This is a genomic window from Candidatus Kryptoniota bacterium (assembly GCA_036567965.1).
Taxonomy (GTDB): Bacteria; Bacteroidota; Ignavibacteria; order Kryptoniales; family JAKASW01; genus JAKASW01.
This window is the reverse complement of sequence record DATCTN010000021.1, coordinates 230,686-284,220: the sequence shown is the minus strand read 5'-3', so window position 1 is coordinate 284,220 and position 53,535 is coordinate 230,686. Positions and strand designations below refer to the sequence as shown.

Annotated in this window: 48 protein-coding genes and 1 tRNA gene (1 of these 49 only partly in view); 9 read left to right on the top strand and 40 right to left on the bottom strand. The window is 50.2% G+C overall.

Annotated features, from left to right (window positions below; all coding sequences use genetic code 11):
• Positions 1-723: 723 nt before the first annotated feature.
• Complete coding sequence (locus tag VIS48_09590) at positions 724-3,078, bottom strand: T9SS type A sorting domain-containing protein (protein HEY9166400.1); 2,355 nt, start codon at positions 3,076-3,078, stop codon at positions 724-726.
• A gap of 381 nt (positions 3,079-3,459) precedes the next feature.
• On the opposite strand from VIS48_09590, the gene VIS48_09585 reads away from it, so the two are divergent.
• Entirely contained in the window at positions 3,460-3,753 is a 294-nt protein-coding gene (locus VIS48_09585; protein ID HEY9166399.1) for an NIPSNAP family protein, read from the top strand.
• 62 nt (positions 3,754-3,815) lie between these two features.
• On the opposite strand, the gene VIS48_09580 is transcribed toward VIS48_09585, so the two are convergent.
• From VIS48_09580 to VIS48_09525, 12 genes are all read right to left on the bottom strand, one after another.
• Complete coding sequence (locus tag VIS48_09580; GenBank protein HEY9166398.1) at positions 3,816-4,457, bottom strand: hypothetical protein; 642 nt, start codon at positions 4,455-4,457, stop codon at positions 3,816-3,818.
• 9 nt (positions 4,458-4,466) lie between these two features.
• Positions 4,467-5,600, bottom strand: coding sequence for a Fic family protein (locus tag VIS48_09575; protein HEY9166397.1), 1,134 nt, complete (start codon positions 5,598-5,600; stop codon positions 4,467-4,469).
• Between the two features lie 338 nt (positions 5,601-5,938).
• Entirely contained in the window at positions 5,939-6,157 is a 219-nt protein-coding gene (locus tag VIS48_09570) for a hypothetical protein (protein ID HEY9166396.1), read from the bottom strand.
• 158 nt (positions 6,158-6,315) lie between these two features.
• On the bottom strand, positions 6,316-7,320 hold the full coding sequence (locus VIS48_09565; GenBank protein ID HEY9166395.1) for a DUF5655 domain-containing protein: 1,005 nt from the start codon (positions 7,318-7,320) through the stop codon (positions 6,316-6,318).
• On the bottom strand, positions 7,317-7,814 hold the full coding sequence (locus VIS48_09560) for a protein-export chaperone SecB (protein HEY9166394.1): 498 nt from the start codon (positions 7,812-7,814) through the stop codon (positions 7,317-7,319). Before VIS48_09560 ends, VIS48_09565 begins: the two co-directional genes overlap by 4 nt.
• Positions 7,786-8,169, bottom strand: coding sequence for a helix-turn-helix transcriptional regulator (locus VIS48_09555; GenBank protein ID HEY9166393.1), 384 nt, complete (start codon positions 8,167-8,169; stop codon positions 7,786-7,788). The genes VIS48_09560 and VIS48_09555 overlap by 29 nt, the downstream gene beginning before the upstream one ends.
• A gap of 494 nt (positions 8,170-8,663) precedes the next feature.
• On the bottom strand, positions 8,664-9,449 hold the full coding sequence (locus tag VIS48_09550) for a hypothetical protein (protein ID HEY9166392.1): 786 nt from the start codon (positions 9,447-9,449) through the stop codon (positions 8,664-8,666).
• Between the two features lie 82 nt (positions 9,450-9,531).
• Positions 9,532-10,725, bottom strand: a complete 1,194-nt coding sequence (locus tag VIS48_09545; protein ID HEY9166391.1) for a restriction endonuclease subunit S — start codon at positions 10,723-10,725, stop codon at positions 9,532-9,534.
• Positions 10,722-12,281, bottom strand: a complete 1,560-nt coding sequence (locus tag VIS48_09540) for a class I SAM-dependent DNA methyltransferase (protein ID HEY9166390.1) — start codon at positions 12,279-12,281, stop codon at positions 10,722-10,724. The genes VIS48_09545 and VIS48_09540 overlap by 4 nt, the downstream gene beginning before the upstream one ends.
• Before the next feature lie 15 nt (positions 12,282-12,296).
• Positions 12,297-14,663: a DEAD/DEAH box helicase family protein gene (locus tag VIS48_09535; GenBank protein ID HEY9166389.1), complete on the bottom strand. Its 2,367-nt coding sequence runs from the start codon at positions 14,661-14,663 to the stop codon at positions 12,297-12,299.
• Between the two features lie 142 nt (positions 14,664-14,805).
• Complete coding sequence (locus VIS48_09530) at positions 14,806-15,741, bottom strand: HNH endonuclease (protein ID HEY9166388.1); 936 nt, start codon at positions 15,739-15,741, stop codon at positions 14,806-14,808.
• Between the two features lie 444 nt (positions 15,742-16,185).
• Positions 16,186-16,758 carry a DinB family protein gene (locus tag VIS48_09525; protein HEY9166387.1) on the bottom strand — a complete coding sequence of 191 codons (573 nt, stop codon included), beginning with the start codon at positions 16,756-16,758 and terminating at the stop codon, positions 16,186-16,188.
• A 497-nt stretch (positions 16,759-17,255) separates the two neighbouring features.
• Here VIS48_09525 and VIS48_09520 point away from each other — a divergent pair.
• Both VIS48_09520 and VIS48_09515 read left to right on the top strand, forming a co-directional pair.
• Positions 17,256-17,348 (top strand) — tRNA-Ser (locus VIS48_09520).
• 752 nt (positions 17,349-18,100) lie between these two features.
• Positions 18,101-18,346 carry a GIY-YIG nuclease family protein gene (locus tag VIS48_09515; protein HEY9166386.1) on the top strand — a complete coding sequence of 82 codons (246 nt, stop codon included), beginning with the start codon at positions 18,101-18,103 and terminating at the stop codon, positions 18,344-18,346.
• 215 nt (positions 18,347-18,561) lie between these two features.
• Here VIS48_09515 and VIS48_09510 read toward each other — a convergent pair whose 3' ends face one another.
• The 13 genes from VIS48_09510 to VIS48_09450 all read right to left on the bottom strand — a co-directional run bounded on the left by VIS48_09510 (position 18,562) and on the right by VIS48_09450 (position 33,118).
• Entirely contained in the window at positions 18,562-20,010 is a 1,449-nt protein-coding gene (locus VIS48_09510; protein HEY9166385.1) for a rhamnulokinase family protein, read from the bottom strand.
• On the bottom strand, positions 20,007-21,821 hold the full coding sequence (locus tag VIS48_09505; protein HEY9166384.1) for an L-fucose isomerase: 1,815 nt from the start codon (positions 21,819-21,821) through the stop codon (positions 20,007-20,009). Before VIS48_09505 ends, VIS48_09510 begins: the two co-directional genes overlap by 4 nt.
• A gap of 13 nt (positions 21,822-21,834) precedes the next feature.
• Positions 21,835-22,524, bottom strand: coding sequence for a class II aldolase/adducin family protein (locus tag VIS48_09500; protein HEY9166383.1), 690 nt, complete (start codon positions 22,522-22,524; stop codon positions 21,835-21,837).
• A 44-nt stretch (positions 22,525-22,568) separates the two neighbouring features.
• On the bottom strand, positions 22,569-22,796 hold the full coding sequence (locus VIS48_09495; protein ID HEY9166382.1) for a hypothetical protein: 228 nt from the start codon (positions 22,794-22,796) through the stop codon (positions 22,569-22,571).
• Positions 22,797-22,806: 10 nt separating this feature from the next.
• Positions 22,807-24,528 carry a sodium/solute symporter gene (locus VIS48_09490; GenBank protein ID HEY9166381.1) on the bottom strand — a complete coding sequence of 574 codons (1,722 nt, stop codon included), beginning with the start codon at positions 24,526-24,528 and terminating at the stop codon, positions 22,807-22,809.
• 271 nt (positions 24,529-24,799) lie between these two features.
• The gene (locus tag VIS48_09485; GenBank protein HEY9166380.1) at positions 24,800-25,324 is read right to left on the bottom strand and encodes an isoprenylcysteine carboxylmethyltransferase family protein; all 525 of its coding nucleotides are present in this window, start codon (positions 25,322-25,324) and stop codon (positions 24,800-24,802) included.
• 433 nt (positions 25,325-25,757) lie between these two features.
• On the bottom strand, positions 25,758-26,663 hold the full coding sequence (locus tag VIS48_09480; protein HEY9166379.1) for a DUF5668 domain-containing protein: 906 nt from the start codon (positions 26,661-26,663) through the stop codon (positions 25,758-25,760).
• The gene (locus tag VIS48_09475; GenBank protein ID HEY9166378.1) at positions 26,650-27,108 is read right to left on the bottom strand and encodes a PspC domain-containing protein; all 459 of its coding nucleotides are present in this window, start codon (positions 27,106-27,108) and stop codon (positions 26,650-26,652) included. The genes VIS48_09480 and VIS48_09475 overlap by 14 nt, the downstream gene beginning before the upstream one ends.
• A gap of 146 nt (positions 27,109-27,254) precedes the next feature.
• Positions 27,255-27,455 carry a cold-shock protein gene (locus tag VIS48_09470; protein HEY9166377.1) on the bottom strand — a complete coding sequence of 67 codons (201 nt, stop codon included), beginning with the start codon at positions 27,453-27,455 and terminating at the stop codon, positions 27,255-27,257.
• Between the two features lie 557 nt (positions 27,456-28,012).
• Positions 28,013-29,863: a PAS domain S-box protein gene (locus VIS48_09465; protein HEY9166376.1), complete on the bottom strand. Its 1,851-nt coding sequence runs from the start codon at positions 29,861-29,863 to the stop codon at positions 28,013-28,015.
• Between the two features lie 145 nt (positions 29,864-30,008).
• A complete protein-coding gene (locus VIS48_09460) occupies positions 30,009-30,866 on the bottom strand; it encodes a sigma-70 family RNA polymerase sigma factor (GenBank protein HEY9166375.1) in 858 nt (285 codons plus the stop codon).
• Positions 30,867-31,217: 351 nt separating this feature from the next.
• Positions 31,218-31,415: a hypothetical protein gene (locus VIS48_09455; GenBank protein HEY9166374.1), complete on the bottom strand. Its 198-nt coding sequence runs from the start codon at positions 31,413-31,415 to the stop codon at positions 31,218-31,220.
• A 14-nt stretch (positions 31,416-31,429) separates the two neighbouring features.
• A complete protein-coding gene (locus tag VIS48_09450; protein ID HEY9166373.1) occupies positions 31,430-33,118 on the bottom strand; it encodes a GAF domain-containing protein in 1,689 nt (562 codons plus the stop codon).
• 164 nt (positions 33,119-33,282) lie between these two features.
• On the opposite strand from VIS48_09450, the gene VIS48_09445 reads away from it, so the two are divergent.
• Together VIS48_09445 and bshB1 are read left to right on the top strand one after the other, a co-directional pair.
• Positions 33,283-34,830 carry an aldehyde dehydrogenase family protein gene (locus VIS48_09445; GenBank protein HEY9166372.1) on the top strand — a complete coding sequence of 516 codons (1,548 nt, stop codon included), beginning with the start codon at positions 33,283-33,285 and terminating at the stop codon, positions 34,828-34,830.
• Positions 34,827-35,531 carry a bacillithiol biosynthesis deacetylase BshB1 gene (gene bshB1, locus VIS48_09440; GenBank protein HEY9166371.1) on the top strand — a complete coding sequence of 235 codons (705 nt, stop codon included), beginning with the start codon at positions 34,827-34,829 and terminating at the stop codon, positions 35,529-35,531. Before VIS48_09445 ends, bshB1 begins: the two co-directional genes overlap by 4 nt.
• A gap of 17 nt (positions 35,532-35,548) precedes the next feature.
• On the opposite strand, the gene VIS48_09435 is transcribed toward bshB1, so the two are convergent.
• The 3 genes from VIS48_09435 to VIS48_09425 form a co-directional block, all read right to left on the bottom strand.
• A complete protein-coding gene (locus tag VIS48_09435; protein HEY9166370.1) occupies positions 35,549-36,703 on the bottom strand; it encodes an aminotransferase class V-fold PLP-dependent enzyme in 1,155 nt (384 codons plus the stop codon).
• Positions 36,704-36,745: 42 nt separating this feature from the next.
• Positions 36,746-38,062 (bottom strand): amino acid permease, encoded by a 1,317-nt coding sequence (locus tag VIS48_09430; protein HEY9166369.1) that lies wholly within the window; start codon positions 38,060-38,062, stop codon positions 36,746-36,748.
• A gap of 146 nt (positions 38,063-38,208) precedes the next feature.
• Positions 38,209-38,382, bottom strand: a complete 174-nt coding sequence (locus VIS48_09425; protein ID HEY9166368.1) for a hypothetical protein — start codon at positions 38,380-38,382, stop codon at positions 38,209-38,211.
• A 168-nt stretch (positions 38,383-38,550) separates the two neighbouring features.
• On the opposite strand from VIS48_09425, the gene VIS48_09420 reads away from it, so the two are divergent.
• The 4 genes from VIS48_09420 to VIS48_09405 are packed head-to-tail and all read left to right on the top strand — an operon-like array spanning position 38,551 to position 42,246.
• Positions 38,551-39,717 (top strand): GWxTD domain-containing protein, encoded by a 1,167-nt coding sequence (locus VIS48_09420; protein ID HEY9166367.1) that lies wholly within the window; start codon positions 38,551-38,553, stop codon positions 39,715-39,717.
• Positions 39,714-40,715, top strand: a complete 1,002-nt coding sequence (gene pdxA, locus VIS48_09415) for a 4-hydroxythreonine-4-phosphate dehydrogenase PdxA (protein HEY9166366.1) — start codon at positions 39,714-39,716, stop codon at positions 40,713-40,715. The genes VIS48_09420 and pdxA overlap by 4 nt, the downstream gene beginning before the upstream one ends.
• Complete coding sequence (locus VIS48_09410; protein HEY9166365.1) at positions 40,712-41,542, top strand: class I SAM-dependent methyltransferase; 831 nt, start codon at positions 40,712-40,714, stop codon at positions 41,540-41,542. The genes pdxA and VIS48_09410 overlap by 4 nt, the downstream gene beginning before the upstream one ends.
• Positions 41,539-42,246, top strand: a complete 708-nt coding sequence (locus VIS48_09405) for an ATP-binding cassette domain-containing protein (GenBank protein HEY9166364.1) — start codon at positions 41,539-41,541, stop codon at positions 42,244-42,246. The genes VIS48_09410 and VIS48_09405 overlap by 4 nt, the downstream gene beginning before the upstream one ends.
• Positions 42,247-42,259: 13 nt before the next feature.
• On the opposite strand, the gene VIS48_09400 is transcribed toward VIS48_09405, so the two are convergent.
• The 11 genes from VIS48_09400 to VIS48_09350 form a co-directional block, all read right to left on the bottom strand.
• Positions 42,260-42,505, bottom strand: coding sequence for a NifU family protein (locus tag VIS48_09400; protein ID HEY9166363.1), 246 nt, complete (start codon positions 42,503-42,505; stop codon positions 42,260-42,262).
• Between the two features lie 6 nt (positions 42,506-42,511).
• Positions 42,512-43,600, bottom strand: coding sequence for an iron-sulfur cluster carrier protein ApbC (gene apbC / locus VIS48_09395; protein ID HEY9166362.1), 1,089 nt, complete (start codon positions 43,598-43,600; stop codon positions 42,512-42,514).
• Between the two features lie 112 nt (positions 43,601-43,712).
• Positions 43,713-44,603: an endo alpha-1,4 polygalactosaminidase gene (locus VIS48_09390; GenBank protein ID HEY9166361.1), complete on the bottom strand. Its 891-nt coding sequence runs from the start codon at positions 44,601-44,603 to the stop codon at positions 43,713-43,715.
• Positions 44,604-44,692: 89 nt separating this feature from the next.
• Positions 44,693-45,835, bottom strand: a complete 1,143-nt coding sequence (locus VIS48_09385) for an acyl-CoA dehydrogenase family protein (GenBank protein ID HEY9166360.1) — start codon at positions 45,833-45,835, stop codon at positions 44,693-44,695.
• Between the two features lie 80 nt (positions 45,836-45,915).
• Positions 45,916-46,872 carry a methylmalonyl Co-A mutase-associated GTPase MeaB gene (gene meaB, locus VIS48_09380; protein ID HEY9166359.1) on the bottom strand — a complete coding sequence of 319 codons (957 nt, stop codon included), beginning with the start codon at positions 46,870-46,872 and terminating at the stop codon, positions 45,916-45,918.
• A gap of 3 nt (positions 46,873-46,875) precedes the next feature.
• The gene (locus tag VIS48_09375; protein ID HEY9166358.1) at positions 46,876-47,799 is read right to left on the bottom strand and encodes an NAD-dependent epimerase/dehydratase family protein; all 924 of its coding nucleotides are present in this window, start codon (positions 47,797-47,799) and stop codon (positions 46,876-46,878) included.
• Positions 47,796-49,094 carry a phosphoribosylamine--glycine ligase gene (gene purD / locus VIS48_09370; protein ID HEY9166357.1) on the bottom strand — a complete coding sequence of 433 codons (1,299 nt, stop codon included), beginning with the start codon at positions 49,092-49,094 and terminating at the stop codon, positions 47,796-47,798. The genes VIS48_09375 and purD overlap by 4 nt, the downstream gene beginning before the upstream one ends.
• Positions 49,091-50,407, bottom strand: coding sequence for a glycosyltransferase family 4 protein (locus tag VIS48_09365; GenBank protein ID HEY9166356.1), 1,317 nt, complete (start codon positions 50,405-50,407; stop codon positions 49,091-49,093). Before VIS48_09365 ends, purD begins: the two co-directional genes overlap by 4 nt.
• Complete coding sequence (locus VIS48_09360) at positions 50,397-51,518, bottom strand: aminopeptidase P family protein (GenBank protein HEY9166355.1); 1,122 nt, start codon at positions 51,516-51,518, stop codon at positions 50,397-50,399. Before VIS48_09360 ends, VIS48_09365 begins: the two co-directional genes overlap by 11 nt.
• The gene (guaB, locus tag VIS48_09355; GenBank protein HEY9166354.1) at positions 51,515-52,975 is read right to left on the bottom strand and encodes an IMP dehydrogenase; all 1,461 of its coding nucleotides are present in this window, start codon (positions 52,973-52,975) and stop codon (positions 51,515-51,517) included. Before guaB ends, VIS48_09360 begins: the two co-directional genes overlap by 4 nt.
• Before the next feature lie 20 nt (positions 52,976-52,995).
• Positions 52,996-53,535, bottom strand: the 3' end of a protein-coding gene (locus VIS48_09350) for an acyl-CoA dehydrogenase family protein (protein ID HEY9166353.1). It continues 630 nt past the right edge of the window; only the last 540 of its 1,170 coding nucleotides appear in the window; its start codon lies off the right edge, out of view; the stop codon is at positions 52,996-52,998.

Sequence of the window (53,535 nt, the reverse complement as noted above, 5' to 3'; positions counted from 1 at the left end):
GCGATACCGCTTCGATTGCTGCCACTGCACAGACGATTTACATAGTCGGCTGTGGTAAGGAAAAAGGCAACGACAACGCAAACAACGTCAAAGCCTATATCACGATCACACCGGATCAGGCTGTGGCGACGGTTCTCAACTGAACTGATAGTTTGACCAGGGATAATGTCATGAGACTTGTCCCTGATTCTTTTCCATCGATGAGTGTGGCACGAGGTCGTGCACAAACTTAACGGCTTGGAGACGATGTTGTAGGCTCTCGTTCCGATAGTTCTTAAGCAGAAGACGCCTCCTCGCAACAAGATGGATAATAAGGCTCGGTACTACGGTACCGAGCCTTTTTCGTTAAGTCGTCCGACTTCCATGGTCAACTGACTTCCATGTCCTTACCCTGCCGGGCCTATCCGCAGCTGACCGGACCTTTTCCTCTCAGAATGAATATTGAATTCTGGAAAGCATTTTCCCCCACGCTTGATGACTTCAGCTGCACGATAAAGAAAGTCCCGCCAGTGTTAATGACGGGACTTACATTGAGACAGATATGTTGGTACTGCCTATTTCATCAACACTCCGCCAGAGCTAACGACGGAACTCCCGGCGCTCCAAGTATTCAAGAGTCGAGCATTATGTGACCGTCACTTTGAAAGTGACGGTCACGTCCAATCGGTCACTTCATCAAAACTCCGCCAGAATAATTCGCGGATTTCCGCGGAAGTATCTTCCCTACTTCAGCTCCAAAAGTTTCTTTATGGATGTGAACCTCTTTCCATCTGTACCTGTGGCATCAAGCCTGTAGTAGTATACTCCACTCGTTAACCTCTCCAGGTTTATTTCTTCCTGGTACCTTCCTCCTCCCATCGTTCCGTAACTGTATGTCGCTACATCCTGTCCGAGTACATTGTAGATAGTCAGTGTTACTTCCGATTGTTCTTTTAAATTGAACGCTATAGTCGTACTCGGATTAAATGGGTTGGGATAGTTCTGGAATAATGCGAAGTCTGTAGGAGTAGATACATCTACAGTAATCTCATTATATGTATGCTTCACTCCGTCTGTTGTCACATTCTCCAGCTCATATGTGTATTTACCTGCTGTCTGGAGTGAGTTATCAGTATAAGAATATGATTTGCCGTCTGTACTTGTTCCAAGTCCCTTTAGTGCCACATCGCTTGTGTAGCTTGCTATCTCCTTGAATGCTGTCTCACCTTGCATCTCTCTCATTACGATAAATCCTGCATTGTTAGTCTCTGATCCTGTCTTCCAGTCGAGTCTTACTCCATAGTCCTGTGTACTTGCTGTGAATGCAGTGAGACTGACTGATAGTGAGAAGTCTGATGGAATGAAAGATAGCTGATTGCCTCCTCCGCTCAAGTTCCCGTGTATGTCCTGGGCACATACCGCATAATACGAACGATCTCCTGTTATCGGATGAGTGTCTGCAAAAACAGTGTCTGTGGTTGTAGCTAACGCCGTCAGCTCGTAAGGTTCGTCGATTGGTGAAGTGCTTCGGTATATGGCATATCTCCACATGTCCGGTTCTTTATTCTTCTTCCATGACATATCGACCGCACCAGAAACCACATTGCCGGATACTGAACTCGGAGGGTCGGGAGGAATGTTGTCCACTGAATAGCCGCTATCTTCATTAGATATAAAGAACACGTTCGGATCACTTGTATGCGCTGTGACCAGGAACGTGCAACAATGGGTACCTGTGGACGTCGAGTCTTCATACGTTGAAGCGACGACGTTGTATTGAGGTGACTGAACCGCCGGAACACTCGTTATGAAATCGTACAAGATTCCCAGCGTATCGTTCAACGGACCTGGCTCTCCTCTCTTGCCAAGGCCGCTCTGTAATGCCGGAATCCTACGCCATAATCCGTATGTCACAATCTGGTGGGCAGACACTGCCGAGTCGGCGAGTGACCGGCCCCAGCTAATGCGGACTCTTCCTCCCTGATCATTCCCAACGTCCTTTACGCCAACGATGTTGGGCGCTCCATTTACCCAGACCCACGCTGCTCCTGCACCGCTATTGTCCCAATATCCACCGACGATTGCCGTATTGCCATCAGCAGAAAGAGAAACAGACCACCCTTGGCATGCGCCACCAACAGCTCCGGTGCCGACGAGCTTGCCGCCCTGCTGACTCCATACTCCACCAGATCGCGTATACACCCATACTGCCCCCCCCCATGCAGAGCTGTTGTCGGAAGGTCCACCGACGATTGCCGTATTACCGTCGGCAGAAAGAGAAACAGAGTAGCCTTGTTGTGCGGAACCGATAGCTCCGGTGCCAACAAGCTTGGTGCCTTGCTGACTCCATACTCCCCCAGATCGCGTATACACCCACGCTGCTCCTGCATCGCCATTGTCGTCATATCCACCGACGATTGCAGTATTACCATCAGCAGAAAGAGAAACAGAGCCGCCTTGTAGTGCACCTTGTAGTGCACTACCGACAGCTCCGGTGCCGACGAGCTTGCTGCCCTGCTGACTCCATACTCCCCCAGATCGCGTGAACACCCACGCTGCTCCTAAGCCGCTGTTGTCACCAAGTCCACCGACGATTGCCGTATTGCCATCAGCAGAAAGAGAAACAGAGTAGCCTTGTTGTGCGGAACCGACAGCTCCGGTGCCGACGAGCTTGCTGCCCTGCTGACTCCATACTCCACCAGATCGCGTATACACCCACGCTGCTCCTGCACCGCTATTGTCCCCATATCCACCGACGATTGCCGTATTACCATCAGCAGAAAGAGAAACAGAATAGCCTTGACATGCGCTCCCGTCAGCGCCCGTGCCGACGAGCTTGCTCCCTTGCTGACTCCATACTCCCCCAGATCGCGTATACACCCACGCTGCTCCTGCATAGCTACTGTCGCAAAGTCCACCGACGATTGCCGTATTACCATCAGCAGAAAGAGAAACAGAGCCGCCTTGATGTGCGGTACCGACAGCTCCGGTGCCGACAAGCTTGCTGCCTTCCTGTACGTATTGCGCGGTCGCACTGGGTAGTGCAATGCACCACACAACAACGAGCACAGTCAATAAATAAGTACGGTGTGATAACATTTGAACCTCCCTTTTATCTGGATTCCATTGCTAGCCATTCGGCTCTTCACTGGAAATCATGACCTGATTGATTGCAATCTCGCCAGCGTCTCATCTACATGAGACTGAGAAGTCTTAATGTTGCTCGGGAGGGGGATGCCTGGAGGTTCTCTTAGCAGCTCTGCAGTTAATTACCTGACGCATAAATGTAACCGCCCTTTTTGTGATAGTCAAACTCACGACCAGATAATGTGCGGATGTGACCGTCACTTTCAAAGTGACGGTCACATCGCCGTTCCCTCTTTCACACTGACACAGCGGCGGCGTGAACCTTCGGAGACAAAATATGGTTCAGCATAAGGATACATCACCGCTAAACAAAAACATGGAGGAATAAAACGCATGATCATCGTTCACGATATATTTGTCTGCAAGCCGGGTAACGCTTCCAAGCTGGCAAAGATCTTCAAGGAAGCAATGGCTAAGGATCCGAACCTCGTACACATCATGACCGACATGACGGGCCAGTACAACCGTGTCATCATGGTCTCACAGTATAAAAGCCTGACGGAATACGAACAGAGCTGGGAAGCGATGAAGAACCCGACAAAGGAAATGCAGGAAGCGATGAAGAAGATGGAGGGCTATCAGGAAATGTATCTTACAGGCAGCCGCGAGATTTATAAGACGTGGTGAAAAAGATCAGCAACCGTAGCTCTTACTGAACCAGCAGCGGTTACTTCAGCCTGCTCGTCTGCTCAGTTCATCCCATACGCCGAGATCATGTGCTCCCGCGCCAGGTAATCCGCGCTGACGTTAGGCTTCTGAATGAGAAGCGTTCCACCGCCATAGACGCGGGAGAGCTGGCTCGCGAGGAGCTCGAGGTGGTCTTCCATGCTCATCTCCATGTCGTCTGCTTTCGGGATATCGTGGTCGGTCGAGTAATCGGCGAAGTGCCCTTGCCTTAGGAACTCGAGTGCGACCTCCCGCGGTGCGGCGTAGAATTCCTCGTGAAGCTTGTCAGCCAGGAGTATGCGTTCCTGATGTTGCGCGCCGTTCCACGACACCGCCACGCCATGTGCAGCGAGGATCGGGCTGAGTACTCTATACTCAACAAACATCCAGTACGGCCCCGGGTTAATGTTCCAGATTTCTTTCCTGGTAACGAGAGTCATGCAGCTCGTCGTCGGCACGATGGCGACCCAGCGGCTGCGCGTCTCGCAAGACATCCAGGCATCGAAGTCCTTCAGGAACGGTATATAGATTCGTTCTGCGCCCGGCGGCGGGGGCTGCAAGTCGGCGATCGGATTGCTTCCCGAGCGCCTCTTCGCCGGAGGAAGCTCAGGCCGCCGTCGCAGAGGAGGCAGCAGCTGAACGATCGGTGAAGAGCTGTTGGACATCACTCTGCCCTACATGAACAGGTTGAGGTATTCGGTGAACAAAAAGAGTCTGTTCCTCTTGAATCCGGTTACTTCCTTGAGAATGCCGAGGCGTTCAAAGTCGGCTATGAGAGCGCCTGTAGTAGGATGCGTGAGTCCAAGCTTTTGCTTTGCGCTGTTAATGGTTATGACCGGGTTGCTGTACAGCACGTTCATAAATAGTCTGGCACTCTTTACTTTCTTTCCCATCCCGACGATTCTTGTCCCTTCGATATCGTCCTTCAGCTTGAGAATTTTCTTGAGTGTCTCGACACCCGTGTTCGATGTCTCCGCTATCGCGACGAGGATGAATTTCACCCATTGGGTAATGTCGTGGTGAGTTCGAACAAGCGTCAGGTTATCGTAATAGACGCCCTTGTGTTTCTCAAGGTAATCCGACAGGTAAAGTGTCGGTTTGGACAGGAGTCCCTTACTCACGAGGTAAAGTGTAATCAAGAGCCTTCCTATCCTCCCGTTACCATCGAGGAAGGGATGGATTGTCTCGAACTGGTAATGAGCAATTGCAATCCTGATCAGCTCAGGCACGTCTATATTCACGTTGTGCAGGAAATTCTCGAGGTCCCCCATCAGGGTGTCTATTCTGGAATGATGTGGAGGAACAAAGACAGCGTCCTCGATGGAGGCTCCGCCGATCCAATTCTGACTCGTTCTGTACTCTCCCGGCGTTTTGTGTGTGCCTCGGACACCCGCGAGAAGAATTTTGTGTGTTTTCTTCAGCATCCGCGTCGAGAGAGGAATATCCTTCAATTCTTCTATCGCGGCATTCATTGCCGTTATGTAATTCTGGACTTCCTGCCAGTCCTCCCGCTTCCCGGGAAGGACATCCTGCTTGTCTGACACCGCTTCCTCAATTTCAGTTTTCGTTCCTTCGATCCGGCTTGACTTCGCAGCTTCTTTTGCGACGTGCATCCTTATAAAGACATCTATATCCGGAACGGAATGGGCAAAGGCATTGAGTTCGCCAAGCTTGCGGCTCGCGTCAGCCAGAAGCTTATTGATTTTCGGATCGGACCACGACCATTCATGATTAATGGTTGTGGGGTCGAAACTCTTATATCCGTATTGCTGGGTGAAGACGCCAGCCGAATATTCCTTCAGATCCATTTTGGGCTATTTCGCATGGTCCTCAAGTGTTCAGACTTTCATATGGAATCTTATATGTAAGCTTACCTCTCGAAACTAATATAAGATGATCCATATTAAAGGGAAACAGAGTAAGTCAAAATATCAACCCCCGATTATCCCTGGACGAGTCCGCATCCGTTTTTGTGTCTTTTTAGAATGTTTCTCGCAGTTCTTGAGCTCAGTTCACAGCTTTCTGGTACTCTCAACCGGTTCAGACGCAGGTGGCTCTGTTGGATCCTCCTACAAAATGAAGTGAACACCAGAGAAACTGGCGGCATAGAAAGTAGCCTGGACAGGTGATCGCAGTTTGAAGCTTTTCAAGAAAGATATATAAATGCGCCCGACGGCGGGGGCTGCAAGTCGGCAGTCGAATTAAGTCCGTAGAGTATGTTCCTCTTCGCCGGAGGCATCTCCGGCCGCTTCCCGGAGATAAGGAGTTCCACGATATAATCGATAATGAAAGCCGGGTCGCTTCTGTTTCCGCTTCCTTCGGCCGCTGATATGGCATCGGCTATGATTTGGTCTCGAAGGCGCATGGTGATTCTCCTACTCCAACGTAGTTGGTCCGGGTGGATGGAGTCCTATCATTGAGTGATAATAATACATTTTAAGATTCAGAAACCACGACAATCCGAGCCGGGCTTAGAGAAGCGTTACTGGGTGGCGATTCAATCGGGTGGGCGGATGGTTCGAATTACTTTGAGACCAGCGCTTCTAGCAGGGACGATATCTCTTCAAGATGGAAGGCGTTTTCAATCACTACTGCACAACTCTGTCCGTTGTAAAATCTCTGAACCGGCTCAGACAACTGCTTCACGGCGTGGAACTTCAGCATTTTTCTCACTTCATCTTCAGGAAGCATTGCAACCAGAGTGATTTTCTTCTTCCTTATCTTAAAGAAAGCCACATTCCGTCCCTTCACAACTGAGATGTAGTATTTCTGAGGATTAAATCCAACGGAACTGTCGAAAACCAGGAGCTGTTCTTTCAGCTTGGAATAAACCTTCTTAATGTTCTCAGATACTCCATCAAAATGGTATTCTTCGGAGTATTCTCGCTTTTCTGATTCAGGTCTTGTCTCACCATCAGCATCGATGTACTTAATACTTTCAAACTCGGGATGCATCATGAATATTTCGTCCGAGCCGCTGATTAGCTTCTTCACTATCATTGGCTTGACGGCCTTTCCCCAGGTGTCAAAGTACGTCTCACTTATTTCAGGTAGTTCTGGCTTCTCGGCATCGAGGATAAGTAGAATATTCTGACTATTTTCGATTGTGTCTTTGAGGAATTTATAGACTTCCTTGTCCCCAAGGTAAGCTTTGAATTCCTTCTTCAGCTCAGAATCGCCATTCACTAACGAAAATATCTTCTCAACGAGTTCGGCTTGGTTGGCAGTATTTTTAAAGAAGCCGAAGAATTTTGTGATCTGAGGAAAAATATGGTCAAAAAAACTGTGGGTGGAGAGCTCTACCTCTACCAGGTAAAACTCTGGGTTGTCAATATCCGAAAGATCGAACAAGAAGGCATCTGGGATCGAGCCACCGAAAGTCTTGGTCGAAATCTTCTTCTTTGCATCAATGATTATCGAATCCTTCCCAAAGAACAACTTGGAATTGGAAATAATGTCTTTCTCGAATTCATCTTCTCTCTCGAACGGGTAGTCAGTGTACTCCCTCTTGTTATGGAAGAGAATCACGTTGTTTGCTCCTTCTTGCTACCGTGATCCCTGGCCCTACTCTTCCCCGCTGCTCTCTTGCCTTTCGCAGACTCCGCTTTCCTCTTCAAAAGTTCTATGAAATTGACTGTCGGAAGCATAATCTTGCCGTGCAAGGAAGTCCCTGTAGCCTCCGCAACAATTCCTCTCGCTACGGAGTATGCCATAGCAAGCCCGTTTGGACCGAGCAGTTTGTCAACGTCCTCTTTGGGGGTGTTTCTGTCAAACTCAAACAAACCGTAGATCCTAATATGAATTCTGTACGCACATTTTTTGTAACGGGCCTCAGAGTCGTTCAGCCTAACATCAAGGTCTATCCTGAATTGCGCCCCATCCTTTCGTTGTTTCATCTCAAAATTTACACTGAGGTCATCTTTGGTGGGGCTGCCGCGATGTGGATGAAATTCAGGGTTAGCTTCAACATGCAAGAGCTGGACAACAAAGTCCTTAAGCTGCATTGGGGACAGGGTGCTCATCGGCTTCCTCTCTGGGCTTGAACAGTTTGAAGTTGGCTTCTGCAAATATGCATTCGACATCTTCTCTATCGAATGCGCTCGCACGAGCGCTCATATGAACACTAAACTCCGCGTTCAGTGCTCTTGACACCTCAAAAAGCTTTTTGAGGGTGAGGTTCTCGGATCCCCTGAGCAGCTTGGTAACGTACGCGGCAGAACAATTGAGTTTCTCGGCAAGTTTTCCACGTGTCATGTTCTGCGTCTTGAGCAACGATGCGATGTCCTCAGACACACGCAGAATAAGCCCCTGGAAAATGAACTCGGGATCATCTTTGAACTTATCAAGAAGTTGATTGAACCGTTCTTTAGGTTCCATAGATGCCCTCAGATTGATTATCTAATATTTTCGAGCAGTTGTTTGGCTTTCTTTAAATCGGACTTTGATAACCTGTCCGTTTTCTTCTTCAGAGCGTGCACCAAAACAATGGTACGCTTTCCCTTCACTGGTAGAAATCCACAGAGAATTCTCAGCTGGAAGGATTTGAATGCATAGATTGGCCCATCCTCATGCTTGAACTTTTCTTCGTTCCGAATTTCACCCTGGTCACAAAACAGCTTGAAGAGATTTAGAACTTTCTTCTGATCTGGTTCCGACAGTGCTTCGATAAACTCGAGAACTTGGCAACGGCCTGACTCATCCACACAAACCGCAATTTCACCTTTTGGCCCTGACTGAATCTGCTTTACTGACACTTGCAAGTTAACCTATAGGTTAAGTAATGTCAAGAGGCAAAACGATGGAAAAAACCCACGGTTTTTTCTCCTTTCGTAAGATTCTGTCAGACAAAGGTCTCGTTCTCGGAGGGGCACTCATGTCTTAATTCTCTGGGCTATAAGGCGGATAAATGTTCCTGTCATGTAAACATAGAATTCCGCAAGCTCATAGGTAAGTTCAGTATTGGGCTCATTGCCCTCCCTTCGTCCATGTCTTGAAGAAAATTCGTGCGCAGTTTTTGAGTACAAGAACAGCATCTGTCCCCAATGTTCTTCTAACCCGACAAACCTAACAAACTCTTTTCTCATCTCATCGGAATCGAAGGGCTTATCTTTTTTAAGGATCGGTTTAACTAGAGACTCAAGGCTGCTGTATGCATTTGTAATGGCATCTTTGAGGTTCTTCCTCAACAGAGAACCAAGGGAGTTCTCAAAGAGCTCCCTTGTCTGCGGGAAGTTTTCCAACCAAGTAAGCGTTTCAAGAACAAGTGCCCTGTCAAGCTCCTCAGCTCCTGCCCGAGTAAATTTTCCATCGTGAAAGTTGAAACCCGGGTTGAGAGCACAATATTGCATAGCTTCTTCAATGGATTCCGTGAACCGTTCGTAAAGCGAAGGGTAACCTTTTCGAACAATACCAAGAGCGATTTCGCAGATGAGGATGCACCTTTCAATATTTTGGTTTCGAACGGCAGAGGAGAAATAGGGGTTCAGAGGTTCCCCCAAAGCAAAAGACACCTGTTGCCAAAGAGTTCCATGAACTCCCAATACTTTGGCGCCCTCCACTAGACGATCCAAAACTTGAGCAATCCGCTCTACTAATCTTCTCTGTTCAGAGTCGATCTTCGCGTTGAACCCCAACCTAGCGTAGATTTCTTTTATCATATTTGCTGTCTGACAATTATGTCCCAATTCCTTACGGACGGACAACTGGCAGAGTCACTAATTTTCAAGTATCCTTGATTTTTCACAGCTCCCCCTTAAACGCCTTGTCCAGCACCGACGGCAGTATGGCCTCCAACTCCCTCGTGGTTCCATGTTGTAGGAGAACGAGCTTATTAAGTACTCCTTCAAACTCATCTAATTTGTCGGTAATCTGGTTCTGGGCCTCAATGGGCGGGACTGGAATTAATTTTTGTTCAAGGAACATTTCCGGCACACGCTGCTGACCAGCGGAACCTTTGAAGTGTGAAGCCGCATCATCGCGGAAAGATCTCAGCCGCACGAGGTTCCAGATCCATTTACCAGAAACCTCAGGCCGGGGACGTATTACGTGAAATTCTGTTGAGCCAAATCCTAAGCCGTTTACCAAATCATGCGCCAATGCGGATTTGCCATTTTGCATGCACGGTGTGATTCGTGCGAAAATCACGTCGCCATTTTGAAATCGAGTGTGGCCCTTCCAAACCTCTTCACATTTCTTTATAACAGGATGTAGGATTTTTCCAGAGACATCATCGACAGCACTCATAGGGACAAACGACACTTCCTTTGACGGTTCTAGCACTGATGCTCCAACCAATCGCGGGTTTATTTCGGCCACCTCCGATAGCAATTTCATTTTTGTGGATGGGCTTGAGATAAGCTTCTCAAAATATGCATCCAAAAGAACTGATGATTCGGCAAGGGCTTCGTCTCTCAGCTTTCTCACCTCCTTGATCTTCGCAGCAAGTCCTTCTATTCGTGCCACGATGCGGCGCTGATTCTCGAGCGGAGGAAGAGGAATCTCAATCGAGAGAAACTGATCTGGACTTACTGTTTCTCTCCTTGCCCCGATCCCTCTCGACTTGAAACGAAGTCTTTCCCAAACGTTTGACTGCTTACAATACCAATCGAGATAATTGATGTCCAACTGCTCGGAGTCAGCCCTAAAAGTTGGAAACACCGGCGAGACATACCAACCGTCGAAAGATTCTGTAACCTTGGCGATTGCCCCTTCCCAAGCCTTGGGTTCACTGATCACAAAGTCACCTCGATGCAGTCTATTCAACTTTTTATAAGTTGTAGAACTTCCCGCCAAGGGACCGCGCGCCAAGAGGCCCCTAGCGAAGCTGTAAACCCCGGCGATCATGTATTCCCTAAGAGGGTCAACTGGGACTTCATCAAGAAGAAGATGAAGAACATCACCCAGCACGACCCGTTTCACATCGTTATTCTTCATCGATTACCCGATAGAGTGCGCAATATATCCTGCATGATCTCCGATATCCGATTTTCCTTCTCCAGAATGCTATTGGCTAATTTTTCAGGTGGCAAGTGTTCCAGTTCGTCTTTCTCACTTGGGTTTTTGATATCAAGATCGACCGAGACGAGATTTCCTTCAGCGTCGTACTTCAACACATCTTTAGCTTTGACTTTCCATGCCCGTTCATTCTCTTTGCGCTTTTTCCACCAGGCGATACAATCTGCAAACTCCTCGAACTGAATCGGCGCCGTCTTTGTGTAGTTCTTCTTCCCCTCAGGAAGCGGCTGTTCGTAATACCAGATTTCTTCCGTACCTTTGGAACGGTCGAAGAAAAGAATGTTTGTAGGTATGCCTGTGTAGGGAGCAAAGACGCCCTCTGGCAGCTTGACAATCGTGTGAAGGTTGAATTCCTTCAGCAATTCTTCTTTTATCTTGGCACAGACTCCGTCGCCGAACAACGTTCCGTTTGGTACAATCACTGCCGCCCTTCCGGGTTTGCCTACTCGCCTCAACTTCCTCATGATGAGCTGAAGAAAGAGGAGCGCGGTCTCGGATGTCTGTTTATCCGCAGGGAAATTGTTTCGGATTCCCTTTTCCTCTTCGCCGCCGAAAGGTGGATTCGTCATTATTATATCAACTCTGTCCTTCTCTCCGAGATCTGAAAGTTTCACTTCGAGACTGTTCCTTGGAGAGATTTGCGGATACTCCAACCCGTGGAGCAAAAGGTTCAATTGGCAAAGCATGTAAGGAAGAGTCTTGGCTTCGCCACCATAAATGCTTTCCTTCTGGAGAGTCTCCCTCTCTTCAACTGTCTTGCACTGCTTTTCAACGTGGAGATAAGACTCAGCAAGAAATCCGCCTGTTCCTGCGGCGGGGTCGAGAACGGTTTCACCTAACTTCGGGGCCATAACTTCGACGATGAATTTTATTACAGGTCGAGGCGTATAGAACTCGCCGGAGTCGCCGGCCGAATCTCTCATCTCTTTCAAAAGAGACTCGTAAAGGTAGCCAAGTGTGTGTATCTCATCGGACGAATTAAAATGGATGCCGTTGATCTTGTTGATGACTTCGCGCAGGAGGTAACCGCTTTCCATACGGTTGCTGAGTCCCTTGAAGACGTTAGATATTATATCGCGTCTATCACCGTTCGTACTCTGGAGCGATCTCAAGTATGTGAAAAGTCCAGCTCCTCGCTTCCCATCAGGTCGTAACGCTTCATCATTGTTTATGAAATCTTTCAGTGCATTTCCAGAAATTCCATCTTCCTTTGCCGCCCAATCGCGCCAACGATACGGTGATTCGATTCCCGGCTTAAACTTCTCACCCCTCAACACCGCATCGGTTTCCCTTCTCTGCTCCAAATCATCTAGGAACTTGAGAAACATTATCCACGTCAGCATCGGGAGCCGATCTAAATCGCCGTTGAGTCCTTTGTCTTTACGCATTATGTCGCGGGCAGACTTGATTATGCTGCTGAGTTGCTGAGCGGTGGTTAATGGCTGCGAAGGATTTGTCTTTTTTGTTTTGCTCACTTGCTTTCCGTTTAACTATGCGGCATACAGGAAGACCTGGAGACTATCGACAGCCTCTTTTAGTCTCTCTGCTCCGCCAAATGTCTTTGTTATCTCGATAACGTTTCCGTGGTCGGAAATCGGCGGGACTTTCAACACGTCAGGCATCGTAAATTGCGTGGTGCCATGTTGTGCGTATTTCTCAAGCAGTTCCTCAAGGATTGCTTTTGCCTCTCCACCATATTTCTCGAAGAACTCTTTCTTTTCTTTCCTGACCCGCTCTGCTCGTTCACGCCTCGTTCTCAATGGAGAATTAAAGGCGACATAACACAGCAGATCAAAGGGGTCGGCGTCTGGTTGATTCGTTACTTGGGCGAGTTTCTCAAAATCTATTCCTCTTTCTTCGAGCCGTTCAATGATCTCCGATCTGTCTTTTGGATTAGCCCAGTGTTTCCTTAGATCGATCATGGATGGAAAAAGCGTGCGAACCTTGTCGGCGGTGTAGTCCGAGTACTTTACTACGCTCAATTGTTTGCCGTCAGGATCGAGTTCATAGACAAGTTCTGACGCAATTTCAACCTGTCCGCCATCATAATAGTATTTTCGTTTAACTCCCTCCGAATCGTCGCTTAGCGGGGGCGGAGTTTCATCCGTGCTCTCCTTTATTCCCTTGTACTCATGCTCCTCGAATTCAACTTCTGATTTGACGGTCTCTCCTGCCTCATTAATCTCCTCATCAGTTGCGAGAGCAGGTTCACCGTCGAATTCCGGATCGGCAAACAGGCGTGTCGCCGAACCGGTATAGTCGATTATATTGAAATAGAATTTTCCATAATCATCACGCACTCGCGTTCCCCTCCCAATGATCTGCTTGAATTCAGTCATCGAGTTGATAATCCGAGCAATGACAATATTCTTGCAGGTCGGAGCGTCGATGCCCGTCGTCAGCATCTGCGAGGTTGTGAGAATAACAGGACTGACCGACTCGATCTCCTGAAACTTTGAAAGGTGGGTGCGACCCGTGGTAAGCTCAAGGGCGGTGACGCGACAGACATAATCCGAGTATTGGGTAGTCAGATCGGCGTTCAAGTTTGTCAGTGCGCCGCGCATGTCCAACGCATGTTCTTGATCGACACAAAAGATAATGGTCTTGTCGAAGCGACTCGTCTCCTTCAAGAATTTTGTCAAATGTTTAGCGATGGCCTCCGTCCTCATCTTCAACGCGACAAGTCTTTCAAAATCCTCTGTATGATATTCTTTGTCAGGGATCTCTCTCCCGTACCTGTCGAGATCCCCTTTAGAAGGCCTCCAACCTGCCGCGTCCATGGTAGTCACGACTCTATGGACTTTGTAGGGTGCCAGGAAACCGTCTTCAATTCCTTGCTTCAGACTGTATGTATAAATTGGGTTCCCGAAGTAAGCGTAGGTATCTTTATTGTCCTGCCTGAGCGGGGTTGCTGTCATCCCGAGCTTGTATGCCGGGCTAAAGTAATCCAATATCTCACGCCAGTTGCTTTCCTCGTCGGCGCTTCCACGATGACACTCATCCACAATGATCAAATCGAAGAAATCTTTGCCGAACTCTTTATACAACCCGGGTCTTCGCTCGTCGCGGGCAATCGCTTGATAAATCGCAAAGTATATTTCACGACCCTTGCTTATCGTACCGTTTTCAATTTTATAACGCGCGTCTCCAAAGGCTGCAAAGGTTTTATCTTTGGGATCGTCGACCAGGACACTGCGGTCGGAGAGATAAAGAATTTTCGGCTTGCGATGCTCTCCCATGCGATTCCATCCGGCACTCCAAAGCTTCCAAGAAATTTGGAATGCTACGTCCGTCTTCCCTGTGCCAGTCGCCATCGTCAGGAGAATACGTTGCTTACCTTTCAGTATCGCTTCGATGCTTCTATTAATTGCAATGTCCTGATAGTAACGGGGAATCTTTCCTCCGGAATTGTAGGGGGTAAGGAGCTTCTTTACTGCGTCGTCGTCGAATTTAGATTTGCATTTCAAGCGGTTGAACAATTCATCCGGGCTGGGGAATCTAAGCAGGTTCGTTTCCCTTCCGGATAGATAATCGAACTCGACGATTCCATGGCCGTTGGTGGAGTAGGCAAACTTTAGCCCCAGCATCTCAGCATATTCTTTTGCCTGCTGCAAGCCGTCGCCGGGCTCTTTGTATGCTGCCTTAGCTTCCACAACTGCGACAGTGAAATCCCTCGTGTACCTCAGAAGATAATCCGCCCTCTTCTGAGGTCTTCTTTTGATTTTGTTCCCGATTACGACTATCCGACCGTCAGTGAAACTTTTCTGCTCTGTCAGCGAGTGAGGTTCATCCTCCCAGCCCGCTTCGGCCAGTTTTGGCAGGACGTATTTGCGACAGGTGTCGGCTTCAGTAATCACCCTTCGACCTGAATATCAGATGTCAATTTGAGCCCTTGTCTCCCTGATGCGAACTTGCCAAAGTTATACTGCGCCCTCTACTATTCCAAAATTCAGCCCATGCGTGGCACTCTCGTTTGCCGACGCAATGCAGTTTAGCCATTCAACCCTTGTATCTTATCGCGTTGTGCCATTCCAAGAACTCCCTGGATGGTCGCACTAGCTCTTGTAGGGGAACAGTCAGCAGATTCTTACCGTGGTACTTTCTATAATCTTTTCCATTGTCGAAATCCCCTTTCAACCTATGACTCACTTCCACGCGTAACTGAGGCGTCACGGTGATGTAGCCTGCATCAAACAAGATATGGACGTCAGCGCGGAGGAGGAGACCGTTCTGAGGATTATGAGGACCGTGATCCTTGAATGGTTTTATGTGTGCCGCTTCAAGAACTGGGGTGGTTCTTTCTCCAGTAATCGCGCAACGTCTCTGATATAGGTCAAGTAGTAAAGTCTTGAAGCCTCCCTGGCCCAGCCTAGCCTTTGCAAGGTATGCGGCGCCGTAGCCGCCAGGAATGTCTGAGATGTAGACCTCTTGATTTTCGGCCGCCATCCCCTTTCTCTCGAGCAGAAGTGACTCAACCTTCGACCACAACTGTCTGCCACTTTTGTTCGACGTATCGTAATATTGGCCTTGCTGATTGCTCAAGCTGAAGTCTGAAGGTGTTGGAATCCAGTCCTTCTTGTCGAAGAAAAACGGGGAGTTCAGAACCATGCATCCAATGGAATACTCACTATCGACCTCGGCCTCGTGCTCTTGTATGAGGGCAACTAGGCCAGGCAAGCTGTCTGCACCGTTTTTATCTCCGAATGCGTCCCAGGCCATCGAGATCGGGAGCACTGAATAGTGCAGATAAAAACCGCCGCCGGCAATGGCGTTCTCCGGAGATTTCAGCTTGAAGAGAAAGGGTTGCCCCGGCTGGATAGTCGTGAGGCGGGTTTTGGAATGCGGCTTCCAGAAATTGACCTCGTCTGGCATCGGCTTCAGTGTCGCCAGGTAGTGGTACCACTTATTGTCAGTTACGGCGACGTAGAAGTTCATGGCTCTGCGTAAATTAAACCACAAGAGGCGCGTCTACGCGTCTGCGCGCTGAAGCGCACTAACATGCACTTCATGCACGTGCTGACGCTACGACGCGCAGGCACGGAGGAAGAATAATTAATCTCTCTGTGTCTCCCGTGTCTCTTTGGTTAATTTCATTCGCAAAGGCTCCCCTTCATTCCACTTTGCCATTTATGCCAACGATGAATATCATGGACCCGGGTTATGTATAGAATGTATATAGTGCGGAGGAGAAGAAAAAGTGGAGAGGGTTAAGCGTTCGCACTCTTGCGAGTCAAGCAGCTGCAGCATGGATTCTCCATGACCGATCATTCAACGCGCGCGATAGGCGCACGCACCCCGCCGCACGTCAGCGATTCATTGACAGTCATGGACGGATGAAACGAGCAATTTATTTTGAGCTAATATTTTTTTCAACATCGCCTAACCGGAGTGTGAGCGCCGTGTTGTCGCTTTTCTTTCGCCGCCGCCCGATCGTCCTGCCGCAACTTCCCGGTTTCGTTTTTTCCACTGCCAGAGACCGGATGTAATTTCCTGCGGAAGTCGATGGCCTAGCGCTCTGGCAGCGAGAACAATCTGTCCGCGATGGTGGGCTTCGTGTGCCACGAGGTACGTCATGAAGTGTACCACATCGGAGGGGATATTAGACCAGGTAATATTAATGTTCAGCGCTCCCCCATCATCGAGACCTGCGGTCAGCAAGTCGACGATCCCCTGGCTGCTCCGCTTCAGGGCACTGAGTAGTTCATTACGACCGACACGCCTTCGGTCGACACTCTTCGGTACTTTAATCCCGTATTGTTTGCCGACCATTTTGATCCACATACACCGCGCATTATGGATATGGCCTGCGATCATGCGGATCGTCCGCCGTGGCGCGCCCGGAACCTTTTCGCTCCATAATTCCGCCGGGAGGTTTTCGAAAAAATATTCAGTCACCCGGTTGTTTGTACGCCAGGCGGAGAGAAGTTTATCGTGTTGATGGTTAGTCTTCATTCGGATCTTTTAAATTACATCTTCACGTGCATTGGGGTAGCGCTTAAGCGGTGCGGGAAAAAGGTCGTCAGTCTGCATAATCATTCGACGGACCGGATGTGCCGCTTCCTTCCATGGACGCTTCCCATGCCATTCATGCCAACGATCAATATCATGGACACGGGTTATGTGTAGAATGTAAACGGTGTGGAGGAGAAGAAAAAGAGGTGAGGGCTCATTTGACTGAGAGGCGTGTTGGAAGACGGGCCTAACCCGCTACGCCTGGAACGTCGTTTCATGAGGGGGATTGTCCGTCGGAGACGGATTTCGTCCGTCCGCCCCACCCAATGTCTGGGGAGAGGTCCTCAACCTCGTCGTCCGTCGGAAACATATACGGACGGACTCCTCGCAAAGACAGGTGGATGGGAGAGGCGTCCCCACGCACCATACAATTGCATGAAGTTTCCTTGTTGTGTATTTTATAGACGCAGTTGCGGTCTTTTGACAAGTTGTAGCCTGGAGAGGTGGCCGAGTGGCTGAAGGCAACGGTTTGCTAAACCGTCATACTCTGTAAAGGGGTATCGAGGGTTCGAATCCCTCCCTCTCCGCCAGAGGTTCCATCCCATCATTGTTCCATCACCGAAGCAAGTGAGTGGCTGAAGGCAATCCGCCATAGGCGGACTAGACTGTCATACTCTGTAAAGGGGTATCGAGTCCGCCTCCGGCGGAGAATCCCTCCCTCTCCGCTTCAAATGCAGTTGACTCCACAAGTATCGAGGGTTCTCCCGAAGGGATCCGCCTGTGGCGGAGAATCCCTCTTTCCGGTCGACGGAGCTCCGAAGGAGCGCAGTCGACCTCTCCGCCAGAGGTTCCATCCCATCATTGTTCCATCACCGAAGCAAGTGAGTGGCTGAAGGCAATCCGCCATAGGCGGACTAAACGGTCATACTCTCTAAAGGGGTATCGAGTCCGCCTCCGGCGGAGAATCCCTCCCTCCGGTCGACGAAGCTCCGAAGGAGCGCACCCGACCACGGTCAACGAACCTCCGCAAGGAGCGAAGTTGACTGCGCAGGGCTTCGTCGGGTGAACTCGACCTTTAGTCGACGAAGCTCGAACACATCATGGTCCACCGCTCTCGTCGAATCTCCACAAGAGCGTAGTCGACTTTAGTCGACGAAGCTCCTTCAGGAGCGAAGTTGACTACGCTAAAGCTTCGTCGAGCGCAGTCGACTACTGGCGGGACTTCGTAAAGTAAACCGCTGTGGATGAAGAACCCGTTCGATCGTCTCAGCTGAAAGAAACGCTGTCTGACGGAAAGTAATTGAATTACGGATTAGCTTTGCTCGAATAGTCATGGCGGAGTATGGTATTCTATTACGTGTATTTCTTGAGGAGTACTCTGCGGGACTTCCTGTATGTTGGCTCTACAAATGATCTCCGCAGAAGACTAAATGAACATGTTACGGGTTTGATCCAATCTACAAAGGCGTATCGACCACTTGAGCTCGTCGCTTATGTTGCCGTTCAAACCGAACGCAAAGCCAGAGAACTCGAAAAGTATTTCAAGACAGGTTCTGGCAAAGCTATTCTGAAGAAGCGAATCGTTTAGTCGACGAAGCTCGGACACATCATAGTCCACCACTCTCCTCGAATCTTCACAAGAGCGTAGTCGACTTTAGTCGACGAAGCTCCCCTGGAGCGTACCCGACTTTAGTCGACGAAGCTCCTCCAGGAGCAAAGTTGACTACGCTAAAGCTTCGTCGAGTATAGTCGGGACGGATGAAAACGGTTAATATTAATCCGCGTAAATCCGTCTAAACCGTTTTATCCGTATCCTTTTTCTTTGTACCGGCCCGCCGGCTTAAACACTTTTACCGGAAACGATTCCCCCACAATTCTCCTTGCTTCGTCAAGCGACTCGACTTCCCCATCCGCCATCGCCTGTACCATGATATTCCCCAAAGCCGTTGCTTCCGCAGGACCCGCAGTCACAGGAATCCCGCAAGCGTCCGCAGTCATTTGATTCAGCAAGTCGTTCCTTGATCCTCCTCCCACTATGTGAAGCCGCGATGTCTTCCTTCCCGTTATACACCTCATCTTCTGCAGGGTAGATGAATACTTAATTGCTAGACTGTGAAGTACGCAGAAAACAATTTCTTCATCCGTCTGCGGAATCCGTTGATGAGTCTTTTTGCAATAATCTCTTACGACGGCTGCCATATAGGGCGGGTTCAGGAACGACATGTCTTCCGGATCTATTACCGACCCGATCCTGCGCGCGTGCTCGGCCATATTCGAAAGTTCGTCGTAAGAATAGTCTTTTCCCTCGACTTTCCAATTCCTCCGAAGCTCCTGCAGAAGCCACATTCCCATTACGTTCCGTACAAATCTGATTCTGTTGCGTACTCCACCCTCGTTCGTGAAATCATCTCTAAGCGCCTCTTCACTTACGTTGGGATGGTCCAACTCGGTTCCGATTATTGACCAGGTACCAGAACTCAGGAAAGCCCAGTCGTCGCCTGTGGCCGGAACTGCCGCGACCGCGCTCGCCGTATCGTGGCACCCAACCGCAACGACATTAACATCTTCCCCTAGCCCGCTTTCCCGTCCGAGTTCACGTGCCAGTGGACCGAGTATAGTCCCCGGATCCACGATAGGAGCCATAATACCTATCGGCAATCCGAGACTTGAAAATATTTTGCTGTCCCATCTCTTTTCATGCACGTTCAACAACTGTGAAGTCGATGCGATCGTGTATTCGGATAATTTTTTCCCCGTAAGGAAATAATTGAAAAGGTCAGCCATGAACAGGAGCGTCACGGATGAATTAAGCCTCGCTGGATTGTCGCAGAATTCGGAATAAAGCTGATAGATCGAATTGATCTGCATGAATTGTATTCCCGTGCACGAATAAATCTCCGCCTTTGAGATTTTTTTGAACACCTGTTCCATCATACCGTTTGTTCTCGAGTCCCGGTAGGAATATGGCTGCTCGATGAGTCGGCCATCTTCTCCGACGATCGCAAAGTCGACTCCCCACGAATCTATCCCGACCGACGAGATGTCTGCATGACCCTGTTTCACTGCAAGTGATAGTCCTTTCTTCAGCTCGTCAAGCAGATAGGCGGCGTCCCAGTGGAGATGTCCGTCGATCGTGATTTGCCTGTTTGGGAACCGGTGTACCTCTTCGAGCCGAACCTTACCGCCGGACACAATACCCAGGATTGCTCGTCCACTGTCGGCGCCGAAATCAAATGCGAGGTACTTCTTCAAGGATGGAGTCCGTAGAGCGGGCCGAAGTTTTTGCACGCCCTGTAATCGGCACCCTCCAGGTCCTGCGTGCCGAACGCGTTCCACGCACTTGGCCTATAAATCCTTTCCTGAGCCACGTTGTGCATGTTGACCGGAATCCTGAGCATCGACGCGAGGGTGATGAGTGCGTCGCCGATGTGTCCGTAGCCTATTGCACCATGGTTGGCGCCCCAGTTTGCCATTACAGAGTAGACGCTGGTGAAGGCACCGCTCCCTGTGAGGATCGGAGCGAACCATGTTGTAGGCCAGGTCCGATCTGTGCGCCTGTCGAGGGTCCGATTGACATCGGAAGGTAGTTCGACCGTATATCCTTCGGCAATCTGGAGAACGGGACCCAGACCTTTCACAAGGTTTATCCGGCTCATAGTCACCGGCATGTCTCCTTCTGTAAGGAATTGAGACGAGAATCCGCCGCCGCGGAAGTATTCGGATGTCGCGGGACACCAGCGCGTCGCGTTGAGACAGGCAATTGCTTCCTCGGATGAGATTTCCCAAAACGGTTTCATTGCCGGTTTCCCTCTCAACCGCTGTCTTCCTGTACCATCAAGCGTGGTGGATCCGGAATTTATGAGGTGAAGAATGCCGTTCGCAGCTTTTCCCTTCAGGGATTTCCTGGTGATTCGTTTCACCGCTGCCGGACTCCAGTATGTCCTGACATCGGAAAATATCTGCGCGGTGCCGCTGAGAAGATGACTGAGAAGCATGGCCGTGCCGTTCAGACTGTCATTTTCGGTCGCCATGATATAAGGTTGTCGAATGCCGTTCCAATCGAAAGAGGAATTCAGGATTGCCTCGAGAAAATCTCCGTTTGGAAAATGATCCGTCCATTGTCTTTGTCCCTGGAATCCGGCGACAATCGCGTTGTGACCCATGGCTTCTTCACCGAAACCCGCTTCCGCGAGTGCAGGGTTTCCGACCATCAGGTCCCTGGCGATGATTGCCATCTTGACCACGAATTCCCATTCGTAGTCCTTGCGCTCGCGCGATTTCTTTTCCGTGTTTGGGTCTTCACCTTCATTGCAGTATCTCCTCGTCCACGCAAGAGCTGTTTCGAATTCCTTCCGGTCAAAAATATTCTCTTCGACTCGACGGATGATTTCCGACATGTCTACCGTCTCGTTCCGCATGCCGAGGTAATCATGGAAGAAGCTGGGATCGACCACCGATCCTGCGATTCCCATAGATACAGATCCGATGGACAAGTACGATTTTCCTTTTAGCTGTGCCGCTGCAAGACCAGCCTTCGCAAATCGCAGCAGCTTGTCCTTCACGTCCGCAGGGATCGTCGTGTCGCCGGCGTCCTGGACGTCTTTACCATAAATACCGAATGTGGGAAGACCCTTCTGCGTGTAACCAGCGAGTGCCGCTGCGAGGTAGACAGCTCCGGGGCGCTCCGTCCCGTTGAATCCCCACACAGCTTTCGGCATGACCGGGTCCGGGTCCATCACCTCTGTACCATAACACCAGCACGGCGTCACCGTGAGCGACACGCCCACGCCTTCTCTCGCAAACAGCTCCGCGCATTCCGCCGCCTCAGCTGCTCCACCGATACAGAACTTAGGAATAACAAACTCTACCGGCAGTCCGTTTGAGTGCTTAATGTTCTCTCCCAGAAATTTTGCGGCGGACCGTGCCATCGACATTGTCTGGTTCTCGAGCGATTCCCTGACGCCCTTGCGTCTGCCATCGATGACGGGACGTATTCCGATTTTCGGCATGCTTCCCTTGAGACGATTCACGGGCGCATTCAATTTGAAAGATTCTGTCTTCATGACTTCAGCCTTTCTATTTTCTTCGGGGCCGACGCACCGGCTTCAACCCGACATCTTTGCGAATCCCGAACTTTTCTCTGAGAGAAATCAGCTGACTCACCTGCTTCTTGTTTAGTTCATTGATTCTCCCCAACTGATGAGCGAGGAACTGGATTTTAGCTGCATGCTCCAATGTTTCCATCTTGTGGTACGCCGAGAGGACACTGCTGCCGACCGTCGTCGCGCCATGATTCGCAAGCAGGAACGCATCGTAGTCCTGTATGTATTTTGCCATAGCGCCATACAGTTCGTATGTGCCGGTTGTTCCATATTCCACCACCGGGACACGGCCGACCGCAATTATGAATTCCGGGAGTATCATCTTATCGAGAGGAATCCCTGCGACTGCAAACCCGGTTGCGTAGGGCGGATGCGCATGACAGATCCCATTGACGTCGGGACGATCTTTGTATATCTGCACATGCATGTTGGATTCAGACGAAGGTTTTCTCTTTCCTTCGATCAGCCTGGCGTCCATATCGATTATTATGAGATCGTCGCGCTTCATAAATCCTTTACTCACACCAGTCGGAGTAATCAGGACCGATCGTTCGTCGAGGCGCAAACTTATGTTACCGTCATTCGATGCCACGAATCCGCGATCGTATACTCTTTTCCCGACCCCGATCATTTCGTCTTTCATTGAATCGAGCGTTGATTCCATTATTTTTCTCCAGACGTTCTAATTTTCGATTTTAATTCGCACTCCTATGAACTCTTTCCCTTTCCGAACGGCCAATACCTGAAGACGTAGAATGAGCCGATGCAGATCAGGAGTGCTCCCCACCAGATATCAGAGTGCAATTCTCCGAGCACGACGAGATGTTCAGGCGGTTTGATCAGATAGTAGATACCCGCTCCGGTAATCAGGATCCCGTACACCAGGACAAGCGAGCCAATGAAGAACCAGATTTCGATCTGTCCGGATTTTTTCATGTTCAATCTGTCACCAGAAAATGATATTGACCGTAATGAGAACAACGAGCACTACGCTCGCCCACAACTTAGGGTGCCTGTACCATGGAATCGGCCCCTCATCCGGCGCGTGTGTAAATCCGTAAACAAGATTCTTAAGTTCTTCGCTTGATTTCGGTTTCGTAAACAAGCTGACCAGAACAGTTACAGTGACGCAAACACACAGGGACCAGAGAGCGCTGTACATGTTCACAGCCATATCTTGCGCGAGCGGCGAGAGCGCGATGATCTTCGTATGTGCAGGATTCAACTTCGTCGCATCAAAATAGCCCGGGAACATATGGACATAAACGAACTCGCCGACCGATGTCAGAATCCCGGAAAGGAATCCCCAGAACCCCGCGGATGAAGTTGCGCGTTTCCAGAGCATTCCTAGAATTACCACGCCGAAGAGAGGGATAATGAAAAACGATACGAGCACTTGCAGATAAACAAGGATGTTACTGAAGAGTCGGGCCGCATAAGCGGTTAGGATTGCGATAAATACTCCTACGATCGAGCTCCAGCGTCCCATGCTCACATAATGGGAGTCTTCAGCATTCTTGTTAATGAGAGGGCGATACACATCGTACGTCCAGACTGTCGCGAACGCGCTTACGTTGCCGGCCATTCCCGACATAAATCCCGCAACCATCGCGGTGATACCGAGACCGAGCAGACCCGGACCGAGATATCGTGCCATCATAAGCGGCAGCACTTCGTTGTAGCTGTGGCCGCCGGTTGCCTGCGCGACACTTTCCGGAACGAGAACAATGCCCGACTTTTGGGTGAGTACCGCCAGCCCGAGCAAGCCGGGAATCGTCACGATAAGCGGGACCATCATTTTTATTCCGGCGCCGATAATCGTGCCGTTCTGCGCCGCTCTCAGGCTTTTCGCCGCCATCACGCGTTGTACCTGTAAAAAATCAGTGCACCAGTATCCAAATGAAACAGCCAGTCCCAGTCCGAAAACCATTCCTGTCCAATGCATACCCATCGGGTTATCGGAGGCGGAGCCGAGACTTGCCCAGAGGCTCGTGAAGTTCTGGCCCGGATGCTGAGCGCTTATAGCAGCCATCATGTTTGTCCAGCCCCCCGCATCGATTATCCCGAGAATCGGAATGAGAAGGAGCCCGAGCCAGATCAGGAAGAACTGCAGCACTTCGTTGAAGACCGCCGAAAGGAGTCCGCCTAAAGAAACATACACCGCAACCGTAAGAGACGAAACCCAGATGCAGACATCGAAATTCCAACCCAGAAGGAGCTGCATGATCTTCGCCATCGCGAACATATTGACACCGCAAACAAGTACGGTCATGAACGTAAAAGAAATTCCGGCGAGGAGTCTGCTCGACTCTCCGAATCTGAGTTTGAGGTAGCCGGGGACGGAATGCGTTCTGCTGACATAATAGAACGGCATCATTACTACCGCCAGGAACAGTATCGCAGGAATCGCCCCGATGAGATATGCATGCGCGCCCAGCATCCCGTACTGGTACGACATGGCCGACCAACCCATCGTCTCGAGAGAGCTCAGGTTCGCCGATATGAAGCTCAGTCCCGCGATCCAGGCTGTCATCTTCCTGCCGGCCATGAAAAACTCTTCGCCGGTGTGCGTATACTTCTTAAGATAGAAACCGATCACAAGGACAACGACGAAGTACAGTACAATGATCACCCAGTCGACCGGCGTCATTGTCAGAAGTGAAGGCATCTTTGTACCGGGAGACGCGGCAAAACAAGATGTTGCCGTGCCAGCCAGCACCATGCACGACATCATCAGTCTCTTAACCAATTTCACCGCGAGCCTTCCTTTCAAGTGCGATTGAGAAGCCTATGAATATTTTGACTACAAATTAATCAGACTCATGTTCCACTTGCAAAGGATTCCACTGCCAAATGCGTGTGCGGGGTTGGAGGACATCAATAAATAAACAGACCGTTTGCCACCGCGACATGCAACTCAGGGTAGTCGATTGGAGGGACTAAAACAGGTATGGCACGAACATTTTCGTGTGTACCATGTACTCTTCGTAAACAGCACCGAACTTGGCAGTGTTGAATGTTTCCTCAGCGCGGGCGGTACTGAAGAATGAAAACATTCCACCTACGATAAGTATCCCGCCAAACAGAGATGGAGATTTCAGGACTGCTCCTATTTCCAGGAGGATAAGGGACAGGTAAAGAGGATGTCTGATGAATCGATAAATGCCGCTAGTTACAATTAGCGTTGTATCATCCACGCCGGAGGCCGGTTTTCCATTTTTACGGAGCGTGACAAATCCTACCGCCGCAATAGCTATCGAAGATGCCAGCGCGAGCCATGAGATGAGCTGCAGCGGCGCAAAGGGTGACACGAACCAGGGATCCATGTTCGCGACAATTGACAGCAGCACAAATTCAAACCCAAAGAACCTGTAGTATCCATAGGAGTGGCGGTCGACGAGTCCCTTACGAGAAATGTAAAGCATTAATGCCGACCCTGCCGCGAAGACAATCAGTTGTGCCATGCCCTTCCTCCATACTCGACCGAACGGGAATAAAGGATTATTCAATCCGATCGCAACAATTTTCGTCGATCGGAAAGTCTAAAGGTTCCGGGAAAATCGGTTTCCGATCCGGCTCAAATCTAATCTGCGCATACCGCGGAAAAAAGAAAAATAATTCGCGTTGCTTCGCCCGGAATGACAGTCGGGGCATTCTTGTCATTCCCAGGAGTCTGATGAGGAGTGGCCAAGTGACGACGAGGAATCTTCTAAAGAACACATCAATGTTTCGTTTGCCGGGACACTTCCGGAGATGGCAAGAAGAGTTGACGAATAGATCCTATGCACCAGACCGACCCCGTCCGTCTATGATACTCCAAAAAAAATCGCCCTCAGATGAGGGCGACTGCATGCCACTACGGCAATTCAGGCACGTTCTCTACGTTTGCCTGTCAGTTCAATACCTTCTGACCTTTATCGATGACACGCCCGCTTCCGCTTCAATGAAGACTTTCTTCTTGGAGTTTTCGAAATTCGCCGTATGATATGTACCGTCGTCACCTTTTACAAAATCAGGAAAAGACTTGCTTGATAATTCTGCCCGGTCACTGATCTGGCACCCGGATCCCTGTGGGACATAAACGGTAATGCTCGAGGCACCGGCATCCATTTTAACCGTGGTAGAATCCGCTCTGTCTCCGACTTTCACTTTCAATGAAGAAGCGCCCGCCTTAAGCTCAACGCGCTGGACGATATACGGAGTAAGATCGAAATCAGTAGAACAGGCACCGACCTCCGCGACGATCTTCCAGTCCAGATTCGGATTGAGCTTCATGTCCACCGTATTCGTAGAACCACCGAAGTTCCAGCTATTATTCTTTTCCTCATAATTCAGATTCAGAGTCTCTGTCGCGCCGTCTTTGTCGACATCAAGAGAATAGTATCCGACATTGGTTTCGGCTCGTGCGTAAAACATGTCATCGGTGGTATCATTAATATTAAACGTGCCCGCGCCGGAATTGAGCCTCAACTGGCCGTGGCGAATCCCCTTCTCCATGTCTTGTACAAATTCCTGTGTGTGCGCCGTCCTATCGCCTCGATGGAATAGTCCATGAAAGTTTCCCCATCCGACCGAGGCCGCCGAGAAGATCCACAGTATAACCAGGACCGAGGTTACTCCGTATAGAACCGCCCGCCATTTTGAATTGGAGACAAGGACGGAGATCCCGCCAAACACGAGGAGGACCGGCCACAACTTGAAAATGAATCGCCAATTTACAGAAAGCACGTCGAAGTTGGTGAGAAAGAGAGCCACTCCCAGCGCAACAATCAACACTCCCGCAAATAGTCTACTGATTTTCATGACGATCTTCCTTCTCTTCTTCCCTGCGGACAGAGTTCACGATAAGGCCGATGCCGATGGCGACCAGTATGAGCGGCCACGTATCAGAGAAACTGAAGTGAGGCAGATAATTGTCCGCGAGGAACAGTCCGCCGATAACGATCAGTGTTATTCCGCCAATGGCGCTTCCGCGTCGCCTGCGGTTTCTGTATTCGTATTCATGTTGTTTGTCTTGCATGGCAGTATCTCCTTCCGCGGTAGATTTTTGTTCGGGAAAAACTATTTTCTCGTGGGGGACGACGATCCAGAGAATTATGTAAGCAATCAGCCCGGTTCCGCTCGCCAAAGTCGCGAGCACAAAGATAATTCTGACGAACACAGGGTCGATGTCGAAGTATTCACCGAGTCCACCCGCCACACCGGCGACGACCCGATTTTTCCTGGAGCGATATAACCTGCGTTCCATGTTCCAACTCCTTTTGATCAGGAATACGAGATGCCTGGCCAAATGTTACCCAAAAGCACGCCCGTGCAAGCCGATCAGAGTTTCCCCTAAAACAAAAAATCCCGACTGGCTGTTGCCAATCGGGACTTGAAAGCATTGGAGCGGCTTTAGACTTTCTTTACCTTTGCCGCTTGCAATCCTTTAGGGCCTTGCTCGACTTCGAACTGGACCTTGTCGCCTTCCTTCAAAGTTTTATAGCCTTCGCCAATAATCGCTTTGAAATGGACAAACACGTCATCCCCGCCTTCGCGTGAGATGAAGCCGTATCCCTTGGTTGCATTGAACCACTTTACGGTTCCTTGCTCCATTGCTGGATCCTTTCACTAATGTTTCTAAATGCGTACCCGAGCCGTCGCGCCAGATGTTCTTGGCTTATACAGAATTGCCGGTGGAGTCGAGAAGATTTCCTGCACTCACCTCTGCATATGATGCTACGCCTCGTGGAGAATCCAGACCAGTGGAACCCGCTCACGGGGTCTTACATCTGCAGCTACAACCTATAAAAGCATGACCCAATCGTCCTTAAACTTTCGAGCCATCACTGCCGCCAAATCGCTTGACTGTAATCGCGGCATGGCGCCTGGGGCGCCATTGGCGCAAACAACGGTGTACTGTTATTTGCGGGTATATGATAACCTCTGTAGCTGTGAAATGCAAATCTGGTGTGACATGATGCGCTCTGCAACTCTTGCCAATTCCCTGGAACCCTCTCATTTGCATCGCTGGAAATGGTTTGGATGCAGAAAGCGGAAGACTCGTCCCCGTTCGAGGATTTAATTACCAATTTGCCCGTTGTCAAGCCGTTCAGCATAGATAACCCCCATTTTGACGACAACTCTCAGTATTGCGGGACAGTGTAAATCTTCTAAGCGCCGGTTATGTCGCGCGCTATTCCGAGTATGCCTGTGATCTTCCCTTCGATTGTAATAGTCGCTACCGTATAATCGGCTGTCCGTACCTCACCCGTCTTCGTCACAAATCTGAACTGGGATTTCCCGGGTGCTGGACGACCGCTTAGACGTGTCTGAAATTGTCCCACCACGAACTGCCAATCGTCCGGGTGAATAAGAAACCTGAAATCTCTTCCCAGGACTTCTCCCGACGCGTAGCCGGATGCCTCTTCAAACTTCCGGTTCACATACAGTAGCTTCCCGTCGATTCCGACTAGCGCGACAGGATCATCGACGCTCTCGAGGACGAGCCGGTAGAGGGTCTCGCTTCGGAGGAGATCTTCGTACCGTTTGGAATTGTTCAGGGCGATCGCCAACTGGGACGCGAATATCTCCAGCGCATCCCGGTCAGACTCGCTGAACGGCTCGTCTTTCAGTCGAATCATGACGAGCATTCCTTGCAGCTCGTCCTGATACGATATCGGAACTGCTAGCAGATGCTCCAACTCCGGGCGATCACCCGCATAGAATGATTCAGGATTAAGCTGAGCATAATTCTCCAGAACGGATTCGTTCCGGAGCGCGGCAATACCGACCAGTCCCTTTCCCATCGGAATCTCCGGGACGATTGAGCTGTGCTGTCTCCCCTTACTGAGAAAAGCTTTCTGTTCGCGAAGTGTTCTGCTCTCTCGATCATAAAGAAACAATCTTACGATATCCGCCGGCACGATCGGCGCCGATCGCTCGTAAATGATCTCAAAGATTTTCTCGGGACGCAGGTTCTCGTGAAGCTGAGTGCTTGCTTCATGAATGGCCTGCAGTTTCCGGCTCTGGGTAATCTGACCCTCCACGCTTCCGTGGTACTCGAAGAGGAATGAGCTCGTCTGGACTATGGCGTTGAACGCCTCCAACTCCTCAGGTGTAAAACTGTCCCGGACATTCCCCACCAGTATTCCTCCAAGGAGTTGATCTTTGCTGTAGAACGGCGCATTGTATATCGACTTCACTCCGGCAAACTTCTGGATCATCCTGGCTGCCTGAGCGGGCATCGTCGTTCCGAACACGTCGGAGAAGTCGGTCCCGACCCATGCTCTCCGCTCCATGGTGTATTGATCCACGATACAATTGTCGGGATCGAATGGAAATACAAACGAATCGAGGGAAATTCCGAAATACATTTCCGCCGACCTGACAAGTTTTCCCTGCGGATAAATGCCGTACACTGCGAAACCCTTTTTGAGCGGGACGTATCGTTGGAGCGCTACAACTTTCACTTCGAGCTTTCTCACGATCTGTTCGGCCAGATCCTGCATGACGGATTTGAGGTCGTTCGTCTCTGTCATTTTCTTCACAAGCGAGGCGAGGATGTCCACCTCATAAGACTTTAAGACGGATTGTCTCCGGTAATCGATCGCCTCCCGCACTATGTTCAGGTCTTTGATCCTCCTCACAAGTGCGCGCGGAAATATCTTAGGCGAAATTTCAGTGAGCGGCAAATACGAATCCGCTCCCAGTTGGTTTTCGTCCGCGTAAATTTCTTCGATGAAAGTTCTGGAAATCAGAACGATGGGGAGGAAGGGATCGAATTCTTTTGCCGTTCGGATGACTGTATCGGCGTCGCCAATTGAGAGATCGTAATCGATCACGAGCGCGTCGAATTTCCGTGACATCAGCTTCCTGGTTAGCCCTGAGGAACTGGGAATCGCGTCGACGGTGAACCCGAGACCGGAATTCTCGAGCATGCGAGAGATCTGCCCGCGCATGTCGAGAGAGTCCTCAAGCAGCAATACCCGGATTTCTCCGAACAACTTTTTGGATGCCGCCATTGATCCAGTTTGAAATTTGATTTGAAAAGTTAACACCACCCGTCAACTTTTCAAAAAGGGAAAAAGAAGCGGCAGGCTACTTTGGAAGATGCAATTTGTGCTTTAGGCAGCCATAAGCATTCCGGCGCGAGGGATGCTCAATCACCTATCCCAGGTACGCTCTGAGCGCCTTGCTGCGCGTGGCATGCCTGAGACGTCTGATCGCCTTCTCCTTGATTTGCCGCACCCGCTCCCGGGTCAGGTTGAACTTCTCGCCTATCTCTTCGAGAGTCAGCGGGTGCTCGCGCTCAATTCCGAAATACAGCCGTATTACCTCGGCTTCCCGGTCAGTCAGCGACTTCAGCGCACGCTCCACCTCGGTGCGCAGAGACTCCTTCATTAATGTGTGATCGGGCGGCAGCTGGTTATCGTCTGCCATAACATCCAGCAGCTTGTTGTCTTCACCCTGGACGAAAGGCTGGTCGACAGACAGATGTCTCCCTGATATCTGCAGCGTCTTGTCGACCTCGTAGAGACTCATGTCGAGCTGCTCAGCTATTTCTGACGGGCTCGGTTCCCGCTCAAATTCCTGCTCGAGCTCGCTGAACTTCTTACCGATTTTGTTCAGCGCTCCTACACGGTTAAGTGGAAGCCTCACGATCCTGGACTGTTCAGCTAATGCCTGCAGAATGGACTGCCTGATCCACCATACCGCATAGGAGATGAACTTGAACCCGCGCGTCGGATCAAACCTTTTCGCGGCTTTGATAAGGCCGAGGTTGCCCTCGTTGATGAGGTCACCCAGTGAAAGTCCCTGATTCTGGTACTGCTTTGCGACACTCACTACGAATCTTAGATTGGCCTTGATGAGTTTCTCTAGAGCACGTTGATCGTTTTCTCTCACCTTGATAGCCAGCTCAATCTCCTCCTCGGGAGTCAGGAGATCGACCTTACCTATCTCCTGCAAGTATTTGTCGATCGTCTGGTTCTCTCGTGAAGGATATTGCTTACCGACTTTGATCATTTAACATTCCTTGTTTGTTATTCGGGACAAAATTCAAGGGTCTCGGTCCAATCCCAATACTCTGTTTGACTCTGTAATTCGACTTTTGTTTCAATCTTATCAACAAAATATCGGACAATGAAACTCCCGTGTTACCTTGAGCTGCCACACTCGTAGCCTCTCGCTTTCAGTCGAATTTGCCAGCTGGCAAGTTTTCAACGCGCCGCATTCGACTCTGGTCTGTTCCAGGTGCCGAATAGGGCAATTCACAACTGTCTCACGAGATCAACAGTTACATCCGAACAAATCTCGGACGGAGAGGTACTTTCGCTGGTTGAAGCACGTTGTCATCTGCCAGATGAGAGTATTGGATCAGGCGTACACTTCTTTTTCATTGCATTTGCAGACCTTGACGAGCTTCTGATTGTACTTGTAGCTCGCCTTCTGACTCTTCTCCGCTGAGATTACCAGGACAGCCTGAAGGATCTCGCCACATTTTGGGCATTCGGATCCTCTTTTTCCTGCAATTGCTTTAGCTGCTTTTTCGGCAAAACTTGTTGTCTTAGCCATCTATTACTCCATGTTTAAAGAATCTTCACAATATTACCGCCGCTGGTGTGTGCACGCTGGAGCACTTTCTGCGCGGTGATTATAATTTCGGAGGGATCGTTTTTCCCATCTATGTTCAGCACAGCAACACTGATCGTCGCCATATAGTTTCTGGTGCCGATCGGATAAACCTTTGTCGCAAGGTTCTTCCTGAACTTTTCTCCCCATGCGAGCGCTTCGTGTTGTGAAAATCCTTCCAGTATGATCCCGAATGAATGGGCGGATATTTTTCCGATCGCATCATAAGGCTTCAACCAACCTCTTACAGTCTCCGCGATATCGGACATTATGAAATCGACTCCTTCGACCGAGAACCTGTTTCTTATATCATCGACCCTGTCCAGTCCCATCAAAACCAGCGCGCTCCGGATACCGAGATCAGTAACTCTCCCGAACTCTTCTTCGAGTCTCTCGAGAAAGAATTTCTTGTTCAATGTCGCAGTCACCTTGTCGAACACGACAAACTTGTCGAGAAGTTGATTTGATGTGCTCACCTCAGCGGCAAATGCGCCGAGATTCACAAGTTGTTTTATCCCGTCGACTTCAAGTGATGAAAACTTGAGAGGGTTGAGACTTTCAACTGTGATCACGCCGAAGCAATTGTTCAACCCTGTAATCGGAATGGCGACAAACGACCCTTTGCCCGATGGCTCGTTCTGGTTGAACCGATGCTCTTCCACGCGCGAGAGGTCTTCCATGTACAGCAGCCTGTTCTCACGGATGGCCTTACCCGCGAGGGTATCGTTGAGGCTGACCTTGCAGCCCTCTTCAACGTACTCGCTGCCGGAGCGCTTCACAATCCTCGACACCGTCCAGGTATGCAGGTCTCCCTGTGAAACAAGTGAAACAAATTCGGCATCGACAGTATCTGAAATCGCCGTGATGATCGTGTTAAGAATAGCATTCACGTCACCCTTGGAGATCATCTCGTTCGTCAGCCATTTCAACGAGTTAAATGCGGCCTTGATTACAGCAAGATCATACTTGTCGGTCAACGCGCGCAGGATGGCCGAGAAGAGTCGGGTAAAATTTCCGAGCAGGGGGACTGTCTCCCGTCCAAAACCTTCGTCTGTCAGACTGTCTGCCACAAGAACCGCGATGACGTCATCTCTGAAAAAGATCGGTACACCGATAAGGCTTTTCGTCCCGGCCGGAGTTTCGTAGTAAGGAATCACATCAGTTTCCGAGGCGGGATTTATCTCGGAAATGATTTCGGGCTTGCCGCTCAACGCGATACGGCTTATGACATCATTTCCGATCGGAAGCCTGAGCTGCTTCGTGAATACTGTCGAGTTGGTCATTTTGTCGGCGACCGCCAGCAGCTGCCTTTCCCTGTTTACCCAGAACAACGCCGTCGTATTTGCGAACAGAACTTCTTGAACCAATTCAAGGAGCTTGTGGAGTATCGAATGAAATTCGGCCCGTGGTTCAGCCGGCGACTGTTCCTCCGGCTTGAAATAAAAAGTGTCAATGATACTGAAGCGCGGACCTTCCTTTTTGGGAACGTAGGTTCTCGGCGGCTCGGCAACAGTTGGAGCCTCTGACTTTCCCTGAGTTTCTTTTGCAGAGTGCGCTGCCTTCGGTTCCTCGTACTCGGCATAGTACTCCGAACTTATGTCGTCAAAGACGTACCGCTTGACTGGTTTCTTGGTTTCTTCGTTCATTTGTGGAGATTAGGAAACTTGCGCCGGAGTCTGTTCATTTTGCTTCAAATATAATAGAAAAACGGTGTCACTTTCAATGACGAATGATGGTTCAATTCTAACTGACCATGAAGGCGAAACCTCCAAATATTTGAACTGCAAGGGCTTATAGTTTATTTTCATTTGTGATTCCGGACTTTTTCGACCGGTCGACGGGCAAGCTCGTCGGTCAGACTAAACTTACCTCTCCTGCCGATGTCAAGTCGATTTTATACCGCGCAAGAGAAGCGCAACCGAAATGGCAAGCGCTTCCGCTCCCCCACCGAAGAATGATCTGCTCCATTTTCGCCGCGAAATTATATGAGCATAAGGACTACCTTACACGTCTCATCACCCAAGAAAATGGGAAGCCGGCAGTTGAAGTCTACACATCCGAGATCATTCCGTCGATCGACCTGGTCAGGTACACCACGAGACGCGCGTCAAAAGTCCTCGCTCCAAGACGTGTCACGATCGGGATTCCGCTTCTCAAAACAAAAAAGGCCTTTATCAAATATGAGCCGCATGGGGTTGTGGGAATCATCTCGGCATGGAACTACCCGCTCCTCCTTCCAGTTGGACAAGTAGTTCCCGCGTTGATTTCTGGAAATGCTGTGATCTTCAAACCTTCTGAATACACTCCTCTGGTAGGTGATATGGTCGCAGAACTTCTGTGGCAGTCAGGGGTTCCGGAAGACGTGCTCAATATTATTCATGGAGGAGCAGAAGTCGGTTCCGCACTTGTGAAATCGGGGGTTGATAAGATTTTTTTTACCGGCAGCACTCAGACCGGCAGAAAGATATCGTCGATGGCGGCCGAGAGTCTCACGCCCGTTTCTCTGGAACTCGGGAGCAAAGACGCGATGATTGTGCTCGATGACGCCGATCTGGACGCAACTGCCAGCGGAGCGATCTGGGGAGCGTTCACGAATGCCGGCCAGACTTGTGTCTCGGTCGAAAGATGCTATGTCCATGAGAAAATATTCGACAGCTTCCTCCAATCGTTGAGAGAGAAGGTACACCGGCTGCGGGTCAGGCGCGACGAATCTGACATGTATGACATCGGTGCGATTATTCACGAGGCGCAATTCAATCTTATAAAGTCCCACATCGACGACGCTGTGAGACGCGGCGCGAAACTAGTTGAAGGCGGGCAATACACAACTGAAAAGGGTATCCATTATATAACACCGGCGATCCTGACTGACGTCCCGCCGGATTCTCCACTCCTCGTTGATGAGACATTCGGTCCGGTTCTGCCGGTCATAAAATTCAAATCGGACGATGAAGCTGTCCGTTTGGCGAATTCATCAAGGTTCGGACTTTCGGCGAGCGTGTGGACCGCGGACAGGAAGCGCGGATTGAAGATTTGCGATAAGCTGAAGGCTGGAGCGGTAGTCTTAAATGACGTTATAAGTTATTACGGCATGAGTGACGGCGTGGTTGGAGGCGTGAAGGAAAGCGGATCGGGAAGAGTCCACGGCGAGGAAGGTCTGCACGAAATGGTAACGGCTAAATATTTTGAGATAGAGAGGATGCGGCGGACGAAAAAGACATGGTGGTACAGCTACGACCTGCATACCAGGCTCTTCTTCGAAAATGCCATCGACTTTCTTTACTCAAAAAATATGTTGAGAAAAATGCGGGCGATTGGTAAAATGATCTTAAACTTTTTGAGGATGAAAAAGATATGAATCTGTATGCCCTGGCGTTCGGTGCTCACCCGGACGATGTTGAGATGAGCTGCGGAGGCACACTGGCGCTGCTCTATAGAAACGGCAGGCAATTCGGTATCGTGGACTTCACGAAGGGAGAAATGGGTACGAGAGGAAATGCTGAAATAAGAAGCCGCGAAGCCAAAGACGCCGCGAAGATTCTGGGGGCGGAAGTGAGAGTGAACCTCGGGGTCTCCGATTCAAACATCGAGTTGAGCCGCAGGAACCTCCTTAAGGTGGTCGAGGTAATGAGAAAGTACAGGCCTGAGATAGTATTCGCGCCGTATCGCGAGGAAAGACATCCTGACCACGTGCATGTCCACGAGCTCGTTAACGACGCGATGTTTTATTCGGGACTAAGAAAACTGAAGACAGGAAATCTCGCCGCTTACAGACCGAGACGGGCGTTTTATTATCTTCAGCACCGCCAGTTTACCCCTACGGTCTATGTCGATATCACTCACGACTTCGACACAAAGGTCGCTGCAATAAAAGCTCACAAGTCCCAGTTCTACAACCCCGATAGCAAAGATCCCGAGACATCTCTTTCAACTCCTGAATTCATGGAGTATCTCCTCGGCAGGATGAGATACTTCGGCAGGATGGCCGGCGTAAGGTATGCGGAACCGTTCTGGACTTACGAGCCGGTGACACTCACGAATTTCGAATCCATTATTTGACTCGCTTGCTCTCGCGGTCACATTCTTGCAGCACCATGTATCTCCTTCATTTTGCCCACGAGAGTCATTATGTCGCCGTCTGTGTTGTAAAAATGAGGTGAAACTCTGATCAGCCCCTGCCTCAAGGCGACTTCAATCTTCGACTTCTGCAAAGCGGCCGAGTAAATTTCGGCATCATGGATCTTTATCGACGTGATTCCTGACCGTTCGCATCGATCTCCGACAATATACGGCTGGAATCCAATCTTACCGATTTCAGAAATCAATAGATCACCCAGATCGAGAACATGCTCTTCGATCGGACCGATCCCGATTTCAAGCAACGTGGAAATGGATTGGTGCAGACTCGTGATTCCGATGTAGTTTAGAGTTCCATTTTCATATCTCCGAGCTGTCGCATCAAGATCCAATCTGTAGTTCGTGAAATTTCCGAAGAAATCTTTTATACTGGTCCAACCCAGGTACGCCTGTTTTATTTTATCCTGGAGGTTCTCCGAGACGAAAGCGAACGCAATTCCCTGGGGTGCCATCAGCCATTTCTGGCCGCCAGCCGCGAGAAAATCTATTTCCATTTTCCTGACGTCAATCTCCATGACGCCTGCCGACTGGATTGCATCTACAGCGAATACAATTCCTTTCCCCTTGCACAGTTTGCCGAGAGTGGCAAGATCGGACCGATATCCGGTGAGGAATTGGACGTGACTTATGGAAAGGAGCTTCGTTCGCGGGGAAATCCTCGCCTCGATATCCTCGGGTAAGATTCTCCCGCCGCGATTCTTCACGAAATCTATTTCAACTCCAAGTCGCTTAAGATTTAGAAATGGGTAGACATTTGCAGGAAACTCGATGTCGTCGAGGACAACCCTGTCACCCGCCTTCCATTCAAGGCCAGACGCGAGCAGGTTGATGGCATTGGAAGTATTATCGAAAAAAGCGATCCGGTCAGGCGTTGAGTTGATAATCCTGGCCGCCAGGGACCGCGTCTCCGTGAGAATTCCCTGGAACAGGAGGTAATTGTCGATGTTCGTCCTGCTTCGCTCGTCCAGGTATTTGTTTATCGCGCTGAGCACTCTTTTCGAAAGTGGACTTGTGGCGGCGTGATTTAGATATGTAATGCCTTCTTCGATAACCGGAAACAGTTTTCGATATTTCTCGATATCATATTTTAGCATTCGACTTTCCTCTTGCTGTGAACTGCTTCTGGAGTGCCCATATTATCGGGGCACTTCATTCGAATTTAGTGCAAGACGCCTTCTGACCCAATATGAATAGACCGGAATCCCTAGCGCGATGAGGGCTAACCCTGCGAGTGATTGAAGCGGGGATGTAATTAGTGTGTTGACGACAAACCATGTCGCGACCAAAATGAAAAACAGCGTGGTGTACGGATAGCCTAACGTTCGGTAAGGACGCTCCGCAGATTTTAGCTTCTTCCTGAAGACTATTACTGTTCCGGCTGTCAGTGCGAAGAAGATCCAGTCTCCGAAGATCGCGTAAGTTATGATTTGCAGGAACGAGCCCGAGAATATGAGAATAATTGCCCAGGCGGATTGGAATAATATTGAAAACGTAGGCGTGTGATATTTTGGGTGGACATACGCGGCCTTCTTAAAGAAGACTCCGTCTCTTGCCATCGCGAAATAAATTCGTGGTGCACTTAGCGTGTAGATGCCCGCCGTACCCAATGTCGAGATTATGATTGCCACCGAAATCAACATTCCACCCAGCGGGCCGAGAAATCGTTCGGCAGCGTCGGCAGCCACACGCTGCGAAGACGCGATTTCGCTGACGCGCAGCAGATGGAGATAGACAATGTTGACAAGCACGTAAGCCAACACTACCACGATAGTGCCGCCAATAATCGAAAAAGGCAGACTCCTTTTCGGATTCTTTGCCTCGCCTGCGAGAAACGTCGCGTGTTGCCATCCTCCGTATGACCATAAAACGCCGACCATTGCCATCGCAAGCGCACTGCCAAGTCTGCCGCCTATCGAAAGTGGCACCAGGGGCGACAACGGGCTCCCCTGGCCTTTACCAAGGACGAAACCGAGAACGATCAGGCCTGCAATCGCGAGCACTTTGAGTCCGGTAAACAAGGTCGCAAATGTTCCACCGGCTTTGACACCGAAGTAATTTACAAGTGTCAGCAGCGCAATGCCGATGGCTGCGGCTGCTTTGATCCCGATAGGGGACAAGTGAACAAAATATCCGAGGTAAGTTGAGTAGACCAACGAAATCGCAGCAAGCCCGCCTGTGTTGACGACAAGGAAATATGTCCAGCCGTACAAAAATCCCCAAAGCCCGCCGTATGCCTGAGTAAGATAGTGGTACACTCCGCCTGCCTCGGGCATCAATGCACCGAGTTCCGCATATGTAAGCGCGCCGCAGAGTGCCATGACGCCGCCAAGCAGCCATACAAATATCACGAGGCCGGGCGACTGCAATTCCTGGGCGATGGCGGAGGGCGTCATGAAAATCCCGGCTCCGATGATCGATCCGATCACGATCATCGTCATGTCGAGAACAGTCAAGCCGCGAATCAGACCCGGGGGCTCGCCCGATATGTTCTGAGATTCGGCGTTGATTTCAGAAATGATAACGTGTCTCGTGTTTTACGCGGTAATTAAGGTGAAGCTCGGAAACGATGTGTAGAAGTTATTTCCATCGAACCTCTAAATCAAATCCTATCACCGCTCGATTTGAAATTAATCTCTCCCATCTCGCCACTCGTCCAAAAGATTACGCGGCCCACGCTCCATGTGTGAAGGTTGAGTGGATCGGTGATCGTGTTTTTCTTCAAGGAGTCGATATCTGTGATTGAGTCCACCTCGACATCGTTAAGTCGGATCACGACGCCGCCGGTTACATAGACCAGTATCCGATATTTATTTTGATAAAGAAGGTCGATGTGTTTAACTTTTATTCGATGACGTTACGATTGCTAGTAGTATGGTCCTTTCTCCTTTTCCCATGTATCTCGTTCTCCCAGCCGCAAATGTTGCAGATGCAGAGTTTCCCGTTGAGCTATCTGATCCTGGGGCAATCTGCCGACAGCGTCGAGGTATGTTTTACTTACGTTATCCCCTTCCCGAGACTGATTTTTGTCAAGACTCGGGATGGATTAGGTGCATTCCGGTCGGAGTTAGATTTCTCCGTCGACGCATTCGATTCGAGTTCCGGCATCAACAGTCACATTTTCAATACAAGAAAGATTACGTCGCGAAATTTTGAAGAGACCCAGGACCGGCACATGGTGGCAAGGGACCTGATTGTCGCAGATCTTCGAAAATCATCATTTAAAATTTCGGCAGAAGTCCGTGACGATAACCAGCAGATTACTTATCTCAGCCGTTCCATTGCGTTGGATTTGCGTCATCCGGGAACCTCAGTCGTCCTTTCTGCGATCTTTGCGGACTCCGTGCTTGGCGACAAGATTTTTCCTTCCCCGGAAGGCGACGTTGCAGCGTTTCCGAACACAATCCGCGCCGTGGTTGTCATGAAGCATAAGTTCAAAGATCCTCCAACATTCTCGCTTGAAACGCCGAAAGGCCAGGTGGTCGCAGTTGCAAGATCAGTTCAACCCTGGCAGGGCGAGATCTCGCCCGACAGCAGCGGCCTGACGCTGGACCTTGTGGGCGATAACAATCGTGGTACACATACATACATCATATCATTTCCGAGCGACACCTTACGTGCGGGACAATACGAGCTGACTTGTTCCTCCGACAGTTCGGGTGAGAAGCTGCACTTCTCTTACTTGTGGTTGGATGAACCGTTGACGCTTCGAGACCGGAAGACAGCTTTATCACTGATCAAATACATCTTGCCTGACTCTGTTTTTTCCGAGATAAATTCCGGCAGCGATGAGGAAGTGAAACAAAAGTTCGACGCCTACTGGAAGTCCCACGATCCCACACCGAACACTGCATTCAACGAGCTTGAGGATGAATTCTACAGAAGAGCCGATTATGCAGTTGAGAATTTCAGGACGATTTCTAATCTCGACGGCGCGGCGACCGACAGAGGAAAGGCTTACATCGTTTACGGCAAGCCGGCAGAAATAAAGCGGGAATTGCGGAGCGATGGTACGTACGAGACATGGGTTTATCCGAACATGAAAAGGGCTCTGGTATTCAAAGAGCAGCGGGCAGGCGATTTCAAGCTGTATGAAACGGAAAAATTATGAGCATAATTGCAATAACCATCGGAGATTTCAACGGTATCGGACCTGAAGTTGCACTCAAATCGGCGGCCAGCAGGACAATCAGGGCGAACTGCACCCCACTTTTGATCGGACCTTATAAAGTTTTTGAGCACTACGCCAACAAGTTCTCCCTGAGGAGAAAGATCTTGAGTGTCGGCTCATTGTCGGACGCGGTCGGACGAAGCGAGATCACGATCCTGGACATCGGACCCGGTTTCAAAGAGAAGATAAGACCAGGAAGCCTCGCGAAGGAAAGCGGGTATTGGGCCGGCAAAGCCATCGAGAAAGCTGTTGAACTTTGTGTTGACGGCTCGGTTGCCGCGATGGTGACGGCACCCGTGTCGAAACAGGCGCTGCAGATGGCGGGATTCTGTTTTCCGGGCCAGACCGAAATGGTTACGACCCTTTCAAAGTCGCAGCGGTCGATAATGATCATGGCTTCCGGGTTCGCGCGCGTCGCGCTCGCAACAATCCACGTTCCTATCTCCGAAGTTTCGCGCCAGTTAACACGAGAGGCAATACTTGAGCGGCTGTCCACGTTCAATGATTCTATCAGATTTGATTTCGGGGTCAAGCTCCCCCGGATTGCCGTCCTTGGCCTCAATCCCCATGCGGGAGAAGGCGGGTTGATCGGATGCGAAGAGAACGACGTCATCAAGCCTGCGATCCTCGAGGCAAAGTCTAAGAAAATAAAAGCCGAAGGACCGTTCCCCGCTGACGCTTTCTTTGGCACTTACCGCGAAGGACTCTTCGACGGCATTTTCGCGATGTACCATGATCAGGGATTGATCCCCCTTAAAATGCGCTCCTTCAGTACAGGCGTCAATTTCACGGCAGGCATAAAAATAATCAGGACTTCACCGGACCACGGTACAGCTTTCGACATCGCGGGTAAAGGCGTAGCGAATCCATCCAGCACCATCGAAGCGATAAAACTCGCAATGGAAATTTCGAAGAACAGAAAAGCTGCCAGGAATTGAAACGAACAATCCTGCACCCCTTCGGCCGATCAGCTAAGAAAAATCTCTTTGAAATGCCCGCCGAAGAAGCCGCACCGTATACCGCGAGTGCCCCCATCTACGACCATATGATGCGAGAGGTGGATTACGTCAGCTGGGCTGCGTACCTGGCACAACTACTGAAGATGTCAGGGATCGACATACGCAGGTCAAAACTAAAAAAGATGGAGCTGTGCGAGCTCGCCTGCGGAACCGGAAACATCTCTCTTTTGCTGTCGCGACTCGGATTCCGGGTGACAGGAGTCGACAGTTCGAAAGAGATGCTGGCCGTGGCGGAATCAAAAGTCGGGAAAAGAACAAGGAACAGGGCTCGGTTTCTCAATTATGATATGACGCAATTCGAGTCGGCAAGTACTTTCGACGTCGAAGTGTGCGTTTACGACAGCATTAATTATATTCCAACGAAGAGTCTGCTTTCCGATTTTTTCAAAATCGCTCATGAGAATCTGAAAGACGGCGGCGCATTCGTTCTTGACGCAAGTCTGGAGCCGAACTCGTTGAACGAAAACAACCTGTTCACTCAGAAAGGACGGCACAACGGGCTCGCTTACGAACGACGGTCGTCTTACGACCGCAAATCGAGAATACATACGACGATTGTCCGTGTTGGAAAGAATGGCAAAGTATATGAAGAGGCCCATCACGAGTATGTGTATGATCTTGACCTTCTCCGTAAATTGATTAGCGCGGCGGGATTCAGAGAGAAACTTGCCGTTGGAGACTTCACTTATCTTGAAGCGGATAACAAAACTGAAAGAGTACATTTCGTGTTGTTGAAGCAGCCATGATCCACTGTACAAAAGTTGCTTTCGCCTTCGATGACCACGTCATCTTCTCCGATGCCAATATCTCCATCCAGAAGGGCGAATTTGTGTACATAGTGGGCGAGACCGGCTGCGGAAAAACTACGCTGATGCGCCTCCTGTACATGGATATTCTTCCGACTAACGGCATAGTGCAGGTCGATTCGTTTTCCTCGGCGTCCATAAAGAAACGCGAACTCTACCAGTTAAGGCGGAGACTTGGAATTATTTTTCAAGATTTCAGACTTCTCGACGACCGTTCGGTGTATAACAACGTTACTTTCGCGCTCCAGGCGGTCGGTTACTCGAGTCGTGAAATAAAAATGCGCACGACGCAGGCCTTAAGTCAGGTCGGATTGATACACAAGAAGAATTCGCCCACGGGAGAACTTTCCGGAGGAGAACAACAAAGGCTCTCCATAGCGCGGGCGATCGCGAAGGATCCGGTCGCAATCCTCGCAGACGAGCCGACAGGCAACCTCGACCCCGCTACTTCTGCCGACATCCTGACACTATTGAAGAAGATTAATCTTGGCGGGACAACGGTTCTGGTTGCGACTCACAATTACGAGCTCATCAGGAAATTTCCGGCCAGGACAATCGCGATCCGGAATTGCAAATGCGAGGAACTTGATCCGCTTTCTCTCCAGTCATTCCCTCTTGATATTCCGGGAACACTGGAAGACTAGGCGCGCTTCCCTGTCAGACTACTACTAACTCTACCCTTTTTACCTCCGCGACTTTCAGGAGAACTGCTCTTTCCACTCCTGCCCGTAGAGTCATCGGTTTGAGCGGACACCTTTCGCACGAGCCTACGAACCTCACTCGTAAGATTCCATCCGGTTCCAAATCTACGTACTCGACTGCGCCCTTGTCGATTGCAAGAAACTTGTTCGATTCCGCGAGGACATCCTGGATCGATCGGATTACTTCTTGCGAATAGGGCATGATGAGCTACAGTGCTATTTCAATCTTTCCGGAAGATGCGGCGGACATGTTTGCGATGCTGACTTGTGCGGCGAGGCGACGCGCCACGGACTGAATCATTTGTGCCTGCTCCGACTCCGGCTCGGTCAGGACGATCGGTTTTCCGGTATCGCCGCCGATCCTGATGGGGGTATAGATCGGGATTTCTCCGAGAAAGGGCACGTTGAATTTTTTCGCCGTTCTTTCGCCGCCTCCATGACTGAATATTTCCTCCCTTTGCCCGCAGTGTGAGCACACAAAGTAGCTCATATTCTCGATAATGCCGAAAATGGGAACGTTAACTTTCTGGAACATCCTTATTCCGCGTCTGACATCGGCAAGCGACACATCCTGCGGCGTGGTCACAATAACCGTTCCCGTCAGAGGTATCGTTTGAACGAGTGTCAGCTGGACATCGCCGGTGCCCGGCGGCAAATCGAATATCATATAGTCCAGATCATCCCAAACTACATCCGTGAGAAATTGTTTCACGGCGCCGCTTGCCATCGGTCCCCGCCATATCATGGGTGTTTCCGTGTCTACGAGGAATCCTATGGACATCATCTTAATCCCGTATTTCTCCACGGGAAAAATTTTGAAATGCTTCTCGTCAATCTTCTCCGTCCTCGGTTTTTCAGTTACACCGAGCATCAACGGGAGCGATGGACCGTACACGTCCGCATCCACAATGCCCACCTTAGCGCCATCGCGCGCGAGTGCGGCCGCCATGCTGACAGCAATTGTGGATTTGCCCACTCCACCTTTTCCACTTGCGACTGCTATCGTGTTCTTCACGCCGGGTAGTACCTGCTCCCGAACCTGGTTGACATGGCTGGCGACGTGGCTGGTCATCGCAATGTTAAGCTGACCCTTGAATCCGAGTTGGCGGATTTCACGTTCAGCCTGTTCTTTCATCTCGTCGCGAACCGGACAAGCCGGCGTCGTTAATTGAATCTCGATATCCATCCGGCTGTCAGTGATATTTATATTTTTTACGAACCCGAGCGAGACAATATCTCGGTGAAGATCAGGGTCTTTTATTTTAGAAAGTACAGCAGTTACATCGTCTTTTGTCATCAATTCCTCCAAAGGAAATAACAAATTAGCCGTGCAGAAGATGAATTTCAATTACCTCATCCGGTACCGCCCGACCGATTCGACGAGCGGTCCGAACACGAAGGACGGTTTTCTACTTTAACGTATCCGGTGTTGACTTGGCATTTTTCGGCGCAATCAATTTTGATTTGCGGACCGAGTCCGTGAAAAGTGTGTCGAGTTCAACAGTACCAACGTAAGGTATGAAGCCGAATTTCCTGGATTGCTCGATAATATTCTCTCTCAATTGTCTGTCGGCAGACGGAGCATAATCGATCTGGAAAATGCTCGTCTTGAACTTCTTAGCAAACGCCAGAAGGCGCGCGGACTCCCGATCTACCGTTGAGTCCGGCTGAACGCCATATTCATCGGCATCGAAGTCGTATGTGCCTATCAGCCCTTCCACCGCCACACCGTCGACGTCGTTCCCGATTTTGTCTAGAATTCTTGCAGCTCCGTCCACCAGGATGGCGGTGTTGGGCAGCCCCTTGTGAATTTTCTTGATGAGCTTAACTGCGCAATCTTCTGTCTCAGGGAATTCGTCGAGCAGATCCGAGAAGTCCACAAGGAGGCCGCAAAATCCCTTATCCATTATGTCCGGCAGTCTAAATTTTGAAATAACTTCATACCACTGCGGATCGCATAGATCGACGTAATACCGTTCTTTCCATTTAGGATCCGGCCCGAGGAGAATGGATGTGTCTATCATGTCGAAATAGTCACGATAGGTTTCAACTTCTCCGACGTTCAGGTAAGCGAACGGCTGACATCCAAGGGATTTCAATTTCGCGATGTCGGAAGAATCATAATCAGCGGGATCTACAATCACCATATCGAATATTGCCAATTCGTTCAGGGAGTCGTCGGGAAAATAAACTACCGCGAAACTATTCACGCTTCCCAGCGGCGCGGAACAGGGATTGCGATGTTTTGCTTGTGCGAGCAAAACCGACTGAAGTAAGAGAAGCACGAAGAGTGGTTTCATTGCATCCACATGAAGAAAGTAATGCTCAACTCATTAAGAACAAACGGTCAGATTCTTAATGCACCAGCACGCGGGGAGGTAATTGTCAATTATTGCTCGAGTATGTTTCTGGCAATCACCATTTTCTGGACCTCGCTTGTCCCCTCACCTATCGTGAGTAATTTCGAGTCGCGGTAAAATTTCTCCACCGGAAAGTCCTTGATGAAACCGTACCCGCCGTGAATTTGAACGCTTTCCTCGGCGCATCTGACCGCAGCCTCGCTCGCAAAGTACTTTGCCGTCGCTGCTGCCAGTCGAATATCTTTCCCGTTGTCTCTAAGGTTAGCGGCACGATAGGTTAGCAACCTGGCCGACTCTACTTTGGTGGACATGTCCGAGATTTTCCATTGAACTGATTGAAACTCTGCTATTGGGCGGCTGAACTGGACCCTCTGTTTTGCATACCTGATACTGGCTTCGAGAGCCCCACGGGCGACTCCTACCGACAGAGCGGCTATCCCAATACGGCCGGCGTCAAGGACCTCCAGCGACTGCGTGAATCCGTCACCTTCTGTTCCGATAAGATTCTCCACTGGAATTCTCACATCCTCCAGCACGAGAGTAGACGTGTCGCTTGCTCTCATCCCAAGCTTGTTCTCCTTTTTCCCCGCCGAAAGACCGCGCGTCCCTTTCTCGATGACAAAAGCGCTTATACCCTTTTTGCCTTTCGATGAGTCCGTAATTGCCATCACGACGAAAGTATCGCCGACCGAACCATGCGTGGTGAACTGCTTAGCACCGTTCAAGACGTATGTTGTCCCATCACGGACTGCAACTGTCCGCATTGCGCCTGCATCGCTTCCGCTCGTCGGCTCCGTCAGTCCCCAAGCTCCAATTTTCCTTCCAGATGCGAGGCCTGGCAGATACTTCGACTTGAGATCTTCACTCCCGAATCTATAAATATGACTTGTGCAAAGTCCGTTATGAGCAGCGACGGACAGGCCTATCGAGGGGTCGACGGCGGAGATTTCCTCGATAACGATGCAGTAGTCGACGCAGGACAATCCCGCCCCACCGTACTTTTCGGGAAAAACGACTCCCATGAATCCGAGCTCGCCGAGTTTGTAAATTATTTCGAATGGAAATTCCTGCAACTCGTCAAACTTCATAACCAGCGGCCGCATTTCGTTTTGTGCAAATTCCCTGGCAAGTGCGCGCACCTGTTCGCTTTCAGGAGAGAGCTTAAAATCCATTCAGTGTTCCTTTCGTTGGCAGCAGCTGTCGGACCTCTTTGGGGGTCGTTGACATAAGCATCCGGTTTTGTGAAACACCCTTACTTGCTTGTAAGCTCCTCGGCAAGTTGAATCGCGGAGATCTTGTTTGTCAATACAAGATCAATTCGCTCATCGAGATCTGAAAGCCGTTTACGGTTCCAGAAACTCGCATGAAGTTTTTCCGAAACGATCTCGAATACGACTCTCCTGATTCGCGCTTTCCGTTTTTCGGAAAGCTTCCTGCTGCTGACGAGATAGCCGTAATGCTTTTCGATCCCTTCTCGGACCGCGTTGATGCCTTTGCTTTCGCTGGCAACTGTCTTAACAATAAATGGATTCCATCCGTTCAACTCTTCCGATGCCGAATGAGGATGGGCAGATATTTGCAGCATAGTGGAGATGGCATTATACGACTGCTCCACCCCTGGCCTATCCGCTTTATTCAGCACAAAGAAATCGGCAATCTCCATCAGGCCCGCCTTCATGGCCTGTACCGAGTCGCCCGATTCCGGAGTCAGCACTACGATAGTCGTGTCCGCCACCTCGACAACATCGAGTTCGGACTGGCCGACGCCAACAGTTTCAAGAAGAACCAGGTCGAACCCGGCAGCATCCAGAACATCGGCTGCCTGCTGAGTGGTTTTACTCAACCCGCCCAGACTTCCCCGCGTGGCCATGCTCCTTATGAAGACCCCGTCTCGTGCGCTGAGTTCCATCATTCGAACACGATCACCAAGAATCGCGCCGCCCGTAAATGGACTTGTCGGATCGACGGCGACAATTCCTACTCTCTTCCCCCTCTCGTTAAGATCCTTTGTGAGTTTACTGACGAGGGTACTCTTTCCGGCACCTGGCGGACCCGTGATCCCAACCCGATGCGCATTTCCAAGATTCTTGTGAATGCCATTCAGAATACCGAGCGACATTTCGTCCTGATTCTCCACGGACGAGATCGCACGCGCAATCGCCCGCTTGTCGCCAGAGAGAACCCCGCCGATAATATCCGCTTCAAACATTAATTAACGCATTTTCTTTTTGAAGAACTCCACGGTTTGGAATAACCCGTCATGAAGGCTAACGGCAGGCGACCAGCCGAGAGCTCTTTCGGCCTTGTGACAATCCACGACGCTCCTTAACTGTTCACCCGGTTTGGCCGGTCCGTGATTTTCATTTGCAGAGGATCCAGCCAGCTTCCTCAGGACACCAAAGAGCTCGTTCACATCCGTTTCTCTTCCCGTGCCGATATTGAATATCTCATTCTTCGGATATGCCAGTGCGAGGACGTTCGCCCGAACCACATCTCCGACGAAAACGTAGTCACGCGTTTGCTTTCCGTCGCCGTTGATTACGGGCTGCTCGCCGTTGAGAAGCTTATCGGTAAATATCGCGACCACACCTGCTTCGCCGTGCGGATTCTGGCGTGGACCGTAGACATTTGCGTAACGGAGCACGACATAATTCAACCCGTGGACGATGTTGTAAAAATACAAATATTTTTCCACCGTCAGCTTCGCGATCCCGTAAGGAGAAAGCGGACGTGTGGGGTGATTTTCGTCCGCGGGAAAATAATCCTGTTCACCGTAGATCGCACCGCCCGTGGAAGAAAAGATGACTTTCTTTACGCCGTGCTTAACGGCGTTTTCGAGGAGATTGAGCGTACCAAGGATATTGACACTTGCATCAAACATTGGATCTTCCACAGAATGTCTGACGTCCATTTGTGCCGCCAGGTGGTTGATCAAATCGAACTTGCCGCCAGCAAACAGATTAGCGACTTCAGGATCACGGATATCCATTTTATGAAATTGGACGCCACCAGGAAGATTGCTCAGAGAGCCTGAGCTAAGATCGTCAAGCACCGCAACTTCATGGCCTTGGGCGAGATACGCGTCGACAATGTTGGAACCGATGAAACCCGCTCCGCCGGTGACCAGTATTTTCATTTTGAGACACCTTTGTTTTTCTCATACTCGATCGCCTTTTTACCGATGTCATGCCGGAAGTAAATTCCTTCGAAGGCGATCTTGCCGAGCCGCTCATAGGCATGCTTCGAGGCTGTCTGTATCCTCCCGGCCGCGTCGATTCCGGTGACGCCTAGTACTCTTCCTCCGGCTGTCACAATCTTGCCGTCTACTTTCTTTGAACCGGAGTGAAACACTTTTGTCCTGGGATCATCCTGTTCGAGACCGGATATCGGCTTGCCGCTTTCATACTGATCGGGGTAACCTTTTGAGGCCGCCATCACACAGACCGCCGAGTTCCCGTTCAATGAGAGTTTGTAGCTGCCGATCTTTTTGTTTGCAGCGGAATAGAGAAGCACGACTACGGAAGAATCGACGAGTTGTAGAACGGCTTGGGTCTCAGGATCTCCGAACCGCGCGTTAAACTCAACGATTTTTGGTCCCTCGTCAGTGAGCATGAGTCCGCAATAAAGACAGCCTCTAAACGGGAATCCCTCGGCCGATGTCCCCTCGATCACTTTTTCGATGATCTCGCTTCGTGTCCGGCGGAGGATCTCCTGTGTGACAAAGGGCGTCGGGGCGAACGCGCCCATGCCACCCGTGTTCTTTCCGGTATCGTTGTCTCCTATTCGTTTGTGATCCTGAGCAGGAGGGAGCACTACATAATCATGTCCGTCCGTCACCGCGAACACGGAAGCTTCGACTCCCGACATGAATTCTTCCACAACTATTCTCTCGCCGGACTCACCGAAGATCCTCTTGACGAAGAAGTTCTCGATCTCCTTTTCTGCCTCCTTGAAGTTTTGAACAATCGAAACGCCCTTGCCTGCCGCGAGCCCGTCGGCTTTTATCACGAGCGGATATTTCGAAGTCTTAAGATGCTTTTTCAACTCATCCGCCTGCTGGGCCGAGAAGGAGCGAGATGCGGCGGTGGGAATCTTCCATCTTTTCATGAACTCTTTTGCGAACACTTTGCTGGTTTCGAGCCTGGCTGCGAGTTTCCGCGGCCCGAAAATCAATTTTCCTTTTGCTTCGAAGGCATCGACGATTCCAAGCGCGAGGGGTTGTTCAGGCCCCACAATTGTCAGGTCGATCTTGTTGTCGTCCGCAAATCTGAGCAGGGAGAAAACCTCGTCCGCTTTCTGCTTCACGATATGAGCCTGTCGTGCGATGCCGGCGTTCCCCGGTGCACAGTAAATTGCCACGCCGCTGTCGCGCGAAAGGGCGTCGATCAGCGCGTGTTCGCGTCCACCGCCCCCGACGACGAGAACTTTCATCTGTCCTCCCCCACTTTCGCGTACGAGCCGCGATAGTCAAGCTGAAACGCGAGTTCTCTTGCCAGATCCCCGGTCAGTTTGACGCGGTTGTATTCCTGAGCGAAACTCATCGGGATCTCCGGAAGAGTGTCCCTCTCCCACAAGTCATAGAAATCCGACAGAGCTGTCTTGAGCCCGGAAACGTCGTCCGGATTGAACGCACGACCTGCTCCCGATTCGAGGATTGCGTTCCTGGCTATTCCATCCGGAACCAGACCTATGATGGGTTTCCTGCTGCCGATGTACTCGAATAATTTCCCGGTTGAAATCATATCTTCCCCGCGGCCGTTGCCGATCGTCAGCCAAAGTAGGTCGCTCGTCATCAGATATCTGACGGTTGATTTGTGGTCGAGATAGCCGAAGACCTTCACAACATCCTTCAGGCCCAGTGAATCGACAAGCGCAAGATTTTCCTTTCTGAAGTTGCCGATGAACACCGCTTCGATATTATCTTTCAGCTTCGGCTGTTCTTTAAGAAGCTCAGAAAGCGCGCGCAGAAAATACTTCGGAGTCCTGTTCCTATAAAACGTTCCCGCGTACGTTATTCTCATCTTGTCGGTGTGTGGAAGCTTGAGCTCGTTCTCTACCTCGAAATCTTCCGGATCGTATCCTTGCGGTATGATTGCGATGTCATTATATGCCAGAAACCGATATCTGCGGATCATCAATTCCTTTATCCTTCGATTAATTGTAATGATCCGGTTTGAAGTGCGCAACACCTTTTTCTCCATGTTCTGATGAGACATTTTGTGAAAAGGTGTAAGATAAAAATGCAGCGGATTGTCGACCCACGCGTCACGGTAGTCAAGCACAAGCGGAATATTGAATTCCTTCGACAGTGCAGCGCCTATGAGGTGACAAGTGTAAGGCGGAGCCGTCGACAATATTACATTGTATTGTTCCTCCTGGAGTAATTTCCTCGCGGCCTTCATCGCATCGTGCTTCCAGCCGATCTTGTTGTCCGGGACAAAGATAGTCTGGCTCACGCCGCTCAGGAAGTTCCTCAATTTTTCATGAGGCATCTTAACCGGTTTACCACTTTCGAAGAGTCGCGTGGGATCAAGAGAGTTAGTTCTCACGGTTCTGATATTGCTTTCCGTAACTTCGCGCAGCAGGTCGTAGTCCAGTGCGTAATAAGCGGTGGGTGTAACCGTCAACACGGTAGGTTCCCAGCCATAGTTTGGGAGATACTTTGCGAACTTGAGCGTTCGCTGAACGCCGCTCAATCCCATCGGCGGAAAATAGTAAGAGACGATCAGTACCTTATTTTCCATAGGTCGTGATGTAATACTCCATTTCCTTTGAAAAGTGCGTGAGTTGCTCGACGCCGTTCTGCGTCACGACGAAATCATCTTCGATCCTGACACCTCCGATTCCGGGCAGGTATATTCCCGGTTCGATTGTGATGACATTCCCTTCCTCGAGAACGTCATCACTTGTCCTGGAAACTCGCGGGAGCTCGTGGATCCGGAGCCCGACACCGTGTCCGGTTCCATGACCGAAGTATTTTGCGTAACCTTTTCTCTCGATATACGATCTGGCCGCTCGATCTACGCTCTTCGCCGCCACTCCTGCTTTGGCGAAGTCAGCCGCTTTTCTTTGCGCTTCAAGAACGATCTGATAGACTTTGGAGAGCCTGGATTTGATTTTTGGGCCGGTCGAAAAAGTTCTGGTAATGTCTGAGGCATACCCACCGAAGAAACAGCCGAAGTCGATCGTTACCAATTCGTTCTTTTCAATCGTTCTACCGGATGCGATTCCGTGCGGCATAGCACCACGCATCCCGCTCGCGACAATTGTGTCAAATGATTCCTTGGATGCTCCCATCACTTTCTGATTGAACTCGAGCGTGGCTGCCAGTTCTGTTTCCGATTTGCCCGTCCATTCTTCCTGTACCAGTATTTCCAGAGCGGTGCCGCTTATCGAGCAAGCCTGTTTTATCAGCTCTAATTCAGGCTTCGATTTTCTGGAGGCGATCTTCTCGATGACCTGGGATGTCTTTGTGAATTCACCGCTTGATACCTTTGAAGACAACTCATCCAGAGTCCCGACAGAAATTGTATCCTCAATTCCTATCGACAATTTTCTCCCGCGCAGTCCCCGAAATATTTTTTTTGCAAGATAATCTATCACGTTCCCGTCGTAGATTTCGATTTCGCAGCTTGCCACTTCGATCGCAGCTTGTTCTTTATAACGAAAATCAGTAAGGAAGATAGAGCTGTCGGGATAAATCACACAAAGAGCTGTGGTACCGCTGAACGACGTCAGGTACCTGACATTCGACAAATCGGACACGAGGAACGCATCGAGCGACAATCCCCGAATTTGCCTTTGCAGCTCACCGACCGACTTGACTGAGTGCGCTTGCAGCTCGCTAAGCGTCATATATGGTAGTTTGGAGCCTCCTTGACTATATCGATGTCGTGCGGATGGCTTTCGCTGAGTCCCGCGGACGTTATCTTCACAAACTTGCCATTCGACTTAAGCTCGCTGATGTTTCTGCAGCCAAGATATCCCATCGCAGCTCTAAGTCCTCCCACCATTTGATACACGGTGTCGCTCAGTGGTCCGCGGTACGGAACGCGTCCTTCAATTCCCTCAGGGACCAGTTTCTGAATGTCGTCTTCGACATCCTGGAAATACCTATCGCTGCTTCCTGCTTTCATGGCGTCGAGGGATCCCATTCCCCTGTAAGTTTTGTAAGCTCTTCCCTCGTAGAGGACTTTTTCACCGGGGCTTTCCTCAACGCCCGCGAAGAGGTTTCCGATCATGACAGTGTCGGCGCCGGCCGCAATCGCCTTCGGTATGTCTCCTGTTTGTTTGATCCCGCCGTCCGCGATTACCGGGATTTTGTATTTCGATGCAACTGCGGAACATTCCATGACCGCAGTGATCTGCGGGATCCCAATTCCGGCGATTATTCGAGTTGTGCATATGCTTCCCGGACCGATGCCGACCTTCACCGCGTCGACGCCGGCCTTGATTAGATCGAGGGTCCCCTTCTTTGTTCCGACATTTCCTGCCACCAACTGCAGTTCAGGATGTTTCCTCTTCAATGTCTTGACCATCCCGATCACGCCTTTGGAATGACCGTGCGCTGTGTCGACGATTATGACGTCGACACCTGCTTTCACAAGGGCCTCGACACGATCAAGAGTTTCCGACTTGACGCCGACAGCTGCGCCGACGCGAAGTCTGCCGCGCTCATCTTTCGACGCGTACGGATAACGCTTCTTCTTCTGTATGTCTTTGAAAGTTATAAGTCCTCTAAGTCTGCCGGAAGAGTCGACCACCGGGAGCTTTTCGACCTTATGCTTCTGCAATATTTTTTCGGCAGCTTCCAGAGTAGTTCCAACTCTTGCCGTGACGAGATGTTCGTGGGTCATGAACTCTGAGACCTTGCGATCATGGTCGTCGACAAACCGGAGGTCTCTGTTCGTGAGAACTCCGACCAGAAGCTCACCTTTGACGATCGGAATTCCCGAAATGTGGTATTTGTTCATGAGGGCTATCGCTTCACGGACCGTGTGATCGGGACCCAATGTCACGGGATCCGAGATCATTCCGCTCTCGGACCTTTTGACGTGATCGACTTCCTCAGCCTGTTTTTCTATCGAAAAATTCTTGTGAATGATTCCGATTCCTCCCTCACGTGCGAGCGCGATCGCAAGTTCGCTTTCCGTGACGGTGTCCATTGCGGCGCTGACAAGCGGAATGTTGAGCTCTATCCCGCGGGTGAATTTTGTCCTGACACTTGTCTCTCTCGGCAAGACCGCCGAAAAATTCGGAACAAGGAGCACATCATCAAAAGTGAGTGCGTCCCCTGTAATCTTTCCGTTCATCCTCATTTATTATCTCTCCCTCATGTGTACGCCTGAAAGCCGGTGATGTCGCTCCCGATTATCAGAGTATGGATGTCGTGCGTCCCTTCATATGTGTATACGCTCTCCAGGTTTGCCATGTGCCGCATCACCGGGTATTCATCGAGTATGCCGTTAGCTCCCAAGATTGTCCGCGCGACGCGAGCGATCTCAAGCGCAAAATGTACATTGTTCCTCTTCGCCATAGAAACCTGGGTGAACTTGTGCTTCCCCTGATCCTTCAGCCTTCCAAGCTGAAGGTTCAACAACTGACCTTTTGTAATTTCGGTGAGCATGAAGACCAGTTTATCCTGGGTCAACTGGAATGCAGCGATGGGTTTGTCGAATTGAATTCTGGATTTTGCGTAATTAAGAGCCGAGTCGTAACACGCCATTGCTGATCCCACTGCTCCCCATGAGATTCCATATCTTGCCTGATCGAGACACATGAGGGGAGACTTCAACCCGCCCGATCCTGGCAAAATATTTTCACGCGGGATTGCACAATCCTGGAACACTAGCTCGCTCGTAACTGAAGCACG

What these genes read in the sequence shown, in the direction of transcription:
- VIS48_09460 (HEY9166375.1), bottom strand. Translation starts at nt 30,866, where the DNA reads ATGATCAAAGTCGGTAAGCAATATCCTTCACGAGAGAACCAGACGATC.
- VIS48_09590 (HEY9166400.1), bottom strand. Translation starts at nt 3,078, where the DNA reads ATGTTATCACACCGTACTTATTTATTGACTGTGCTCGTTGTTGTGTGG.
- VIS48_09400 (HEY9166363.1), bottom strand. Translation starts at nt 42,505, where the DNA reads ATGCCCTATTCGCAAGAAGTAATCCGATCGATCCAGGATGTCCTCGCG.
- VIS48_09555 (HEY9166393.1), bottom strand. Translation starts at nt 8,169, where the DNA reads ATGGAACCTAAAGAACGGTTCAATCAACTTCTTGATAAGTTCAAAGAT.
- VIS48_09485 (HEY9166380.1), bottom strand. Translation starts at nt 25,324, where the DNA reads ATGGCACAACTGATTGTCTTCGCGGCAGGGTCGGCATTAATGCTTTAC.
- VIS48_09530 (HEY9166388.1), bottom strand. Translation starts at nt 15,741, where the DNA reads ATGAACTTCTACGTCGCCGTAACTGACAATAAGTGGTACCACTACCTG.
- VIS48_09480 (HEY9166379.1), bottom strand. Translation starts at nt 26,663, where the DNA reads ATGAAAATCAGTAGACTATTTGCGGGAGTGTTGATTGTTGCGCTGGGA.
- VIS48_09515 (HEY9166386.1), top strand. Translation starts at nt 18,101, where the DNA reads ATGGTATTCTATTACGTGTATTTCTTGAGGAGTACTCTGCGGGACTTC.
- VIS48_09435 (HEY9166370.1), bottom strand. Translation starts at nt 36,703, where the DNA reads ATGCTAAAATATGATATCGAGAAATATCGAAAACTGTTTCCGGTTATC.
- VIS48_09495 (HEY9166382.1), bottom strand. Translation starts at nt 22,796, where the DNA reads ATGAAAAAATCCGGACAGATCGAAATCTGGTTCTTCATTGGCTCGCTT.
- VIS48_09500 (HEY9166383.1), bottom strand. Translation starts at nt 22,524, where the DNA reads ATGGAATCAACGCTCGATTCAATGAAAGACGAAATGATCGGGGTCGGG.
- guaB (HEY9166354.1), bottom strand. Translation starts at nt 52,975, where the DNA reads ATGAACGGAAAGATTACAGGGGACGCACTCACTTTTGATGATGTGCTC.
- VIS48_09360 (HEY9166355.1), bottom strand. Translation starts at nt 51,518, where the DNA reads ATGACGCTTAGCGAGCTGCAAGCGCACTCAGTCAAGTCGGTCGGTGAG.
- VIS48_09585 (HEY9166399.1), top strand. Translation starts at nt 3,460, where the DNA reads ATGATCATCGTTCACGATATATTTGTCTGCAAGCCGGGTAACGCTTCC.
- VIS48_09505 (HEY9166384.1), bottom strand. Translation starts at nt 21,821, where the DNA reads ATGAAGACAGAATCTTTCAAATTGAATGCGCCCGTGAATCGTCTCAAG.
- VIS48_09550 (HEY9166392.1), bottom strand. Translation starts at nt 9,449, where the DNA reads ATGATAAAAGAAATCTACGCTAGGTTGGGGTTCAACGCGAAGATCGAC.
- VIS48_09560 (HEY9166394.1), bottom strand. Translation starts at nt 7,814, where the DNA reads ATGAGCACCCTGTCCCCAATGCAGCTTAAGGACTTTGTTGTCCAGCTC.
- VIS48_09450 (HEY9166373.1), bottom strand. Translation starts at nt 33,118, where the DNA reads ATGAACGAAGAAACCAAGAAACCAGTCAAGCGGTACGTCTTTGACGAC.
- VIS48_09455 (HEY9166374.1), bottom strand. Translation starts at nt 31,415, where the DNA reads ATGGCTAAGACAACAAGTTTTGCCGAAAAAGCAGCTAAAGCAATTGCA.
- meaB (HEY9166359.1), bottom strand. Translation starts at nt 46,872, where the DNA reads ATGTTTGAAGCGGATATTATCGGCGGGGTTCTCTCTGGCGACAAGCGG.
- purD (HEY9166357.1), bottom strand. Translation starts at nt 49,094, where the DNA reads ATGAAAGTTCTCGTCGTCGGGGGCGGTGGACGCGAACACGCGCTGATC.
- VIS48_09405 (HEY9166364.1), top strand. Translation starts at nt 41,539, where the DNA reads ATGATCCACTGTACAAAAGTTGCTTTCGCCTTCGATGACCACGTCATC.
- VIS48_09390 (HEY9166361.1), bottom strand. Translation starts at nt 44,603, where the DNA reads ATGAAACCACTCTTCGTGCTTCTCTTACTTCAGTCGGTTTTGCTCGCA.
- pdxA (HEY9166366.1), top strand. Translation starts at nt 39,714, where the DNA reads ATGAGCATAATTGCAATAACCATCGGAGATTTCAACGGTATCGGACCT.
- VIS48_09490 (HEY9166381.1), bottom strand. Translation starts at nt 24,528, where the DNA reads ATGCCTTCACTTCTGACAATGACGCCGGTCGACTGGGTGATCATTGTA.
- VIS48_09470 (HEY9166377.1), bottom strand. Translation starts at nt 27,455, where the DNA reads ATGGAGCAAGGAACCGTAAAGTGGTTCAATGCAACCAAGGGATACGGC.
- apbC (HEY9166362.1), bottom strand. Translation starts at nt 43,600, where the DNA reads ATGACAAAAGACGATGTAACTGCTGTACTTTCTAAAATAAAAGACCCT.
- VIS48_09570 (HEY9166396.1), bottom strand. Translation starts at nt 6,157, where the DNA reads ATGCGCCTTCGAGACCAAATCATAGCCGATGCCATATCAGCGGCCGAA.
- VIS48_09475 (HEY9166378.1), bottom strand. Translation starts at nt 27,108, where the DNA reads ATGGAACGCAGGTTATATCGCTCCAGGAAAAATCGGGTCGTCGCCGGT.
- VIS48_09385 (HEY9166360.1), bottom strand. Translation starts at nt 45,835, where the DNA reads ATGGATTTTAAGCTCTCTCCTGAAAGCGAACAGGTGCGCGCACTTGCC.
- bshB1 (HEY9166371.1), top strand. Translation starts at nt 34,827, where the DNA reads ATGAATCTGTATGCCCTGGCGTTCGGTGCTCACCCGGACGATGTTGAG.
- VIS48_09580 (HEY9166398.1), bottom strand. Translation starts at nt 4,457, where the DNA reads ATGTCCAACAGCTCTTCACCGATCGTTCAGCTGCTGCCTCCTCTGCGA.
- VIS48_09525 (HEY9166387.1), bottom strand. Translation starts at nt 16,758, where the DNA reads ATGAAGACTAACCATCAACACGATAAACTTCTCTCCGCCTGGCGTACA.
- VIS48_09465 (HEY9166376.1), bottom strand. Translation starts at nt 29,863, where the DNA reads ATGGCGGCATCCAAAAAGTTGTTCGGAGAAATCCGGGTATTGCTGCTT.
- VIS48_09375 (HEY9166358.1), bottom strand. Translation starts at nt 47,799, where the DNA reads ATGAAAATACTGGTCACCGGCGGAGCGGGTTTCATCGGTTCCAACATT.
- VIS48_09545 (HEY9166391.1), bottom strand. Translation starts at nt 10,725, where the DNA reads ATGAAGAATAACGATGTGAAACGGGTCGTGCTGGGTGATGTTCTTCAT.
- VIS48_09365 (HEY9166356.1), bottom strand. Translation starts at nt 50,407, where the DNA reads ATGGAAAATAAGGTACTGATCGTCTCTTACTATTTTCCGCCGATGGGA.
- VIS48_09575 (HEY9166397.1), bottom strand. Translation starts at nt 5,600, where the DNA reads ATGGATCTGAAGGAATATTCGGCTGGCGTCTTCACCCAGCAATACGGA.